Annotated in this window: 55 protein-coding genes and 1 pseudogene (1 of these 56 running past the window's edge); 38 read left to right on the top strand and 18 right to left on the bottom strand. The window is 60.9% G+C overall.

Going from position 1 to position 56,618, the window contains the following annotated elements; genetic code table 11:
* On the top strand, positions 1–519 hold the 3' portion of the coding sequence (locus KW821_RS19320; RefSeq protein ID WP_218292567.1) for a response regulator. Its footprint begins 165 nt before the window's first position; 519 of the gene's 684 nt are visible here — the last part of the coding sequence; its start codon lies beyond the left edge, outside the window; the stop codon is at positions 517–519.
* Between the two features lie 96 nt (positions 520–615).
* Here KW821_RS19320 and KW821_RS19315 read toward each other — a convergent pair whose 3' ends face one another.
* Positions 616–1,743, bottom strand: coding sequence for a Bcr/CflA family efflux MFS transporter (locus KW821_RS19315; protein ID WP_218292566.1), 1,128 nt, complete (start codon positions 1,741–1,743; stop codon positions 616–618).
* 92 nt (positions 1,744–1,835) lie between these two features.
* Between KW821_RS19315 and KW821_RS19310 the strand changes: the two genes are divergently transcribed.
* Positions 1,836–2,624 carry a helix-turn-helix domain-containing protein gene (locus KW821_RS19310; RefSeq protein WP_218292565.1) on the top strand — a complete coding sequence of 263 codons (789 nt, stop codon included), beginning with the start codon at positions 1,836–1,838 and terminating at the stop codon, positions 2,622–2,624.
* Here KW821_RS19310 and KW821_RS19305 read toward each other — a convergent pair.
* Positions 2,590–2,823: a hypothetical protein gene (locus KW821_RS19305; RefSeq protein WP_218292564.1), complete on the bottom strand. Its 234-nt coding sequence runs from the start codon at positions 2,821–2,823 to the stop codon at positions 2,590–2,592. The genes KW821_RS19310 and KW821_RS19305 overlap by 35 nt on opposite strands.
* 282 nt (positions 2,824–3,105) lie before the next feature.
* On the opposite strand from KW821_RS19305, the gene KW821_RS19300 reads away from it, so the two are divergent.
* The gene (locus tag KW821_RS19300; RefSeq protein ID WP_218292563.1) at positions 3,106–4,356 is read left to right on the top strand and encodes a valine--pyruvate transaminase; all 1,251 of its coding nucleotides are present in this window, start codon (positions 3,106–3,108) and stop codon (positions 4,354–4,356) included.
* Between the two features lie 53 nt (positions 4,357–4,409).
* On the opposite strand, the gene KW821_RS19295 is transcribed toward KW821_RS19300, so the two are convergent.
* Together KW821_RS19295 and KW821_RS19290 are read right to left on the bottom strand one after the other, a co-directional pair.
* Positions 4,410–4,850 carry an Hsp20 family protein gene (locus tag KW821_RS19295; protein WP_218292562.1) on the bottom strand — a complete coding sequence of 147 codons (441 nt, stop codon included), beginning with the start codon at positions 4,848–4,850 and terminating at the stop codon, positions 4,410–4,412.
* Positions 4,851–4,931: 81 nt separating this feature from the next.
* The gene (locus KW821_RS19290; protein WP_042651562.1) at positions 4,932–5,345 is read right to left on the bottom strand and encodes an Hsp20 family protein; all 414 of its coding nucleotides are present in this window, start codon (positions 5,343–5,345) and stop codon (positions 4,932–4,934) included.
* Between the two features lie 269 nt (positions 5,346–5,614).
* Between KW821_RS19290 and KW821_RS19285 the strand changes: the two genes are divergently transcribed.
* The 4 genes and pseudogenes from KW821_RS19285 to KW821_RS19270 all read left to right on the top strand — a co-directional run bounded on the left by KW821_RS19285 (position 5,615) and on the right by KW821_RS19270 (position 8,555).
* Positions 5,615–6,385, top strand: coding sequence for an MBL fold metallo-hydrolase (locus KW821_RS19285; RefSeq protein WP_218292561.1), 771 nt, complete (start codon positions 5,615–5,617; stop codon positions 6,383–6,385).
* 84 nt (positions 6,386–6,469) lie between these two features.
* Complete coding sequence (locus KW821_RS19280; RefSeq protein ID WP_218292560.1) at positions 6,470–7,432, top strand: GlxA family transcriptional regulator; 963 nt, start codon at positions 6,470–6,472, stop codon at positions 7,430–7,432.
* A 71-nt stretch (positions 7,433–7,503) separates the two neighbouring features.
* A pseudogene (locus KW821_RS19275) lies at positions 7,504–8,121 on the top strand (helix-turn-helix transcriptional regulator).
* A 53-nt stretch (positions 8,122–8,174) separates the two neighbouring features.
* Positions 8,175–8,555, top strand: coding sequence for a VOC family protein (locus KW821_RS19270; RefSeq protein ID WP_218292559.1), 381 nt, complete (start codon positions 8,175–8,177; stop codon positions 8,553–8,555).
* 193 nt (positions 8,556–8,748) lie between these two features.
* Here the strand turns inward: KW821_RS19270 and gyrB are convergent, their stop codons facing one another.
* The 4 genes from gyrB to dnaA all read right to left on the bottom strand — a co-directional run bounded on the left by gyrB (position 8,749) and on the right by dnaA (position 14,823).
* Positions 8,749–11,163 carry a DNA topoisomerase (ATP-hydrolyzing) subunit B gene (gene gyrB / locus KW821_RS19265; RefSeq protein ID WP_218292558.1) on the bottom strand — a complete coding sequence of 805 codons (2,415 nt, stop codon included), beginning with the start codon at positions 11,161–11,163 and terminating at the stop codon, positions 8,749–8,751.
* Complete coding sequence (recF, locus tag KW821_RS19260; protein WP_218292557.1) at positions 11,160–12,263, bottom strand: DNA replication/repair protein RecF; 1,104 nt, start codon at positions 12,261–12,263, stop codon at positions 11,160–11,162. The genes gyrB and recF overlap by 4 nt, the downstream gene beginning before the upstream one ends.
* Before the next feature lie 2 nt (positions 12,264–12,265).
* On the bottom strand, positions 12,266–13,369 hold the full coding sequence (gene dnaN, locus KW821_RS19255) for a DNA polymerase III subunit beta (RefSeq protein WP_042651569.1): 1,104 nt from the start codon (positions 13,367–13,369) through the stop codon (positions 12,266–12,268).
* An 83-nt stretch (positions 13,370–13,452) separates the two neighbouring features.
* Entirely contained in the window at positions 13,453–14,823 is a 1,371-nt protein-coding gene (dnaA, locus tag KW821_RS19250) for a chromosomal replication initiator protein DnaA (RefSeq protein ID WP_042651570.1), read from the bottom strand.
* A gap of 309 nt (positions 14,824–15,132) precedes the next feature.
* Between dnaA and KW821_RS19245 the strand changes: the two genes are divergently transcribed.
* The 8 genes from KW821_RS19245 (at position 15,133) to mnmE (ending at position 21,400) form a co-directional block, all read left to right on the top strand.
* Positions 15,133–15,891, top strand: a complete 759-nt coding sequence (locus KW821_RS19245; protein ID WP_042651571.1) for an amino acid ABC transporter substrate-binding protein — start codon at positions 15,133–15,135, stop codon at positions 15,889–15,891.
* A complete protein-coding gene (locus tag KW821_RS19240; RefSeq protein ID WP_126623440.1) occupies positions 15,892–16,560 on the top strand; it encodes an amino acid ABC transporter permease in 669 nt (222 codons plus the stop codon).
* Positions 16,561–16,572: 12 nt separating this feature from the next.
* The gene (locus KW821_RS19235; RefSeq protein ID WP_218292556.1) at positions 16,573–17,307 is read left to right on the top strand and encodes an amino acid ABC transporter ATP-binding protein; all 735 of its coding nucleotides are present in this window, start codon (positions 16,573–16,575) and stop codon (positions 17,305–17,307) included.
* 268 nt (positions 17,308–17,575) lie between these two features.
* Complete coding sequence (rpmH, locus tag KW821_RS19230) at positions 17,576–17,713, top strand: 50S ribosomal protein L34 (RefSeq protein ID WP_033129679.1); 138 nt, start codon at positions 17,576–17,578, stop codon at positions 17,711–17,713.
* On the top strand, positions 17,713–18,072 hold the full coding sequence (gene rnpA / locus KW821_RS19225) for a ribonuclease P protein component (RefSeq protein ID WP_033129678.1): 360 nt from the start codon (positions 17,713–17,715) through the stop codon (positions 18,070–18,072). Before rpmH ends, rnpA begins: the two co-directional genes overlap by 1 nt.
* Positions 18,039–18,287, top strand: coding sequence for a membrane protein insertion efficiency factor YidD (gene yidD / locus KW821_RS19220; RefSeq protein ID WP_010672280.1), 249 nt, complete (start codon positions 18,039–18,041; stop codon positions 18,285–18,287). The genes rnpA and yidD overlap by 34 nt, the downstream gene beginning before the upstream one ends.
* 5 nt (positions 18,288–18,292) lie before the next feature.
* Positions 18,293–19,939, top strand: coding sequence for a membrane protein insertase YidC (gene yidC, locus KW821_RS19215; RefSeq protein ID WP_042651573.1), 1,647 nt, complete (start codon positions 18,293–18,295; stop codon positions 19,937–19,939).
* A 99-nt stretch (positions 19,940–20,038) separates the two neighbouring features.
* Positions 20,039–21,400 (top strand): tRNA uridine-5-carboxymethylaminomethyl(34) synthesis GTPase MnmE, encoded by a 1,362-nt coding sequence (gene mnmE / locus KW821_RS19210; RefSeq protein ID WP_042651574.1) that lies wholly within the window; start codon positions 20,039–20,041, stop codon positions 21,398–21,400.
* Between the two features lie 74 nt (positions 21,401–21,474).
* Here mnmE and fhuB read toward each other — a convergent pair whose 3' ends face one another.
* The 5 genes from fhuB to KW821_RS19185 all read right to left on the bottom strand — a co-directional run bounded on the left by fhuB (position 21,475) and on the right by KW821_RS19185 (position 29,027).
* Positions 21,475–23,457 carry a Fe(3+)-hydroxamate ABC transporter permease FhuB gene (gene fhuB / locus KW821_RS19205; protein WP_218292555.1) on the bottom strand — a complete coding sequence of 661 codons (1,983 nt, stop codon included), beginning with the start codon at positions 23,455–23,457 and terminating at the stop codon, positions 21,475–21,477.
* Entirely contained in the window at positions 23,454–24,383 is a 930-nt protein-coding gene (locus KW821_RS19200) for an ABC transporter substrate-binding protein (RefSeq protein WP_218292554.1), read from the bottom strand. Before KW821_RS19200 ends, fhuB begins: the two co-directional genes overlap by 4 nt.
* A gap of 12 nt (positions 24,384–24,395) precedes the next feature.
* Positions 24,396–25,160 carry an ATP-binding cassette domain-containing protein gene (locus KW821_RS19195; RefSeq protein ID WP_218292553.1) on the bottom strand — a complete coding sequence of 255 codons (765 nt, stop codon included), beginning with the start codon at positions 25,158–25,160 and terminating at the stop codon, positions 24,396–24,398.
* 47 nt (positions 25,161–25,207) lie between these two features.
* Positions 25,208–26,854 (bottom strand): multidrug ABC transporter permease/ATP-binding protein, encoded by a 1,647-nt coding sequence (locus KW821_RS19190; protein WP_218292552.1) that lies wholly within the window; start codon positions 26,852–26,854, stop codon positions 25,208–25,210.
* Positions 26,855–26,915: 61 nt separating this feature from the next.
* Positions 26,916–29,027 carry a TonB-dependent siderophore receptor gene (locus KW821_RS19185; RefSeq protein WP_218292551.1) on the bottom strand — a complete coding sequence of 704 codons (2,112 nt, stop codon included), beginning with the start codon at positions 29,025–29,027 and terminating at the stop codon, positions 26,916–26,918.
* 383 nt (positions 29,028–29,410) lie between these two features.
* Here KW821_RS19185 and mioC point away from each other — a divergent pair, with 383 nt between their 5' ends.
* The 15 genes from mioC to glmU all read left to right on the top strand — a co-directional run bounded on the left by mioC (position 29,411) and on the right by glmU (position 43,185).
* Complete coding sequence (mioC, locus tag KW821_RS19180; RefSeq protein ID WP_218292550.1) at positions 29,411–29,860, top strand: FMN-binding protein MioC; 450 nt, start codon at positions 29,411–29,413, stop codon at positions 29,858–29,860.
* A 509-nt stretch (positions 29,861–30,369) separates the two neighbouring features.
* Complete coding sequence (mnmG, locus tag KW821_RS19175) at positions 30,370–32,259, top strand: tRNA uridine-5-carboxymethylaminomethyl(34) synthesis enzyme MnmG (RefSeq protein WP_042651581.1); 1,890 nt, start codon at positions 30,370–30,372, stop codon at positions 32,257–32,259.
* Positions 32,260–32,267: 8 nt separating this feature from the next.
* Entirely contained in the window at positions 32,268–32,894 is a 627-nt protein-coding gene (rsmG, locus tag KW821_RS19170) for a 16S rRNA (guanine(527)-N(7))-methyltransferase RsmG (RefSeq protein ID WP_042651582.1), read from the top strand.
* A gap of 27 nt (positions 32,895–32,921) precedes the next feature.
* Positions 32,922–33,725, top strand: coding sequence for a ParA family protein (locus KW821_RS19165; protein ID WP_042651583.1), 804 nt, complete (start codon positions 32,922–32,924; stop codon positions 33,723–33,725).
* Positions 33,722–34,630 (top strand): ParB/RepB/Spo0J family partition protein, encoded by a 909-nt coding sequence (locus tag KW821_RS19160; RefSeq protein WP_218292549.1) that lies wholly within the window; start codon positions 33,722–33,724, stop codon positions 34,628–34,630. Before KW821_RS19165 ends, KW821_RS19160 begins: the two co-directional genes overlap by 4 nt.
* A 190-nt stretch (positions 34,631–34,820) precedes the next feature.
* Positions 34,821–35,231 (top strand): ATP synthase subunit I, encoded by a 411-nt coding sequence (locus tag KW821_RS19155; RefSeq protein WP_218292548.1) that lies wholly within the window; start codon positions 34,821–34,823, stop codon positions 35,229–35,231.
* 8 nt (positions 35,232–35,239) lie between these two features.
* Entirely contained in the window at positions 35,240–36,019 is a 780-nt protein-coding gene (gene atpB, locus KW821_RS19150; RefSeq protein WP_042651586.1) for a F0F1 ATP synthase subunit A, read from the top strand.
* A 61-nt stretch (positions 36,020–36,080) separates the two neighbouring features.
* Complete coding sequence (atpE, locus tag KW821_RS19145; RefSeq protein WP_005307205.1) at positions 36,081–36,323, top strand: F0F1 ATP synthase subunit C; 243 nt, start codon at positions 36,081–36,083, stop codon at positions 36,321–36,323.
* A 54-nt stretch (positions 36,324–36,377) separates the two neighbouring features.
* Positions 36,378–36,848: a F0F1 ATP synthase subunit B gene (atpF, locus tag KW821_RS19140; RefSeq protein WP_042651587.1), complete on the top strand. Its 471-nt coding sequence runs from the start codon at positions 36,378–36,380 to the stop codon at positions 36,846–36,848.
* A 13-nt stretch (positions 36,849–36,861) separates the two neighbouring features.
* The gene (atpH, locus tag KW821_RS19135) at positions 36,862–37,395 is read left to right on the top strand and encodes a F0F1 ATP synthase subunit delta (RefSeq protein WP_042651588.1); all 534 of its coding nucleotides are present in this window, start codon (positions 36,862–36,864) and stop codon (positions 37,393–37,395) included.
* Positions 37,396–37,410: 15 nt separating this feature from the next.
* Entirely contained in the window at positions 37,411–38,952 is a 1,542-nt protein-coding gene (gene atpA, locus KW821_RS19130) for a F0F1 ATP synthase subunit alpha (RefSeq protein WP_042651589.1), read from the top strand.
* 42 nt (positions 38,953–38,994) lie between these two features.
* Positions 38,995–39,861 (top strand): F0F1 ATP synthase subunit gamma, encoded by an 867-nt coding sequence (gene atpG, locus KW821_RS19125; RefSeq protein WP_042651590.1) that lies wholly within the window; start codon positions 38,995–38,997, stop codon positions 39,859–39,861.
* Between the two features lie 33 nt (positions 39,862–39,894).
* Positions 39,895–41,283, top strand: a complete 1,389-nt coding sequence (gene atpD, locus KW821_RS19120) for a F0F1 ATP synthase subunit beta (protein WP_042651591.1) — start codon at positions 39,895–39,897, stop codon at positions 41,281–41,283.
* An 18-nt stretch (positions 41,284–41,301) separates the two neighbouring features.
* On the top strand, positions 41,302–41,730 hold the full coding sequence (locus tag KW821_RS19115) for a F0F1 ATP synthase subunit epsilon (protein WP_042651592.1): 429 nt from the start codon (positions 41,302–41,304) through the stop codon (positions 41,728–41,730).
* Positions 41,731–41,823: 93 nt separating this feature from the next.
* The gene (gene glmU, locus KW821_RS19110) at positions 41,824–43,185 is read left to right on the top strand and encodes a bifunctional UDP-N-acetylglucosamine diphosphorylase/glucosamine-1-phosphate N-acetyltransferase GlmU (RefSeq protein WP_218292547.1); all 1,362 of its coding nucleotides are present in this window, start codon (positions 41,824–41,826) and stop codon (positions 43,183–43,185) included.
* 61 nt (positions 43,186–43,246) lie between these two features.
* Here glmU and creD read toward each other — a convergent pair whose 3' ends face one another.
* The 4 genes from creD to blrA form a co-directional block, all read right to left on the bottom strand.
* Entirely contained in the window at positions 43,247–44,596 is a 1,350-nt protein-coding gene (creD, locus tag KW821_RS19105; protein WP_218292546.1) for a cell envelope integrity protein CreD, read from the bottom strand.
* Positions 44,597–44,719: 123 nt separating this feature from the next.
* Positions 44,720–45,514 carry a class D beta-lactamase gene (blaOXA, locus tag KW821_RS19100; RefSeq protein ID WP_218292545.1) on the bottom strand — a complete coding sequence of 265 codons (795 nt, stop codon included), beginning with the start codon at positions 45,512–45,514 and terminating at the stop codon, positions 44,720–44,722.
* Between the two features lie 100 nt (positions 45,515–45,614).
* Complete coding sequence (gene blrB / locus KW821_RS19095) at positions 45,615–47,036, bottom strand: beta-lactam sensor histidine kinase BlrB (protein WP_218292544.1); 1,422 nt, start codon at positions 47,034–47,036, stop codon at positions 45,615–45,617.
* 34 nt (positions 47,037–47,070) lie between these two features.
* Positions 47,071–47,745, bottom strand: a complete 675-nt coding sequence (blrA, locus tag KW821_RS19090; protein WP_218292543.1) for a two-component system response regulator CreB — start codon at positions 47,743–47,745, stop codon at positions 47,071–47,073.
* Positions 47,746–47,868: 123 nt separating this feature from the next.
* Here blrA and KW821_RS19085 point away from each other — a divergent pair, with 123 nt between their 5' ends.
* Together KW821_RS19085 and glmS are read left to right on the top strand one after the other, a co-directional pair.
* On the top strand, positions 47,869–48,642 hold the full coding sequence (locus KW821_RS19085) for a DeoR/GlpR family DNA-binding transcription regulator (RefSeq protein ID WP_218292542.1): 774 nt from the start codon (positions 47,869–47,871) through the stop codon (positions 48,640–48,642).
* A gap of 53 nt (positions 48,643–48,695) precedes the next feature.
* Entirely contained in the window at positions 48,696–50,528 is a 1,833-nt protein-coding gene (gene glmS / locus KW821_RS19080) for a glutamine--fructose-6-phosphate transaminase (isomerizing) (protein WP_218292541.1), read from the top strand.
* 71 nt (positions 50,529–50,599) lie between these two features.
* Here glmS and KW821_RS19075 read toward each other — a convergent pair whose 3' ends face one another.
* On the bottom strand, positions 50,600–51,376 hold the full coding sequence (locus KW821_RS19075) for a LuxR family transcriptional regulator (protein ID WP_042651599.1): 777 nt from the start codon (positions 51,374–51,376) through the stop codon (positions 50,600–50,602).
* 211 nt (positions 51,377–51,587) lie between these two features.
* Between KW821_RS19075 and KW821_RS19070 the strand changes: the two genes are divergently transcribed.
* Genes KW821_RS19070 through KW821_RS19045 form a run of 6 tightly spaced genes read left to right on the top strand, consistent with a single transcriptional unit; the run spans position 51,588 to position 56,406 of the window.
* Entirely contained in the window at positions 51,588–52,349 is a 762-nt protein-coding gene (locus tag KW821_RS19070) for a DUF3450 domain-containing protein (RefSeq protein ID WP_218292540.1), read from the top strand.
* Positions 52,346–53,641 carry a MotA/TolQ/ExbB proton channel family protein gene (locus KW821_RS19065; protein WP_218292539.1) on the top strand — a complete coding sequence of 432 codons (1,296 nt, stop codon included), beginning with the start codon at positions 52,346–52,348 and terminating at the stop codon, positions 53,639–53,641. The genes KW821_RS19070 and KW821_RS19065 overlap by 4 nt, the downstream gene beginning before the upstream one ends.
* A complete protein-coding gene (locus KW821_RS19060; protein ID WP_042651602.1) occupies positions 53,638–54,168 on the top strand; it encodes a MotA/TolQ/ExbB proton channel family protein in 531 nt (176 codons plus the stop codon). Before KW821_RS19065 ends, KW821_RS19060 begins: the two co-directional genes overlap by 4 nt.
* Positions 54,165–54,566: a biopolymer transporter ExbD gene (locus tag KW821_RS19055; RefSeq protein WP_042651603.1), complete on the top strand. Its 402-nt coding sequence runs from the start codon at positions 54,165–54,167 to the stop codon at positions 54,564–54,566. The genes KW821_RS19060 and KW821_RS19055 overlap by 4 nt, the downstream gene beginning before the upstream one ends.
* Complete coding sequence (locus KW821_RS19050) at positions 54,563–55,225, top strand: energy transducer TonB (RefSeq protein ID WP_042651604.1); 663 nt, start codon at positions 54,563–54,565, stop codon at positions 55,223–55,225. Before KW821_RS19055 ends, KW821_RS19050 begins: the two co-directional genes overlap by 4 nt.
* 2 nt (positions 55,226–55,227) lie before the next feature.
* Positions 55,228–56,406 carry a tetratricopeptide repeat protein gene (locus KW821_RS19045; RefSeq protein WP_218292538.1) on the top strand — a complete coding sequence of 393 codons (1,179 nt, stop codon included), beginning with the start codon at positions 55,228–55,230 and terminating at the stop codon, positions 56,404–56,406.
* Positions 56,407–56,618: the final 212 nt, after the last annotated feature.

The raw sequence follows: 56,618 nt of genomic DNA, 5'->3' as shown, positions 1-56,618 counted from the left end.
CCCGATGGGGATGGCATCCAGATCTTGCAGGCGATCCGCGAGCACCACCAGCACCCCGTGCTGGTGTTGTCGGCGCGGGATTCGGAGCAGGAGAAGGTGCGGCTGCTGGACGCGGGGGCCAACGACTACATGAGCAAGCCGTTCGGCATCCAGGAGATGATGGCGCGGATCCGGGTCCTGTTGCGGCAACGGGCCGGGGTCAGCAGTGGCGAGTGCCGCCACTTCCCGCACTGTGGCCTGAGCCTGGACGCCAGCAGCCACAAGGTGAGCCTGCACGACGAGGAGATCCCCCTGTCGCGCAAGGAGTTCGCCCTGCTGCAGGCGCTGGTGTGCCACCCCGGCAAGCTGGTGATGCAGACCCAGCTGCTCAACGACATCTGGGGACCGAGCCACAAGGAGGATACCCACTACCTGCGTATCGTCATCGCCAGCCTGCGCAAGAAGCTGGGGGATAACCCCCAGCAACCGACGCTTATCGAGACCGAATCCGGCATCGGCTACCGTTTTATCGGCAGCTGATGTTTCAGTAAGTAGCTGGGCGGCAACAGCCCCAGCAACCCAACCTGATCGAAACCGAATCCGGCATCGGCTACCGTTTCATCGGCAGCTGATGTTTCACGTGGAACGCCGCCAAGCGCACAGCAGCGCCAGCAAGCCACAGCCGCTGAGCAAGAGACCGAGATCTTGCAAGGCCGCCGCCACCGCCAGCCCCAGGCTGAGCAGCAGATAATAGCTCAGCCCGAACAGGGCACCGGCGCTGCCCGCCACCTCCCGATAGGCCAGCAAGGCCTGACTCAGCACGTTCGGGATCGCGACCCCGAAGGCCACCACCACTCCCATCATGGGCAGCAGGAACCAGAGGGTCACCTGACTCGCCCACACCGCGAGCCCGGCACCCAACGCCAGAGAGGTCGCCAGCCGGATGAGCAACGCCGGCGACCATCCCTTGCCCAGCAGATACCGGTTCAGCAGGCTGCCGAGCAGGGTAGCCAGCGCCAACACCAGGCCGGAGTAACCAAACTCGCTGCTCTGCCTGCCCTGCTCGGCAAACAGAAATGGCGCCAGGCTGTAGTAGCCGAACAGCATGCAGTTGAACAGGGCGACCAGCAGGGCGCTGCGCCAGAGCCCGGCATCCCGCACCATACGGCAGGCCAGTGGCCACAGCGCGACTCGGGTCATGGTCGATGGGCGGGTCTCCGGCAGTCGCCAGCTGGCAGCCAGCCCCAGCACCAGGGCCAGCAGCAACAAGCTGCCGAAGACACCGAGGTAGCCAAACCGCTCGGCCAGCAGGCCACCGCTCACCAGCCCCAGCACGGGGCTGAGGGAGAGCGCCACCCCCATCACCGAGAAGATGCGGGCCAGCTCGCCGCCTTGATAGCTGTCGCGCAGCATGGTCTGGGTCACCACCGATCCCACGGCGGCGCCGAAGGCCGAGATGACCCTGGCCAGCAGCAAGGTTTCAAATTGATTGGCCAGCAGCGCCAGCAGGGTGCCTAGCCCGTAAGTGAGCAGACCCGCCAGCATGGCGGGGCGTCGCCCGATCAGATCGCACAGCCGCCCCCAGCAGACGACGCCCAGCGCGAATGCCAGAAAATAGACCGACAGGGTCTGGGACGCCTGGCCGTCGCTTACCCGGAACTGGCTAACGATATGGGTCAGCGCCGGGCTGTAGATGGTCTCCACCATCTGGGGAAACATCATCAATCCGACCATCAGCCAGCGCGGCGGCAACTTGTTGTTCATGACAAACCTCCTCAACGAGAGGCTGCCAGTCTAGAGAGATGCGGAATGTCTGATTACAATATCCAGGACTATAAACATCAGTAATCGGACATATGGCCTTTATTCTCCCCGATCACCCTTTTGACCCGGATCGGCTGGCTGGCGACGTGATCGGCATCGCCTCCGCGCTGGGCTGGCATGACTCGGGTCTACACCGGCATCAACGCCACCAGCTGCTGTTTGCCCAGTCCGGCTGCATGAGCATCGAGCTGGATAATCGGCTCTGCCTGCTGCCGCCCAGTCGGGCTGCCTGGCTACCGGCGGGCACCCCCCATAGGGTGCTGATGCGCGGGGTGGTGGCCTACCGCTCCCTCTATTTCACGCCACTGCCAGAGCTGCCCACCAGTGTGCAGGTGATGGCGGTCAACCCGCTGCTGCGGGAGATCATCGAGCGGATGGCATTCTGGTCATGGGACAAACCCGAGCGGGAGCAGAGCCGGACGCTGGCACTCTTCATGGAGGAATTAGCGCAAGCACCGCAGGAATCCTGGCAACTGCCGCTGCCGTCCGATCCGCGCCTGGCAGCCTGGCTAGGGGAGATAACAGGGGGTGACACCCTGCCCGCTCGGCTCAACCGGCTGGCCGAGCGGGTGGGTGCCAGTGACAAGACCATAGGTCGCATCTTCATGCGGGACACCGGCATGAGCTATCAGGCCTGGCGCCAGCAGTGGCGCCTGCTGCGCGCCATGGAGCTGCTGGCCGAGGCCGTGCCCATCAGCCGGGTCGCGGCGCAGCTGGAGTTCTCCAGCGACAGCGCCTTCATCGGCTTCTTCAAGCAGCACACGGGGCAGACCCCGCTGCGCCATCTCAACTCTCTGGGTGAGTCTCATCGGCCGAGCTAGCCTCCACCACCAGGGTATCCAGTGCCAACGGCTTGAGATTGCCGAGGGCCTCTTGCACCACGGTATAAGATGCCGCCTGCTGCTGGGCCAGCATCTCCTGCCCCAGTTTGACGGTATCCAGCTCGGGTCTGGGGATCTCGTTGGCCATGGCGTTCAGGCTCAGGGTGCTCAGCATCAGGACGGCGATCAGGGTTTTCATCTAGTGTTCTCCGGTATGGTTGAGATGACCAGATAACTATTCCAATAGTCGTGCCAAATTTATAACATCATGATTTTGTTTAAATTAATGATATTTTTAGTACCTAATCAAGCATGTACACCGATCTGATTGGTCACTTTTAAACCTATAAGTGGTGTTTTTTACCACGCTTAATTTTTGGTCCATGTTCCACGTGGAACGTCCGGTTATTTTGATCGACACCCGCTTTTAAACTGAGCTATGGTGCTACATCCCCGTAACCCAATCTGGATCCGTCACCGAATGGAATTTTCCTTGTTCGGCGAGAAGTTCACTCGCCACGCCGGCATTACTCAACTCATGGATGACCTCAATCAGGGGCTGACCAATCCGGACGCCATCATGCTGGGTGGCGGCAATCCAGCCCCGATCCCCGCCATGCTGGAACGCTTTCAAGCCGAAGCCAAGACCCTGCTCGACAATGGCGAGCTGGTAAAAGCCATGGCCAACTACGATGGCCCGCAAGGCAAGGACAGGTTCACCAAGGCGCTGGCCGCCCTGCTCAAGAGAGAGCTAGGCTGGGACATCTCGGCTCGCAACATCGCCCTGACCAACGGCAGCCAGAATGCCTTCTTCTATCTGTTCAACCTGCTGGCCGGTGAGTTCGCCGATGGCCGCAAGAAGAAGGTGCTGTTCCCCCTGGCTCCCGAATACATCGGCTATGCCGACTCGGCGCTGGCCGACGACCATTTCGTGGCCTACAAGCCCACCATAGAGAAGCTGCCAGACGGTCAGTTCAAGTACCACGTGGATTTCGAGAGCCTGCAGGTCGGCGACGACATCGGGGTGATCTGCGTCTCCCGCCCGACCAATCCCACCGGCAATGTGCTGACCGACGAGGAGATCGAGCATCTCGATCAGATCGCCCGCGACAAGGGCATTCCACTGCTGCTCGACAACGCCTACGGGGTGCCTTTCCCCGGCATCATCTTCAGCGAGGCCAAGCCGTTCTGGAATGCCAATACCATCCTCTGCATGAGCCTCTCCAAGCTGGGTCTGCCGGGTACCCGCTGCGGCATCGTCATCGCCGACGAGAAGATCATCCAGGCCATCACCAATCTGAGCGGCATCATCAACCTGGCACCGGGCAGCCTGGGGCCAGCCCTCACCATTCCGATGATCGAGAGTGGCGAGATCATCACCCTGAGCGAGCAGGTGGTGAAGCCTTTCTACCGGCAGAAGGCCGAGCTGGCGGTGCAGCTGTTGCGCGAGGCCATCCCGGATCCCCGCTTCCACATCCACAAGCCGGAAGGCGCCCTCTTCCTCTGGCTCTGGTTTGAGGATTTGCCAATCCACAGCCAGACACTCTATGAGCGCCTGAAGGAGAAGAACCTGTTGATCGTGCCGGGTCACTACTTCTTCCCCGGCATCGATGATCCCGAGTGGCGCCACAGCCAGGAGTGCATCCGCCTCAACTACTCCCAGAGCGAGGATCTGGTGCGCCGTGGCATCGCCATCCTGGCCGAGGAGATCAACGGCCTCTACGCAGACTGACCTTCAGCCAACAAAAAAGGCCTGCAATCGCAGGCCTTTTTTTCGTTCCGGGATCAGTTGGACAGGGCCAACTGCTCGCTTTGTCCGATGGGGATGGCACGGGGCTTGAGCGCCTCGGGCAGCTCGCGGGCCAGATCTATGGTCAGCAGACCATGCTCCAGCCGGGCATCCCGCACCTCGACATGCTGGCTCAGCTTGAAGGCGAGCTCAAAGTCACGCTCGGCGATACCCTGGTGGAGGAACTGACGCTCCCCGGCGGGAGTCGCCTTGCGACCCTTCACCTTGAGGGTGCCATTCTCGGTCTCCAGCTCCAGCTCTTCACGCTCGAAGCCCGCCACCGCCAGGGTGATGCGGTAGCTGTCGTGCTCCCGCTTCTCGATGTTGTAAGGGGGATAGGCCGCCGTCTTCTGGTCAAACAGGCCTTCCAGCTCACGGGCCATCCGCTCGAAGCCGACGGCATTGGAATAGAGATGAGAAAAATCGAGGTTACGCATAATCCTATCCTTTTAATAAGCAACAGGTTGGATCTTCACAGGCCCGTCATCGGCGCCAGGAAGCTTGGTCAAATAAGGGCATTAGCCATTGATCTCTATCTTGCGCGGCTTCATGGCCTCAGGCACCTCACGCGCCAACTCGATGTGCAGCAAGCCATTCTTCAGATCGGCCCCTTTCACCCGCACATAGTCGGCCAACTGGAAGCGACGCTCGAAACCCCGCTCGGCGATGCCCTGATAGAGATAGTTGCGTTCGGTATCGGCCTGCTTGCTGCCCTTCACCGTCAGCAGATTTTCCTGGAAGCTCAGCTCCAGCTCTTCCTGGGTAAAGCCCGCCACCGCCATGCTGATGCGGTAGTCGTTGTCACCCAGCTGCTCGATGTTGTAGGGGGGATAACCGGCATTGCCATTGCTGGCCGCAGATTCGATGAGATTGGCCAGACGGTCGAAACCAATGGCAGAACGATAGAGCGGAGAGAAATCGATAGAACGCATAGTATTATCCTCTTGTGAGCGATAACGGATTGTTTGCCCTCCTGATGGACGGGCCCCAGGTCGAAACCTCTGTCGAGCGTTCCGGCCTCGTTACCTATATAGGGCCGGCGTTTTGGCTTTCAAGGGAAAAAGTTGAAAAAATTGCGTCTAACCATTTCGACCCACCCTTGGCCCGATAGTATCGATAATCGACCCGTGGGCCACTCATCGCTCCCCGCATCCCTCGTCATACTGGTGGCACACTCAGCCGCCACCAAGGATGCAATGCTATGCACATTACCCAGGTTCGTAACGCCACCCTGCTGATCGACTATGCCGGTATCCGCTTTCTGATCGATCCCATGTTGTCTGCCAAGGACAGCCTCCCGGGCTTTGAGGGGACGGCCAACAGCCACCTTCGCAACCCCCTGGTCGAGCTGCCACTGCCCCTGGCGGAACTCATCGATGTGGATGCGGTGATCGTCACCCACGATCATCCTGACCACTGGGACCTGGCCGCACAGCAGCAGATCCCCAAACATCTCCCGCTGTTCGTGCAGCACCAGAAGGATGCCGACAGCATCCTGGCCTGCGGCTTCCATGATGTGCGTCTGCTGGACGAGTCGGCAGAGTTTGCCGGTATCCGGCTACAACGGACCGAAGGCCAGCACGGCAGCGACGATGTCATGGCCGTGCTGGGTGAACGGCTGGGAGAGGTGTGCGGCGTGATCTTCTCCCATCCCGACGAGAAGCGCCTCTATCTGGCGGGTGATACCGTCTGGAACGAGATGGTCGAACATAGCCTGCGACAGCACAGACCCGAGGTGGTCATCCTGAACTGCGGCGATGCCCGGGTGCCGGGGCTCGGCTCCATCATCATGGGCAAGGAGGATGTAAGAGCCGTCTATCTGGCCGCGCCGCAAGCCACCCTGATCGCCAGCCACATGGAAGCCGTCAATCATGCGGTGTTGTCACGGGATGAGCTGCGCGACTTCCTCGACGAACACGGCATGACGGCGCGGGTGCTGGTGCCAGCCGACGGCGAGACCCTCTCGCTGTGATGAGTCGAAGGGCCGATATGGCCCTTCGACTTTGCACATCCAGGGATTATCATCGCCATTCCACGAGCAGAGGAGTCCGCCGTCATGTCCACCCCGATAGTCGCCGTCGTGACCTTCGATGATTTCAGCCCCTTCCACTGCTCGGTGCCCTGCCTCATCTTCGGGGATAGCATGATGCCGGGCCACTCACTGTTCGAGCTCAGGCTCTGCGCCGGCGACGCCACCAGCCAACCCGGCTCATCCCAGGGCTTTCGTATCGAGGTCACTCACGGCCTGGCAGGGCTGGCCGAGGCGGACATCATCATACTTCCCTTCTGGCGCGATCCGGCCGAGCGACCCGCCCAGCCGCTGCTCGATGCGCTGGTGGTGGCCCACGCCCGAGGCGCACAGGTGGTGGGGCTCTGTCTCGGTACCTATGTGCTCGCCTATGCGGGGCTGCTCGAGGGGCGCAGGGCATCGACCCACTGGGAGTATGAGCAGGATTTCATCCGCCGCTTCCCCCGTGTATTGCTCGATACCAACGCCCTCTATGTGGATGACGATGGGCTGGTCACCTCGGCCGGCACGGCCGCCGGGCTGGACTGCTGCCTCTATCTGGTACGCCAGCGTCATGGCAGTGCGATCGCCAACAAGCTGGCACGACGGCTGGTGCTCCCTCCCTACCGGGAAGGGGGCCAGGCCCAGTTCATCGAGCAACCTGTGCCCGCCTCCACCCAGGATGCCAGGATAAACCAGCTGCTCGATCATCTGCGCGCTCAGCTGGCGCAGCCCCATACCCTGGATAGTCTGGCCGATCGGGTCTTGATGAGCCGCCGCACCTTCACCCGCCGCTTTCATCAGGCGACCGGCCTCTCCGTCGGGGAATGGCTGCTGGCAGAGCGGCTCAGACGCAGCCAGGAGCTGCTGGAGACCAGCAACCACTCGGTGGAGCGCATCGCCGAACTGGTGGGATTGAAGACCGCGATCTCCCTGAGGCAGCACTTTCGTGCCCGCTTCAAGGTAGTGCCGAGCGAATGGCGACGCGCCTTTCGTGGCGGCAGGGAGTGAATAGCCCTCCTCTCCCTGTCCCGGCTCGCCCAAACATGGCACCCTGACCATAGATCCCGAGGAGCCACCCAATGTCCCGTTCCGAACGCCTGCTGGCCCTGCTCCAGTTGCTGCGCGGCCACCGTTACGCCATCACAGGCACCGAACTGGCCAGCCAGCTTGGTATCAGCCTGCGCACCCTCTATAGAGATATCGCGACCCTGCAAGCCCAGGGTGCGCATATCGAGGGAGAACCGGGGATCGGCTATGTGCTGCGTCCCGGCTTTATGCTGCCTCCGCTGATGTTCAGCGAAGAGGAGCTGGAAGCCCTGGTTCTGGGCTCCCGCTGGGTAGTGGCCCATGCCGACAGCGCACTGAGCATCGGAGCCCGCAGCGATGCTCGCACGGACGAGGCCCCCCTGCGCGGTGCCATCCGCCAGCAGCGCAAGGTCACCCTGCATTATCACGATCTGAAAGAGGCGAGCTCAGAGCGCACCGTCTGGCCATTCGCTCTTGGCTACTTCGATCGGGTGCGGGTCCTGGTGGCCTGGTGCGAACTGCGGTAGGGCTTTCGCCACTTCCGGGTGGATCGCATCAGCCAGATGCACATGGAGGAGTGCGGCTACCCCAGGAGTCGGGTGTTGCTGCTCAAGGAGTGGCGAGCAACCCAGCAGATCCCGCAGCCAAGATTCATTGCTGACAGAAACTGACAGTCGGGACCCCCACGCCGATGCGCCATTCCCCAGTGAGAAGGAGTGTCATCATGCTTGTCCCCCAGTTCACCATCCTCTACGTCGCCAACCCGGCCCGCAGCGCCCTCTTCTATCACGAACTGTTCGGTCGCCCGCCGGTCGAAGAGTCCCCCACCTTCGCCATGTTCGTCTTCGAGTCGGGCGCCAGGCTGGCACTCTGGTCCAGTACCACGGTCGAGCCCAAGGTCACGCAAGGGGCCGGCACCATGGAGCTGGCTTTCCCTCTGCCTGACGATGCCAGCATCGATGTCGTGTTTGCAAAATGGCAGTCACATGGCCTGACCATAGCCCAGCCACCAACCCGAATGGAGTTTGGCTACAGCTGCATGGCGCTCGATCCGGACGGCCATCGTCTGCGCTTCTACTGCCTGGCCCCCGAGCTGCTGGCCTGACGAAAGCAGATGGCGGGCTCGTGACAGACTGGAAATGATCATCAGGTGCGGTGTTTCACGTGGAACATCCATCAAGATCCAAGCCCACCCGGAAGCGGGCCATCCCAAGCAAACGGCTCCACTCCCGCAAATTACCGATATAAAAAAACCGGTCACGAGGACCGGCTTTTTACTGTCTGCCTGACGGCGTCAATTAGACGTCGAGGTTCGCTACCCGCAGGGCGTTGGTCTCGATGAAGTCACGACGCGGCTCGACGGCATCCCCCATCAGGGTGGAGAACAGCTGGTCGGCACCGACGGCATCGTCGATGGTGACCCGCAGCATGCGACGCGCTTCCGGATCCATGGTGGTTTCCCACAGCTGCTCCGGGTTCATCTCACCCAGCCCTTTATAGCGCTGGATGTAGATGCCGCGCTTGCCTTCGCTCATCAGCCAGTCGACGGCCTCCACGAAGTTCGCAACGGGTTTGACCTTCTCGCCACGCTTGATGAAACCGCCGTCCTCGATCAGGTTGGCGATCTCCTTGCCCAGGGAGACCAGCTGGCGGTACTCACCGGACTGCAGGAAGTCGTAGCTGATCGCGTATTCACGATCCACACCGTGCTGACGCACCACGGCGTGCGGCACGAACAGGCTGCGCTCTTCGTCGCGACGCACCTGCATCTGGTACTGGATGCCGTGGTTGCTCTCGTTGAGCACGGCTTCCATGCTCTGGCACCAGGCCTGCAGGTCGCTCTCGCTGGCCAGCAGGGCCTCGTTCAACTCAGGCTGATAGATCAGCTGGGTCAGCACGGCATCCGGCGCACGGCGGGACATGCGGGTGATCAGGTGGGAGACGGCGCGGTGCTGGTTGACCAGACGCTCGAGCGCCTCGCCACCGATGGCCGGGGCAGACTCGTTGACGTGCAGGGTCGCACCATCCAGCGCCATGGAGGTCTGGTACTGCAGCAGCGCATCTTCATCTTTCAGATACTGCTCCTGCTTGCCCTTCTTCACCTTGTACAGCGGCGGCTGGGCGATGAAGACGTAGCCGCGCTCGATGATTTCCGGCATCTGGCGGTAGAAGAAGGTCAGCAGCAGGGTCCGGATGTGAGCACCATCGACGTCCGCATCGGTCATGATGATGATGTTGTGGTAGCGCAGCTTGTCCGGGTTGTACTCGTCACGACCGATGCCACAGCCCAGGGCGGTGATCAGGGTGCCCACCTCTTGCGAGGAGATCATCTTGTCGAAACGGGCCTTCTCCACGTTCAGGATCTTGCCCTTGAGCGGCAGTATGGCCTGGTTCTTGCGGTTGCGACCCTGCTTGGCGGAGCCACCAGCAGAGTCCCCTTCCACTATGTAGAGTTCGGACAGGGCCGGGTCTTTCTCCTGGCAGTCCGCCAGCTTGCCGGGCAGGCCGGCGATGTCCAGCGCGCCCTTGCGGCGGGTCAGCTCACGCGCCTTGCGGGCGGCCTCACGGGCACGGGCCGCATCGATGATCTTGTTGACCACGATCTTGGCATCGCTCGGGTTTTCCAGCAGGAATTCACCCAGCTTCTCACCCATCGCCTGTTCAACGGCGGTCTTCACTTCGGAAGAGACCAGCTTGTCCTTGGTCTGGGAGGAGAACTTGGGATCCGGCACCTTGACCGAGATGACCGCGATCAGGCCTTCACGCACGTCGTCGCCGCTGGCGGCCGACTTGGCCTTCTTGCTGTAGTCCTCTTTATCCATATAGGTATTGAGGGTACGGGTCAGCGCGGTACGGAAGCCCACCAGGTGAGTACCCCCATCCCGCTGCGGGATGTTGTTGGTGAAGCAATACACCCCTTCCTGATAGGCATCGTTCCACTGCATGGCGACTTCGACGCCGATGCCGTCCTGCTCGGTGGAGAAATGGAACACCTTGGGGTGGATCGGCGTCTTGTTCTGGTTCAGGTATTCGACGAAGGCCTTGATGCCGCCCTCGTAGCAGAAATGCATCTCGCGGCCATCACGCTCATCCTCGAGGCGGATGGACACGCCGGAGTTGAGGAAGGAGAGCTCGCGCAGGCGCTTAGCCAGGATCTCGTAGTGATACAGGGTATCGGTGAAGATGGTCGGGCTCGGCCAGAAGCGTACTTCGGTACCGGTGCCGGAAGAGCTGTCGCCGATCTGCTTGAGCGGCGCCTGCGGCTCGCCCAGGTGATAGGTCTGCTCATAGACATGGCCGTTACGACGGATGGTCAGCAACAGCTTGTCGGACAGGGCGTTGACTACGGAGACGCCCACGCCGTGCAGGCCACCGGACACCTTGTAGGAGTTGTCATCGAACTTACCGCCGGCGTGCAGCACCGTCATGATGACCTCTGCGGCGGAACGGCCCTCCTCCTCGTGGATGTCGACCGGGATGCCCCGACCGTTGTCACGCACGGAGACGGAACCGTCTGAATGGATCTTGACCAGAATATCGGAGCAGTAGCCAGCCAGAGCCTCGTCAATGGAGTTATCGACGACCTCAAACACCATGTGGTGCAGACCCGAGCCATCATCCGTATCGCCGATGTACATCCCCGGGCGCTTGCGGACCGCATCCAGGCCCTTCAGCACCTTGATATTCGAGGAGTCGTAAGTATTTTCACTCATAGCTTACTCTCTGCCTTCTCTAACGTTTCGGAGATCTTGCCTTGTTCCACGTGGAACAACTTGCAGTCATTCGCATCCATCATGTCTGCGAGCTGACCGGTGTCGATGGCGGTGATAAACACCTGGGACGCACACTGCTTCAGCCTTGCGGCCAGCAAGCGGCGCTTGTCGACATCCAGTTCAGAGGCAAAATCGTCAATTAAAAATATACAGCCGCGGCTGCTATGTTGATTCAAATAGAGCCCTTGGGCCAGTCGCATGGCACAGACCAACAACTTCAGCTGACCCCTGGACAAAATATCCTGAGCGGGCACCCCGTTCGCCTTGAGTCGCACATCGGCCTTCTGCGGGCCTACCCCTGTGTACCCCAGCGAGCGATCCCGCTCAAACCCCGCCTCCAGCAATTCGCCGAGGGGGCGGTCTTTCTCCCAGCCCCGATAGAAACCGAGACTGATGTCGAATTCCGGCAGAAAGTCCGCCGTCATCTCCTTGATCAGGGGCGTAATGGCCTGACAATAACTGGCGCGAAACTCTGCCAGTTCACTCCCAAGCCTTACCAGTTCCTGATCCCAGAACGCCAGCTGGCGATACTGGCTGCTCTGGCGCAGCAAGGCGTTACGCTGCTTCAGCAGCCGCCGCACTCGTCCCCACAGGGAGAAGAAGGTCGGCTCCTGATGGAAAACGCCCCAATCCAGCCAGGCCCGGCGCGCCTGAGGCCCGCCGGTCAGCAGGTTGAAACCATCGGGATGGATCAACTGGACCGGCAGCAACTCGGCCAGCTCGGCCAATCGCTGGGCCTGGGCCCCGGCGATCTTGAGCTGAGTCTCACCACTCTTGTCCTTGGCGAGCCCGATGGGCACCTGACGCCCCTCCAGCTCGCACTGAGCAAACAGGGTGAAGGCCCGCTCCCCCTGGCGGATGACCCGCCCGGTCAGGTGAGTGCGAAAGGAACGACCGAGACCGAGGTAGTGAATGGCTTCCAGCACGCTGGTCTTGCCGCTGCCATTGCACCCGACCAGGATATTGAGACCGGGGGACAGCTTGAGACTGGCCTGCTGGATATTGCGAAAGTCACTGAGCTGGAGCTTGACCAGGGACACGACTAGATCCGCATCGGCATCACCACGTATTGAGCATCTTGACTATCAAAATCCTCAATAATGGCACTGCTGATGGAATCGCTCAGGCTGATCCGGATCTGGTCACATTTTAACGTATTCAACACGTCCAGCACATAGGAGACGTTGAAGCCGATCTCCATCTCGCTGGCCTCGTATTGTACGTCAAGCAGCTCTTCCGCTTCTTCCTGTTCCGGGTTGTTGGCGGTGATGCGCAGCAGATGTTGCTGCAAATTGAGACGCACCCCACGGAATTTTTCGTTGGAAAGAATGGCCGCGCGGGCGAACGCCTGGCGCAGATCCTCACGACCGGCGATCAGGGCCTTGTCGCTGTTGCGCGGAATGACTCGGCGCCAGTCGGGGAAGCGACCGTCCACCAGCTTGGAGGTGAAGATAAAGCCATCCAGCGCGGCGCGCAGGTTGCTGCGGCCGATCTGCAGCCGTACCGGCTTGTCTTCCGCTTCCAGCAGGCGCACCAGTTCCAGCACCCCTTTACGGGGCAGGATGACCTGATGATCGGGCAGCGATTCCTGTACCACCTCACGGCGGCAGGTGGCGAGACGGTGACCATCGGTGGCGACGGTGCGCAGGCCGTGGCCCTCGCTCTCGAACAGCATGCCGTTCAGGTAGTAGCGCACGTCCTGGCTGGCCATGGAGAACTGGGTCGCGTCGATCAGCCTCTTCAGTTCCAGCTGACCGATATCGAACTCGAGCACGGACTCCCAGTCCTCGATATTCGGGTACTCGGTCGCTGGCAGGGTCGAGAGGTTGAAGCGGGAACGACCGGAGCGGATGATCAACCGTTCGCCTTCGGTGCTGAGGCGGATGTCCGCCCCTTCCGGCAGGCCACGGCAGATATCCAGCAACTTGCGGGCCGGCACTGTGGTGCGGCCATCCTGGCTGTCGCTGTTGAGATAGACCTGACCGATCATCTCCACCTCGAGGTCGGTACCGGTCAGGGATAACAGACCGTTGCTGACATCGAGCAGGACATTGCCGAGGATCGGCAGGGTCGGCCGGCCACCGAGGGCACCGGACACCAGTTGCAGAGGACGTAACAGGGCCTCACGGCTAATTTCGAGCTGCATCTGTGCTCTCCGTTGTTATCGGGACGAAAGGATTCGAATCAGGTTGGAATATTCGCGCTGCATCTGTCCACTCACCGTTGTTATCAGGAGGAAAGGGTACGGATCAGGTTGGAATAGTCTTCCTTGATGTCGTGACTCTCCTCCTTCAGCTGCTCGATCTTGCGGCAGGCATGAAGAACGGTCGTGTGGTCACGGCCACCAAAGGCATCACCTATCTCCGGCAAACTGTGGTTGGTCAGCTCCTTGGCCAGTGCCATCGCCAACTGGCGCGGACGGGCAACGGAGCGTGAGCGGCGTTTGGACAGCAGATCCGCCAGCTTGATCTTGTAGTACTCCGCCACCGTCTTCTGGATGTTGTCGATGGTGACCAGTTTCTCCTGCAAAGCCAGCAAGTCGCGCAGCGCTTCACGCACAAAATCGATGTTGATGGCGCGGCCGGTGAAGTTGGCGTTGGCGATGACCCGGTTGAGGGCCCCTTCCAGTTCACGGACGTTGGATCTCAGTCGCTTGGCGATGAAGAAGGCGACTTCGTCCGGCAGGTGGATCTGGTTCTCGTCCGCCTTGCGCATCAGGATCGCGACGCGAGTCTCCAGCTCGGGCGGTTCGATCGCCACGGTCAGGCCCCAGCCGAAGCGGGACTTGAGACGATCCTCGACGCCGTTGATCTCCTTCGGATAACGATCCGAAGTCAGGATGATCTGCTGGTTACCCTCGAGCAGCGCATTGAAGGTATGGAAGAACTCCTCCTGGGAGCGCTCCTTGTTGGCGAAGAACTGAATGTCATCGATGAGCAGGGCATCGACGCTACGGTAATAACGCTTGAACTCTTCAATGGCGTTATTCTGCAGCGCCTTCACCATGTCCTGGACGAAGCGCTCGGAGTGCATGTAGATGACTTTGGCGTCTTTCTTGCGCTCCTTGATGGCATTGCCGACGGCGTGCAGCAGGTGGGTCTTGCCCAGACCGGTGCCACCATAGAGGAACAGCGGGTTATAAGCGCCACCCGGATTGTCGGCTACCTGACGGGCCGCAGCACGGGCCAACTGGTTGGACTTACCTTCGACGAAGTTCTCGAAGGTATAGTTCACGTTGGTGTTGCTCTTGTGGTTCGGCTCGGGCTTGGTTTCCGTCTTGCTTTCCCAGCTCTTCTGCAAGTTATTCACAGGCGCAGCACCCCGCGCCGGCGCTCTGGCGACCGCGACGGGATGGGGACGATTACCTATGTCAAAACGCAGGGTGGGACCATCGACTCCGCAGAGCTCGTTGATGATGCCGTTGACCCGGAGCAGGTACTTGTCGCGTACCCAATCCAGAACGAAGCGATTCGGTGCATACAGGGTCAGAGTATTGTCACTCAACTCCGCTTGAAGCGGCCGGATCCACATGCTGAATTCTGCCGAGGGCAACTCATCTTGCAGCCGGTTTAGGCACTGCTGCCATAGCGAAGCAGTCACTCTAGACTCCCGTCAATTGATTAACTAAAGACCGGCTATTCTACGTTTTTAGCGGCTGGATCTCTAGTTGCCGCCACCCGGATCCAGCAAATAAGATCCTTGACTTTCAAGGATCCAGCGCCCCAGGATCTGATTTCATCCCCAAAGTTACCCACAGCCCCCGACTGGGGTGTGGACAGAATGATTCGATGCTGCCGCGGTTATTTTATATAACCAAATATCATTTATTCTTTATATTTTATTCCAATAACATCAGCGCCAACCCGTGATTACAACTAAAAATACAGAACAACAGAGAGAGGAATCCCCATGACATCCACCATCAAGCTGATCTCCGGCGCCGCCATTCTGCTGGCCAGCCTGTCCGGCCAGGCCATCGCCCAGGAAACCATCAAGGTCGGCATGTCCGGCAAGTATTTCCCCTTTACCTTCGTCAAGCAGGACAAGCTGCAGGGCTTCGAGGTGGACATGTGGAACCAGATCGGTGAGCGCACCGGCTACAAGGTGGAATTCGTCACCGCCAGCTTCTCCGGCCTGTTTGGCATGCTGGAAACCGGTCGCGTCGATACCATCTCCAACCAGATCACCATCACCGACGAGCGCAAGGCCAAGTACGCCTTCTCCCAACCCTACGTCTATGACGGCGCCCAGATCGTGGTGCGCAAGGGCAACAGCACCATCCAGGGCTTCAAGGATCTGGCCGGCAAGACAGTCGCCGTGAACCTCGGCTCCAACTTCGAAGAGCTGCTGCGCAAGAATGATCCCGAGAAGAAGATCGATATCCGCACCTATGACTCCAGCTTCGAGCAGGACGTCGCCCTGGGCCGCATCGATGCCTTCGTGATGGACCGCGTCTCCACCGCCCAGCTGATCAAGGAATCCAAGCTGCCGCTGCAACAGGCTGGCAAGCCGTTCGAGACCATAGAGAACGCCCTGCCCTTCCTGAAGACCCCGGAGAAGCAGGCCGTGCTGAAGAAGGTCGACGACGCCCTCACCGCCATGCGCAAAGACGGCTCCCTGACCAAGATCTCGGAAAAATGGTTCGCAGCGGACATCACTAACAAATAAATGATGGAATTCGATCTCGAGTACACACTGGGGCTGTTTCCCATCCTGCTCAAATACCTGGGCACCACGATGGAAATGGCCCTGTGGGGATTCGCATTGGCACTCGTACTGTCGCTGACCCTGGCGATAGTACGGGTGTTTCGCGTCCCCGCGATCCACTGGCTGGCGATGCTCTACATCTCGTTCTTCCGGGGTACCCCCCTGCTCGTCCAGCTGTTCCTGCTCTACTACGGCCTGCCACAACTGTTCCCCATCTTCGTGGGAATGGATGCCTTTACCGCCGCCATCGTCGGCCTGACCCTGCACTTTGCGGCCTACATGGCCGAGTCGATCCGCGCCGCCATTCTGGGCATCCACAAGAGCCAGATGGAGGCGGCCCTCAGCATCGGCATGAGCCGCTATCAGGCGATGCAGCGGATCATATTGCCGCAGGCGGCCCGCATCGCGACCCCGTCGCTGATGAACTACTTCATCGACATGATCAAGAGCACCTCCCTGGCTTTCACCCTGGGGGTGGCGGAGATCATGGGCAAGGCGCAGATGGAGGCCTCCTCCTCCTTCAAGTTCTTCGAGAGCTTCATGGCGGTCGCCCTGGTCTACTGGGTCGTCGTCATCATCTTCACCCGCTTGCAGCACCTGCTGGAAGTGCACCTGAACCGCGCCTATTAAAGGAGGTCTGTCATGATTAAATTAACGGGCCTCTCCAAGGCGTTTGACGGTAATCAGGTGCTGAACGGCATCGACCTTGAGGTCAAGAAGGGGGACATAGTGGTCATTATCGGCCCCTCCGGGACCGGTAAATCGACCCTGCTGCGCTGCCTCAACCTGCTGGAGACCCCGGATGCGGGCCGGCTGGACATCGATGACCTGCAGCTGGATTTGGCCAACGCCAGCGAGCAGCAGGCCATAGAGCTGCGCAAGCGTGCCTCCTTCGTGTTCCAGAACTACGCCCTGTTTGCCAACAAGACGGCGCTGGACAACATCGCCGAGGGGCTGATCACCGTCTGGAAACGACCCAAGGCGGAGGCACGTGCCACCGCACTCGGCATCCTCAAGGACATCGGCCTCGCCGAGAAGCGGGATGCCTACCCGGCGTCGCTGTCCGGCGGCCAGCAGCAGCGGGTCGGCATCGGCCGCGCCATGGCGGCACACTCCAAGGTGATCCTGTTCGATGAGCCCACCTCGGCGCTCGATCCCGAGTGGGTCGACGAGGTGCTCGGGCTGATGAAACAACTCGCCAGCCAGCACCAGACCATGGTGGTGGTGACCCACGAGATCGAGTTTGCCCGTGATGTCGCCGATCGGGTGATCTTCATGGAGGGGGGCCGGATCGTGGAACAGGGCCCGCCGGATCAGATATTGGTCGATCCGCAGGATCCCCGTACCCGGGAGTTCCTGCGCAAAGTACTTAAATAGCTCTCTCTTTGGCGGCCTGGCCGCCTTTTTTCTTGGAGGATCCTTGTTTAACCCCGGGTTGCCAGTATAATTCGGGCCCTTGATCCTACGGATCCTGTCAACTTTCGCTGCCTCTTCACGAGTTAGAGCAAGATGAGGGGGTACGGCGGATTGACTGGAAGCCGAACTCTGTTTAGAATTCGGCCTCTTTTGCTAGTCGTCACACGCTATAGCTGGCGCGTCGGCTCAGTGTGACAATCAAAACTGTACAGAAATACGGAATCTAATCATGAGTAAACGTACTTTTCAGCCGTCCAACCTGAAGCGCAAGCGCTCTCACGGTTTCCGCGCCCGCATGGCTACCGCCAACGGTCGCAAGGTTCTGGCCGCTCGTCGTGCCAAGGGTCGTGCCCGCCTGGTAGTCTAATGCCTACCCAGCACACCTTCTCTCGGGAGTTACGTCTGTTAACTCCCGAACACTTCAAACGCGTTTTCGCCGAGCCTGTCCGGGCCGCTTCTCCGCAAATTACACTTCTTGCTTGCCCCAATACTCTCGAACATCCCCGTCTTGGCCTCGCCGTGCCCAAAAAAGCACTCAAGCGTGCCGTCTGGCGTAACCGTGTCAAACGAGTGGTACGGGAAAGCTTCCGTCTCAATCAGGCCAACCTGCCCGCTATCGACATCGTCGTCATAGCCAAAGGCGGCGTCAAAGAGATGGATAACGAAGAGTTGTTCAAGTTACTGGAAAAGCTATGGCGCACTCTGTCACGCCGTTGCAATGGGTAGCTATCAAACTGATACGCCTGTATCAGCTAATCATTAGTCCCCTGCTCGGGCCACGCTGCCGTTTCACTCCGACTTGTTCCCAATTTGCGATAGAAGCCATCCGACTTCACGGTTTCATAAAAGGCGTTTGGTTAGCTAGCAAACGTCTATTAAAATGCCATCCCTTATCCGAGGGTGGTTATGACCCGGTTCCGCAACCAAAGCGAAGAAACTGAAGACTATGGAATCACAACGCAATTTACTCCTGATCGGTTTGCTGTTCGTGAGCTTTTTGCTCTGGCAACAGTGGGAGTCCGACAAGGCTCCGAAGCCGGCCCCGACTACCGTGGCCCAAACCGAACATTTCGTACCTGAAGCCGGTCAGACCGGTGATATTCCTCAGGTTTCCGAGCAAGCCAACGCCACCACCGCACGCAAGCTGATCACCGTCTCCTCCGACGTGCTCAAGCTGACCCTGGATACCCAGGGCGGTGACATCGTCTCTGCCGAACTGCTGGCCCACAAGCTGGAAGAAGGCAAGGAGCAGCCGTTCACCCTGCTGACCAGCCAACCTGCGCACCTCTATGTTGCCCAGAGCGGCCTGGTGGGTCGTGATGGCCCGGACAGCCAGGCTCAGGGTCGTCCCACCTACGAAGCCGCCCAGACCAGCTACCAGCTGGCCGACGGTCAGGATCAGGTCGTCGTGCCGATGACCTGGACCGACAGCAAGGGAGTGGTCTTCACCAAGGAGTTCGTGCTCAAGCGCGGTGACTACGCCATTGGCGTCGATTACAAGATCGACAACAAGTCTGCCGCACCCGTCCAGGTACAGTTCTACGGCCAGCTGAAGCAGACCGTGACCACGCCGAAGGACCAGGAAGGTCATGCCATGGTGGCCAGCGCCTACCGTGGTGGTGCCTTCTCCAGCGAAGATACCCGCTACAAGAAGTACACCTTCGACGAGATGAAGGATGCCGACCTGAACAAGACCACCAAGGGTGGTTGGGTCGCCATGCTGCAACACTACTTCGTCTCCGCCTGGGCACCGAATGCCGAGGATACCAACAGCTTCTACAGCCGCGTGATCCCGGGTAAAGACCAGGCCATCATAGGTTACAAGGCGCCGCTGGTTGACGTGGCTGCCGGTCAGCAGGCCGAAGTGACCAGCAAGCTGTGGGTCGGTCCCAAGCTGCAGGATCAGATGGCCAAGGTGGCAAACCACCTCGACCTGACCGTCGACTACGGCTGGCTCTGGTTCATCGCTCAGCCGCTGCACTGGCTGCTGACCGTGTTCCACGGCTTCGTCCAGAACTGGGGTCTGGCCATCATCATGCTGACCTTGCTGGTACGCGGTATCATGTTCCCGCTGACCAAGGCCCAGTACACCTCCATGGCCAAGATGCGCATGCTGCAACCCAAGCTGGCTGCGCTCAAGGAACGCTTCGGTGACGATCGCCAGAAGATGTCCCAGGGCATGATGGAGCTGTACAAGAAGGAGAAGGTCAACCCGCTCGGTGGCTGCCTGCCGATCCTGGTGCAGATGCCGATCTTCATCGCCCTGTACTGGGCGCTGATGGAGTCTGTCGAGCTGCGTCACGCGCCGTTCGCCCTGTGGATCACCGACCTGTCGGTGAAGGACCCCTTCTTCGTACTGCCGATCCTCATGGGTGCCTCCATGTGGTACCTGCAGAAGATGAGCCCGACCACCATCACGGACCCCATGCAGCAGAAGGTGATGCAGTTCATGCCGATCATCTTCACCTTCATGTTCCTCTGGTTCCCGGCTGGCCTGACCCTGTACTGGTTGGTGAGTAACGTCATCTCCATTACCCAGCAGACCATCATCTACCGTCAGTTGGAGAAGAAAGGCCTGCACACCCGCAGCTGATCTTCCCCCTGATGACAAAAGAGGCGGCCTTCGGGCCGCCTTTTTTATTACAATGTCCGCAATGACCGACCCTATTACCGAACAGATGAGCCAAGCAAGATGACAACAGATACGATCGTGGCCCAGGCCACCGCCCCCGGCCGGGGTGGCGTCGGCATAGTCCGCGTCTCAGGCCCCGCCGCCGAACGAGTCGCCGAAATCGTACTCGGTCGACTGCCCAGGGTGCGTTATGCCGAATATCTGCCGTTCAAGGATGAGCAGGGCCAGCCGCTGGACCAGGGCATAGCCCTGCTGTTCAAGGCCCCCAACAGCTTCACCGGCGAGGACGTGCTGGAGCTGCAGGGTCACGGCGGCCCCGTCATCCTGGACATGCTGATCCGCCGAATCCTGCAAATTGAAGGCCTCCGCCCCGCCCGTCCCGGCGAGTTCAGCGAACGCGCCTTCCTCAACGACAAGCTGGACCTGGCCCAGGCCGAGGCCATCGCCGATCTGATCGAGGCCTCCAGCGAGCAGGCCGCCCGCAGCGCCATGCACTCCCTGCAGGGCCAGTTCTCCGGCAAGATCCAGCAACTGGTGGAGAGCCTGACCCGGCTGCGCATCTATGTGGAGGCCGCCATCGACTTCCCGGACGAGGAGATCGATTTCCTATCCGACGGCAAGGTGGCGGGGGATCTGTACGGCATCATGGCCGAGCTGGACGACGTGCGCGGAGAGGCCAAGCAGGGCGCCCTGCTGCGGGAAGGCATGAAGGTGGTGATCGCCGGCCGTCCCAACGCCGGCAAGTCGAGCCTGCTCAACGCCCTGGCCGGGCGTGAGTCCGCCATAGTCACCGAGATCGCCGGCACCACCCGCGACGTGCTGCGCGAGCACATCCACCTGGATGGCATGCCGCTGCACATCATCGACACCGCCGGCCTGCGCGACACCCAGGACAAGGTGGAGCAGATCGGCATCGAGCGCGCCTGGGCCGAGATTGAGCAGGCCGATCGGGTGCTGTTCATGGTGGATGGCACCACCACGGATGCGATAGACCCGCGGGAGATCTGGCCGGAATTTGTCGATCGCCTGCCAAAAAACATCGGTCTCACCGTGGTACGCAACAAGGCCGATCTGACCGGCGAGGATCTGGCTCCTCGCAGTGAGCTGGGCCACGCGGTCTATCGCATCTCCGCCAAGACAGAGCTGGGGCTGCCCGCCCTGCGCGAGCACCTGAAGGCCTGCATGGGCTTTCAGGGCAACACCGAGGGGGGCTTCATGGCCCGCCGTCGCCACCTGGATGCACTGGAGCGTGCCGCCGATCGGCTGCTGGTGGCCAAGGAGCAGCTTGAAGTCTATGTGGCTGGCGAGCTGGTGGCCGAGGAGCTGCGCCTGGCGCAGGAGTCCCTGTCCGAGATCACCGGCGAGTTCAGCTCGGACGATCTGCTGGGCCGCATATTCTCCAGCTTCTGCATCGGCAAGTAAGCCGACATCTGCCACCCACAAAAAAGCCCGGGCATGGTCCCGGGCTTTTTATTGTGCGTTTTTTATTCAGGACCCTAGAGGCGGCGCAGGCACCACATGAAGTAAGCGCCCCCTAACAAGGTGGAGACCAGCCCGACCGGCAGCTCCTGCGGGAACAGGATCTGCTGGCCGATCCAGTCGGCCGACACCATCAGCAGGGCGCCACAACCCGCCGCACCGAGCAGATGCCAGCGGGCCCGCACCAGCCCCATCAGCTTGGCCATGTGGGGTGCCAGCAGGCCGGCGAAGGAGAGTGGCCCTATCACCATGGTCGCGCTGGCGGTGAGCACGGCCACCAGCAGCAGTATGACGAGCTGGGCACGGCTGAGGCGAACCCCCAGCGCCGTCGCCACCGCCGGTCCCATCGGCATCAGATCGAGCCAGCGGCTCACCAGCAGACAGACCGCCAGCATCAACAGCGCCAGCAGGGCCAACGCACTGGCCACCGGCTGGGTGACGTAATAGGTGGAGCCGGACATCCAGGCGAGCAGCTGCTGCACCCGCATGTCGCCGTTGGCCAGGGCGATGGCCTGCAGCGGCTCGAACAGCGCCGTGATGGCGATGCCGGACAGCAGGATCCGCTCCGGCTGGAAGCCATTTTTGCGGTTGATCAGCACCAGCAGCAGCAAGCAGGCGAAGGCTCCCAGCAGGCCCCCCAGCAACATCAGGGGCAGCGGCAGGGCGGGCAGCAGCAGGGCCATGACGATCACTCCCATGAAGGTGCCACCACTCACCCCCAGCAACTCGGGGCTCGCCATGGGATTGTTGCTGACCCGCTGCAACAGGGTGCCCGCCAGCGCCAGCAGCACACCGGCAGCAGCGGCCGCCAGGGTACGCGGCAGGCGCCACTCCAGCTGGGCCTGCCACCTCAGCCAGCTCGGCCAACCCCAGCCGTTCATCCCCTGGCCAAACAGCAGGGAGGCCAGCATGGCGACCACCAGCCCGGCCACCAAAATACCGATGAAACGCGCCGGCGCCGGATGCCGCGCCACCACCAGCCCGACAGCCGCTTTCGGGGTCGTCGACTTGAAGCTGAGGCGCGGGATCAGCCAGAGCAGCAGCGGTGCCCCCAGCAGGGCCGTCATTGCGCCGGTCGGGATCAACACGGGCCAGAAGCGGGTCAGGGATTGCAGCAGCAGATCGGTGGCCGCCAGCAGCAGGGCACCCAGCACCGGGGCCCACAGCAGGCGCAAACCTAGCCGCCTCACCCCCAGCATCCGCACCATCACAGGGGCCGCCAGCCCGATGAAGCCGATCAGCCCCACCACGCTCACCACACAGGCGGTGATGAAGACCGCGAGGCCGAGGCCGGCGAAGCGCAGGTGCTTGAGGGAGACCCCCAGGCTGCGAGCGCTGGCGTCATCCAGCTCCAGCACCGCCAAGGGGCGAGCCAGCAGCGCCGCCAGCACACCGGCCACCAGCAACCGTGGCAGCAGGTAGCCGACGCCACTCCAGCTGGTCTGGGCCAATGAGCCACTGCCCCACACCAGCAGGCCTTTCAGCTCCTCCTGGAAGAACAGCAGCAGCCCCAGGCTGATGGCCGCCAGGTAGAGGTTGATCACCAGGCCCGCGAATACGATGACCACAGGGTTGAGCTGACGACGCCAGGCCAGGGCAAACACCAGCCCCATGGCGAGGCTGCCCCCTAGCATGGCGATCCACTCGCGCCCGATCAGCAACCAGCTCGGGGCAAACAGGGTCACCATCATCAGCGCCAGCTGGGCGCCGGAGGCGACCCCCAGGGTCGTCGGCGAGGCAAGCGGATTGCGCAGCACCTGCTGCATCAGGGTGCCAGCCAGGCCGAGGGCAGCGCCAGCCAGCAGGCAGATGGCCAGCCTGGGCAGCCAGCTGAAGTGGATCACCGCCTGGCGGACATCATCCAGCTGCGGCGAGAACAGGGTCTGCCACCAGAGCGCCTGCGGCAGTTGATGAGCCAGATCCCAGCCGGCCAGCGACAGGGTCAACAGCAGCAGGACGAGACCGGGGCGCAGCAGGGAGACGGGAAGGATTTGATTCATTGGGTGGCCCCCTCGGCGGACACATGGGTTGCCAGATCGGAGGCCGCGTCCTCCTGCAGGGCCTCGCTCAGCAGCTCGGCGAAGCGGCGGGCGGCCAGCAGACCGCCGAAACTCCAGACGGCGGGCAGGTGCAGCACCTTGCCCTGCTTCACCAACGGCAGATGCTGCCAGAGCCCAGGCTCCTGCAGCCGCTCGCTCACCCCCACCGGGATGGGATCGACCACCACCAGCCGTGCTTCAGGCAGGGCCAGGAACTGCTCCAGACTGACCACGGAGAAGCCCCAGGCATTGGTCTCCCCCTGCCAGGCGTTGCGCAGCCCCAGCCGCCCCATCACCGCCTCGAACAGGCTGTGGCGGCCAAACACCCGCACATGGCGCTCGTCGATGAACTGCACCAGCAGCAGCGGCGGCAGATCCGCGGGCAGCCGTGCCTTCAGCTGCGCCAGATCCCTGTCCAGCGCGGCGAGCTGGTGCTCGGCCTCGGCACTCTTGCCCACCAGGGCGGCTATGGTCAGGGTCACCTCGTGCAGCCGCTGCCACAGATCGGTATCGGGTTCATAGAGGGCGATGGATTGTACCGGGGCAATACGGGACAGGGTGGGTTCCAGCGATGCCATCAGCGGCGAGATGAGGATCAGATCGGGTTTGAGCTCCGCCAGCAGCTCGCGATTGGGTTGCATCCGCAGGCCTATGTCCACCACCTCGGCGGGGAGCTCTGGCTCCCCCACCCAGGCGCGATAGGAGTCCACATCCCCCATGGCCAGCGGCGTGATGCCGAGGGCCAGCAGGGTTTCAGCCACCGTCCAGTCGACGGTCGCGATGCGGGGGATTGATTGCACTCCCTGCTCGGTAGTTGCCGGTTTGGCCTGCAACAGCAGCGGAGCCAGCAGACAGCAGAGCCAGCCCGTTTTTTTCAGTAAACGCATCGATATCCCCGACTAGATGATGGCGATATTGTGGGCGTGATCCGGATGGCGCATCACGGCCATGGGGATGCCGTAGATGGCGTGCAGCGTCTCGCTGGTCATGATCTGCTCCGGTTCGCCGTGGGTCAGCAGGCGGCCGCTGTGCAGCGCCACCAGCCGATCGCAGAAGCGGGACGCCATGTTGATGTCATGGATGACGATGATGACCCCGAGGTTGAGCTGACGACTCAACTGCTGCACCAGGGTCAGCACCTCCACCTGGTGGGCCACATCCAGCGCGGCCAGCGGCTCATCCAGCAGGATGAAGCGACTCTCCTGGGCCAGCAGCATGGCCAGCCAGACCCGGCCCCGCTCGCCACCGGACAGGGTATCCACCAGCCTGTCGGCGAAGCGTTCGGTATGGGTGAGGGCGATGGCCTTGTCGACCTGACGGTGATCGGCCTCCTGCATACGCCCCAGCAGACCGCGCCAGGGGTAGCGCCCCATCTCCACCAGCTCCCGGCCGAGCAGGTTCTCGGCACTCGGCAGGTGCTGTGGCAGATAAGCCACCTGACGGGCGAAGTCCCGGTTGCCCCACTCTGACAGCGGCTTGTCGTCGAACAGGATCTCGCCATCGCTCAGGGGTTGCTGGCGCGCCAGCAGCTTGAGCAGGGTGGATTTACCGGAGCCGTTGTGGCCGATGAGGCCATAGACCTGGCCCTGCTCGAAGCGCAGGCTGGTGGGTTGCAGCAGCTTACGGTCGCTTATCGTGAAGCTGGCGGCTTTCATCTCAAACATGATCTGTTCCTGTGCTGGCCTTGGTGCCAGTCCTGTCAGTGCCGGTGTCAGACCGGCACTTCATTATCCAGATGGGCGACGGCATCCTGGCTGACCTGCTCACGGCGCGCGCCGGTCAGCTCGGTGAGCTGGCCCTGGCGCATCTCCAGCAGGCGATCGGCCTGGGAGAAATAGAGATCGTCATGGCTGATGGCGATCACCGTCTTGCCCATCTCTTTCAGGCGCGGCAGCAACACCTGGTAGAAGATGCGGCGGAACTGGGGATCCTGATCCGCCGCCCACTCGTCAAACAGCATCACCTCGCGCTGCTCGGCCAGTGCCAGCAGCAGGGCGACCCGCTTGCGCTGCCCCTGGGAGAGCTCGATGTTGGCGATGAAATCGTCCTCGATGACGAGCTTGCTGCCCATCTGCAGCCGCTCCAGCCACTCGGCGATCAGCGCCTCTTTCGGCTCTGGCCCCAGCAGATGCTGGAACAGGTGGTAATCGGTGAAGATGGCGGAGAACAGCGCCAGGTAGGCGTTGCGATCGGTGATCGGCTCACCATCCAGCAGGATCCGGCCCGAGACCGGCTGATAGAGCCCGGTCAGCAGCATGGCCAGGGTCGACTTGCCGGAGCCATTGCCGCCGATGATGAAGATCTGCTCCCCCTTCTCTATGGTGAGGCTGATGGGCCCCACTGCGAAGCCGCCCTCCCCCTGATAGTGAAAGCTCACTTGCTCCAGCTGGATGCGTTGCCAGGCCTGGGGTGCGGGTGGCAGCGGGAAGGCGGGATCCGGCTCGGCCAGGGTCAGGCTCGCTATCTTGTCGAATGCCACCTGGGCGGAGATCAGGGTCGGCAGCGCTCCTATCCCTTGCAACAAGGGGGTACGGAGGAACAGCAGGGTCAGGGCGAAAGTGGCCGCCACGTTGGTGTTGGCCCAACCCAGCCCGTTGGCCAGGAAGAACACCAGGCCGATGGCCCCCAGCATCATGATGTTCGACCAGTTCACCGCGCTCAGGTGATAGGTGTCGGCACTGATGATGTGGCGACGATAGTCCTGCGCGTTCTGCTCATAGAGCCGGTGATAGATGAAGTGCGCCCGCTCGCGATTGAGCGCCAGCTCCTTGCTGCCGGCGATGATGGCCTGGTAGTTCTGATAGAGCTTGTCTTCGGCCTGGCGCATGTGGGACAGGTGGCGATAGACCCGGTTGACCAGCAGCCAGCCCACCACCATGGTGAAGGTGACCCAGAGTGCGGTGACTCCGAGCAGGGCTGGTGACAACCAGCCAAGGTAGAGTGCAGAGCCGATGGTGAGCACCAGCCCCTGCACCAGCTCCGGCAGGCGCACGAAGGCGATGGTGATCTGGCCGATGTCGCTGGAGAGGGAGGCCAGCAACGGCCCCTGCCCTATCTGGCGAATGCGGGCGACATCGGTGTCCAGCAGCTGCTTGAGCAGACGGCCACGCAGGCGATAGACAAAATGATGACCGAGCGTGGTCAGGGCCAATTGAGAGCCGAGTGTGATCACCAGCAACAGCAGAATGAGGCCGATCAGCTGGCCGAGCACCGACAGCGGATCCCCTACGGATTCGATGAGAGAGTGGTTGATGAAGGCGATGACGCCTATCCCGCTCACCGCACTGAGCAGGCTGAGCAGGGTAATGGCGATGAAGGGCCAACGATATTGGCGGTAAACCAGTGACAAGAGTTCCATGACAGGCCTGTGTACAAAAAGAAGGAGGGCGGGAGCTTGAGGCCCCCGCCCGGCCTGTATCTTACCAGCGGTAGTTGACAGATCCGACTATGCTGCGCGGTTCACCGTAGTAGCAGTAGTAATCACAGCTCGCCACATAGGTGTCGTCCAGCAGGTTGTTGACGTTGATCTGGGCCCGCCAGTTCTTGGCAAAGTCATACCCGATCATCGCATCCCACACCGTCTGGGCCGGCACCTCTGCCGAACCATAAATGGGGTTGTAGTTGGCATCCACCGCACCTATGCCGACGCTGGAGCCGATATAGCGCACCCCGGTGCCGACTTCCAGCCCGGAGACCGGACCCTGCTGCACCTTATAGTTGCCCCAGAAGGAGGCCTGGTGGCGCGGGATCAGGCTGGCCTGGCGATCACCGTTGCCGGTGTCGTTGGTCTTGGCATCGGTGTAGGTATAAGCCGCGGTCAGGCGCAGTGCCTCTGTGGCTTGCACGCTCCCCTCAACCTCTACGCCTTGAGACTTGACCTTGCCTGCCTGAGTCTGCTGGCCGGAACCGGTGGAGACCAGGGAGTTGGTCTGCTCCAGATCGAACAGCGCCAGGTTGATGTAGCCATCGAGGAAACTCGGCGCGTACTTGATGCCGGTCTCGTACAGCTTGCCCTCGAGCGGCTTGTAGGAGTTCTTGGTGTTGGGATCGATCCCCGGCAGCACCTCGAACGACTCTGCATAGGCGAAGTAAGGGGAGAGGCCGTTGTCGGCCAGGTACATCAGGCTGCCGGAGAGCGAGAGGTTGTCATCGTACTGCTTCTCGTTCTTGCTGGCCGCTTCGCTGATGTTGTGGGTCTCCACATAGTCGAAGCGGCCGCCGGCGGTCAGCAACCAGCGATCGTCCCAACGGATCTGGTGCTGGGCATAGAGGCCGCTCTGGCCCTTGGTGTTCTTCTGATAGGTGGCGGTGGACTCATCGAAGCCAGGGAAGTTGCCGTAATCCGGGTTCATGGTATCGATGGATCCCATGGCGTAGTTGTCGGCCTCGACCCCTTCGTTCACGTGACGCTGCAGATCGATCCCCAGCAGCAGAGTCTGCTCGGTGCGATCCGTGTTCCAGTAACCCACCAGCTGGTTGTCCATGGTGGCGCTCTTGGTGTCGCCATCGCGGTAGACCAGACCACGGTAGGCGGTGGTGCCTTCGTAGGTCGGGAAGATGTAGGTCTGGCGCAGCAGCAGATCGTTGTAATTGAAGCGGACGTTCTGCTTGAACTCCCAGGTCTGGTTGAACTGGTGGGCCAGCTCGTAACCGGTGGAGATCTGGGTGTTGCGGTTGCGATCGTAATCCGGCTGACTCAGGTTGGTGCTGGGATCGATCTGGCCGCCCTCGGTGTTGAGGGTGCCATAGACGGGGAAGAAGCCGTTGGTCGGCACCCCTTCGTCGTGCAGGAAGCTGGCCAGCAGGGTGAGGCTGGTGCGATCCGAGATATCCAGGGTGACGCTTGGCGCCAGATAGGAGCGCTCGTTATAGGTGCCATCCAGCACGCCGTCACGCTCTTTATAGAGTGCAACCATGCGATAGCGGCTGTTGTCGGTCAGCTCGTCGGAGAAGTCGACGCCGACCTGGCGCAGATCCCGGTTGCCCAGCTGCAGATTGACCAATCCTTGCGGGGTCGCGGTCGGACGCTTGCTGATGGAGTTGATCACGCCGCCGGGAGGGGCCTCGCCGTAGAGGATGGAGGCCGGTCCCTTCAGCACTTCCACGCTTTCCAGGCCGAAGGGCTCCGGCGTCCACACATAGTAGCCGGTGCTGAACTGGCGGTTGCCATCCAGGTAGGAGGCGGCATCGAAGCCACGGATCTTGAACCAGTCGGTGTTGTTGTCCGAGCCATACAGGCCGGTGAGCACGCCGGAGCGGTAGCGCACGGACTCATCGAGCTGAAGCACGGCGTGCTGATCCAGCTCCTCGCGATTGACCACCGAGACGGCACGGGGCGTCTCGGCCATCGGCACTTCGATCTTCATGGCGGTACCTGTCACCACCATGGTCTCGCTGGCCTTGGGTAATTCCTTATCGGCTTGTTCCGCTGCCAGAACCGGCAGACTGGCTAGTAAACAGGAGAGCGGCAGCAGGTGCTGAACACCCTTCTTCCGCATAGTTGCAGTTGAGTTGTTATCTTGCGCAATCATATTAAATGTCTCAAATATCAATAAGTTATTTTGGTTTCTTATTATGACCGCCCAATCCTGCCGGTTAGCCCGGTTCCTTAGGCGAATAAAGCAGCGTCATGCTACTACAGGAGCCATGATCGAATCGATTCATTAATTGCTAATCATTTGCATCTGCATTGTTACTTAACGTATCAATGAGGCGGGATTTTGAGCAGAAGGACTCATTCATGCATTGAGCCAGATGGCGGGATTCTGGGAAGGATCAAAAATAGCGGTGAAACCCGCCTCTGCATGAAAAAGCCGGAAGGATCCTTTATCCCCAAGCTTTATCCATATTTATCCACATCCTTTGGCGGTAGAATCCGGTTCTGCACTCTCCGCATTCTTTCAGGATCCATTCCATGGCCAAACTCAATCTCATCGTCGGCTCCATGCTGGGCGCCGCCGAATATGTCGCAGATCATGTCGCCAGCCTGCTGGAACAGGCGGGTCATCAGCCCAAGATCCACAACCCGGCCAGCCTCGCCGAGGTGCTGGCAGAGCCTGATGCCATCCTGCTGGTGGTCACCTCCACCCATGGCGCAGGTGATGTTCCCGATAACCTGCAGCCCTTCGTCAAGGATCTTACCGACCAGCATCCGGATCTTAATGCCTTGAAATATGGCGTGATCGCGCTCGGTGACAGCAGTTATGACACCTTCTGCCAGGGTGGCAGGACGCTGGATCAGCTGCTGGCCGAGTGTGGCGCCAGCCGGATCGGGGATCGTCTCGACATCGATGTCACCCAGCACGAGATCCCGGAAGATGCCGCCGAAGCCTGGATCCGGGACTGGATGAAGATGATCGCCTGATCAGGGCCTGGGAGATCCGGCAGAAAAGCCTTGATCTCCCCGTTTATCCCCAGATCCCTATCCACCAGGTTATTAACAGATTGATCCGAACGAGTTGTTCTACATTGTTACCCACAACACTCGGGGGTAATGTGCATAACTACAGTGTAAAGCTCTGCAAAACCTATAGTTATCCATGTATGAGATCCAGTCCGCCAGCCGCCTGTGTATAAAAGCACTGGTTATCCCCCTGTTCACGGTCCCAGGATCCAAGCTTTTCCACAAGCTGGGATCGTCTTTAACCAGATGATCTTTATGATCAAAAAGTGCTTATCAACAGAAATCCCGGATCCTAATAAAAGATCCAATAAAAGATCGATCTAAAGATCCTTAAGATCTAATTACCGGATCCTTCATCCATACTGATCCTGAAGTAGACGTTCCCCTCAGGATGCGAAACGGATAGAATGATCCGCCCCTCAGCCCAGGCAAATACAGATCTTCAGGCGTGCAGATCAAGGTGATCCCCAATGCAATACCATGAACAATTTGATGTGATCGTCGTCGGTGGCGGTCACGCAGGAACCGAAGCAGCAACAGCGGCCGCTCGCATGGGTCTCAATACCCTGTTGCTGACCCACAACATCGATACGCTGGGGCACATGTCCTGTAATCCGGCGATCGGCGGGATCGGCAAGGGACACCTGGTCAAGGAAGTCGACGCCCTGGGCGGGATCATGGCCCGTGCCATCGATCTTGGCGGGATCCAGTTCCGTACCCTCAACTCCTCCAAGGGACCGGCGGTACGAGCCACTCGCGCCCAGGCGGATCGTCTGCTCTACAAGGCCGTGGTTCGCCAGACTCTGGAGAACTACCCCAACCTGAAGATCTTCCAGCAGGCCTGTGATGATCTGATCATGGACGGGGATCGTGTCGCCGGTGTCGTCACCCAGAGCGGGATCCGCATCAGCGGCAAGACGGTGGTGCTGACCGTCGGCACCTTCCTGAACGGCCTGATCCACATCGGCATGGAAAACTACAAGGGCGGCCGCGCTGGGGATCCTCCCTCGATCGCCTTGGCCCAGCGGCTGCGTGAGCTGCCGCTGCGCATCGATCGTCTCAAGACAGGCACGCCGCCGCGCATCGATGCCCGCACCGTCGATTTCTCCGTGATGCAGCAGCAGCACGGTGACGATCCCCGCCCGGTCTTTTCGTTTATCGGCGATGCCAGCCAACACCCACGCCAGGTGCCCTGCTACGTCACGCACACCAACGAGCAGACCCACGAGGTGATCCGCAATAACCTGGATCGCAGCCCCATGTACGCCGGGGTGATCGAGGGGATAGGCCCCCGTTACTGCCCGTCGATCGAGGACAAGATCACCCGTTTCGCGGACAAGACCGCGCACCAGATCTTCGTCGAGCCGGAAGGCCTGACCACCCACGAACTCTATCCGAACGGGATCTCCACCAGCCTGCCATTCGATGTGCAGGTGCAGATCGTGCGTTCGATCCGCGGCTTCGAGAATGCCCATATCACCCGTCCCGGCTACGCCATCGAATACGACTTCTTCGATCCGCGGGATCTCAAGGCCAACATGGAGAGCAAGTGCATCGCCAACCTGTTCTTCGCCGGCCAGATCAACGGCACCACGGGCTATGAAGAGGCGGCGGCCCAGGGGCTGATGGCCGGCTTGAACGCCGGCCTGCGCGCCCAGGGCAAAGAAGCCTGGCACCCCCGCCGGGATCAGGCCTACATGGGCGTGATGATGGACGATCTCTCCACCCTGGGGACCCGCGAGCCCTACCGCATGTTCACCAGCCGCGCCGAATACCGCTTGCTGCTGCGTGAAGACAACGCCGATCTGCGCCTGACCGCCGTCGGCCGTGAGCTGGGTCTGGTGGATGACGAGCGCTGGAGCAAGTTCAACGCCAAGATGGAGCAGGTTGAGCTGGAGCGTCAGCGCATGCGCTCGACCTGGATCCACCCGCAACACCCGTCACTGGAGGCGGTCAACGCCCTGGTGAACACCCCCTTGACCCGCGAGCAGAGCCTGGAAGAGCTGCTGCGTCGGCCGGAGGTGACCTACGATGCCCTGATGGCCATCGAAGGGGTGGGCCCGGCGCTGGAAGATACGGCGGCGGCGGATCAGGTGGAGATCCAGATCAAGTACGCCGGCTACATCGAGCGTCAGCACGACGAGGTGGAGAAGCAGCTGCGCAACGAGAACACCCTGCTGCCGCTGGACATGAACTACCGCGACGTGAATGGTCTCTCCAACGAGGTGATCGCCAAGCTGAGCGATGCCAGGCCGCAGACCATAGGTCAGGCCTCCCGCATCTCCGGCATCACCCCGGCGGCCATCTCCATCCTGCTGGTTCACCTGAAGAAACACGGCCTGCTGCGTAAAACCGCCTGAGGATCCCCATGCTGGAAAGATTGAACGGCCTGCTCATGCAGGCCGGTATTGTTATCACCGACCATCAAAAGAGCCAGTTGGTACACTTGGTCGAGTTGCTGCACAAGTGGAACAAGGCTTACAATCTCACCTCGGTGCGAGATCCGGACGCCATGCTGGTCAAGCATATCCTCGACAGCCTGGTGGTGAGCCCGCACCTGCACGGTGAGCGTTTCATCGATGTGGGCACCGGCCCCGGCCTGCCCGGCCTGCCGCTGGCCATCATCAACCCGGACAAGCAGTTCGTGCTGCTCGATAGCCTGGGCAAGCGGATCAACTTCATCCGCCAGGTGATCCAGGAGCTGGGACTGACCAATGTGACGCCCGTCAAATCCCGGGTTGAAGAGTATCAACCGGAAGTGGGGTTCGATGGGGTACTCAGCCGGGCCTTTGCCTCCCTGGAGGACATGCTCACTTGGTGTCACCATCTGCCGTCGCCTCAGGGCAGCTTCCTGGCACTCAAGGGGCAATATCCCGAGCAGGAACTGGCGCAGTTGCCCGCCAGCATCCGTCTGGTCGCCACCCATCAGCTGGTGGTGCCGGAGCTGGAAGGTGAACGTCATCTGCTGGAGTTTAAAGCCATCCAGCCCGAATAGGGCCGCCGTATTCATTTAGGGGATAGTGTGGGAAAAGTCATTGCCATAGCCAACCAGAAGGGTGGAGTGGGTAAAACTACCACCTGTGTGAATCTGGCCGCCTCCATGGCCGCCACCCGGCGCAAGGTGCTGGTGATCGATCTGGATCCGCAGGGCAATGCCACCATGGGCAGCGGTGTCGACAAGTACGAAGTCGAACGCACCGCCTATGAACTGCTGATCGACGATGCCCCCATCAACGAGGTGATCATCACCGAGACCTCGGGTGGCTATCACCTCATCGCCGCCAATGCCGACGTGACGGCGGCGGAAATCCGTCTGATGGAATTCTTCGCCCGCGAGCTCCGCCTGCGCAATGCGCTGGCCTCGGTGCGGGACAAATACGACTACGTCTTCATCGACTGCCCGCCTTCCCTCAACATGCTGACCGTCAACGCCATGGCCGCCGCCGACTCCGTGCTGGTGCCCATGCAGTGCGAGTATTACGCGCTGGAAGGGCTCACCGCCCTGGTCGACACCATCAGCAAGCTGGCGGCCGTGGTCAACCCGGAGCTGAAGATCGAGGGGGTGCTGCGCACCATGTTCGATCACCGCAACCGGCTGGCCAATGATGTGTCCGATCAGCTGAAACAGCACTTCGGGGACAAGGTCTATCGCACCATCATCCCCCGCAACGTAAGACTGGCGGAGGCCCCGAGCTTCGGTGCCCCGGCCATGCACTATGACAAATCATCGGTGGGGGCCAAGGCTTATCTGGCCCTGGCTGGCGAGATCCTGCGTCGTCAGGAGCAGGAACCACAGCCGATCACCGCAGACCGAGAGCGCATATGACTCTGAAGAAACGTGGGCTGGGCAAGGGGTTGGATGCCCTGCTTAGCACCAGCACGGCCGCCCGCCAGAAACAGGTGATGAGCGATCAGCGTACCGAGCAGGCCATGGCGCCCACCAACCAGGGCGAGCTGCGCAAGCTGCCGCTGGAGTGGCTGCAGTCCGGCAAGTACCAGCCGCGCAAGGACATGTCGCAGGATGCGCTGGAAGACCTGGCCAACTCGATCCGGGCGCAAGGTGTGATTCAGCCGATAGTGGTACGCTCCATCGGCGAGAACCGTTTCGAGATCATCGCCGGTGAGCGGCGCTGGCGCGCTTCCCAGCTGGCCCGGCTTGAGGTGGTGCCCTGCATCGTCAAGGATGTGCCCGACGAGGCCGCGGTGGCCATCGCGCTGATTGAGAACATCCAGCGCGAAGATCTCAACGCCATCGAAGAGGCGGTCGCCTTGCAGCGGCTGCTGACCGAATTCGAGCTGACCCACCAGCAGGTGGCCGAGGCGGTGGGCAAGTCCCGCACCACGGTCACCAACCTGCTGCGCCTCAACCAGCTCAACGAGGACGTGAAGCGGTTCGTCGAGCACGGCGACCTCGACATGGGCCATGCCCGTGCCCTGCTGGCCCTGAGCGGCCCGGCCCAATCCGAGCTGGCCAAGCTGGTCGCCCAGAAGGGGCTGACCGTACGAGATACCGAGAAACTGGTGCAAAAAGCGCTGGATCCGGCAAAAACCAAGGTTGAACCCGTCCGCGATCCCCAATTCGGTTACATCGAGCGCCAGATTTCAGAAAAAATTGGCAATCAGGTACAACTTCAACCGGGCAAGCAGGATAGCGGTAAGTTAGTAATAAGTTACGATAACTTAGCGGATTTGGACCGCTTACTGTGCTATTTTGGCCTGTCAGAATCGTGATTTTTACGCTTTTTGTAGTAATAAAACATTCATTCCTTTTGATATGAACATAACCTTAATTTCGCGCGGAAAGCCGCAAAAATTAAGGATTTTTGCCATGTTGCAATAGCTGTCTTCACGGGTATAATTTGACCGGCTTTTAGAGCTGTGAACCTGGGGTCTTCGGATCCCGATTTTTTACAGTTCTGTAATGTTCAGGGGTAGGTTGGTGAAACAGAAAATAGCCTTGGAAGGTTTGACGCTAGCCTTGGCTATGCTCGTTTGTCAGCTCATCCTGATCCTGGCGATCAGTTCCGTCTGGTTTTATCAGTCGGGAGCGTTTGCCGGACGTTCCTCCCTCTATGGGGGCGGAATGTACTGGGTTCCTCAAGCCCTGTTCACACTCTGGGTTCTGCGCCGCAAGGTGACGAAGGAGAGTGTGGGCCTGGTTTTGCGGGACTTTTATGGTGGGGCAGGGATTAAGCTCATTACTACAACAGGACTTTTCGCCCTGATGTTTGGCTCCGGGATCGAGGTCGACACCGTCTCGTTCTTCGCCACTTATATCCTCGCCCTCGTTGTACAGTGGATAGTTTCATTCACGCTTAACAACCACTATTAGGAAAACTCATGTCTGCAACCGGAGAAGTCCTGACTCCTCAGGGATATATCTCCCACCACCTGACCCACCTGCAAGTCGGGTCCGGGTTCTGGACGGTGAATATCGACTCTATGATATTTTCCGTCTTGCTAGGCGCCCTGTTTATCTGGTTGTTCCGCCGCGTGGCCGTCAAGGCTACCAGCGGTGTACCCGGTAAGCTGCAGTGCTTTGTGGAGATGCTGGTCGAGTTTGTGAATGGTAACGTCAAAGACATCTTTCATGGTCGCAACAAGGTCATCGCACCTTTGGGCCTGACGGTGTTTGTGTGGATCTTCCTGATGAACCTGATGGATCTGATCCCCGTTGACTTTATCCCTCACGCTGCACAGTTGATGGGTGTTCCCTATCTGCGTGTGGTTCCCTCTGCTGACGTTAACATCACCATGTCCATGGCTTTGGGCGTGTTCTTCTTGATCCTGTATTACAGTATCAAGGTCAAGGGTATCAGCGGATTCGTGAAGGAGCTGACGCTTCAGCCTTTCAATCACCCCGCTGCCATCCCGGTTAACTTCATCCTTGAAACCGTCACGTTGATTTCCAAGCCTGTTTCTTTGGGTCTGCGACTGTTCGGCAACATGTATGCTGGCGAACTGATCTTTATCCTTATTGCGGGTTTGTTACCCTGGTGGTCACAGTGGATCCTGTCCGTGCCTTGGGCAATTTTCCACATCCTGATCATCACTTTGCAGGCGTTTATCTTCATGGTTCTGACCATCGTCTATCTGTCGATGGCACAAGAAGACCATTGATGATGCAACTCAAATAATCCTTTTTATACAATCAATTACATCTAAATAAATGGAGATCCTCATGGAAAACTTGAACATGGACCTGCTGTACATCGCTGCTGCAATGATGATGGGTCTGGCGGCTATCGGCGCCTCCATCGGTATCGGTATCCTGGGTGGCAAGTTCCTGGAAGGTGCGGCTCGTCAACCTGACCTGATCCCTGTTCTGCGTACCCAGTTCTTCATCGTTATGGGTCTGGTAGATGCGATCCCGATGATTGCCGTTGGTCTGGGTCTGTATGTGATGTTTGCGGTTGCTGGCTAAGTCGTTGCGACTCTCCAGGCATAACCCATTAACTAACTTAAGAGGACATCGGCTGTGAATATCAACGCCACCCTCCTCGGCCAAGCAATTGCTTTTTTCATCTTCGTAGTGTTTTGCATGAAGTACGTATGGCCGCCGTTGATCGCTGCCATCGAAGCCCGTCAGAAAGAAATTGCTGATGGTCTCTCTTCTGCCGAGCGTGCCAAGAAAGATCTGGATTTGGCCAAGGCCAACGCCACCGATCAGCTGAAAGAAGCCAAGCACCAGGCTGCCGAAATCATCGATCAGGCCAACAAACGCAAGGCCCAGATCATTGATGAGGCCGCTGTCGGCGCTCAAGCAGAGCGGGAAAAAATCCTGGCTCAGGGCCGTGCAGAGATCGAAGCTGAACGTCATCGTGCCAAAGAAGAACTGCGCAAGCAGGTTGCTGCTCTTGCCATCGCGGGTGCAGAGAAGATCCTGGCACGCCAAATCGACCAGGCTGCCAACAGCGACATCGTCGACAAACTGGTAGCAGAACTGTAACGGGAACGGGGCTATGTCTGAACTGACTACTATCGCTCGCCCCTACGCCAAGGCTGCTTTCGAGTTTGCCGTTGAGCACAAGGCGGTTGACCAATGGCTGGAGATGCTCGGCTTCGCTGCACAAGTTGCAGAGAACGAGACCATCCACGTTCTGGTTAACGGCTCCATGGCTGCCGAAGAACTCGCAAATCTGTTTGTGGGCGTCTGCGGCGAGCAGCTCAACGAGCATGGTCAGAACCTGATCCGGGTGATGGCCGAGAATGGTCGCTTGGGTGTGCTGCCGGCTGTCGTTGCTGAATTTGTAGCGCTCAAGGCTGAACTGGACAAAGAAGTTCAGGCTGACGTGATTTCGGCGATCGAACTGACCGACCAGCAGAAAGCCAATATTCAGGCTTCTCTGGGACAACGTCTCGCGCGCAAAGTGAAGCTGAATTGCAGCACAGATGCGTCCTTGATGGCCGGGGTGCTCATCAAGGCCGGTGATCTGGTTATCGACGGCACTGTCCGCGGTAAGCTGGATCGCATGGCCGATGCGCTGCAATCTTGATTGGGGTATTAGAGCATGCAACTGAATTCCACTGAAATCGCCGAGCTGATCAAGCAGCGCATTGCGCAGTTTGATGTCAAAAGCGAAGCGCGTAACGAAGGTACCATCGTCTCTGTGAGCGACGGTATCATTCGTATCCACGGCCTGGCCGATGCCATGCAGGGTGAGATGATCGAGCTGCCGGGCAACCGCTTCGCTCTGGCATTGAACCTGGAGCGTGACTCCGTTGGTGCCGTAGTAATGGGTCCCTATGCCAACCTGGCGGAAGGGATGAAAGTCAAAGGTACCGGCCGTATTCTGGAAGTGCCGGTCGGTCGTGGTCTGTTGGGCCGGGTGGTCAACACCCTGGGTCAGCCGATCGACGGTAAGGGTCCGGTAGACAACGACGGCTACTCGCCGATCGAAGTCATTGCCCCGGGCGTTATCGAGCGTAAGTCTGTTGACCAGCCAGTCCAGACCGGTCTGAAAGCCATCGATTCCATGATCCCTATCGGTCGTGGCCAGCGTGAGCTGATCATCGGTGACCGTCAGGTAGGTAAGACCGCCATCGCGATCGACACCATCATCAACCAGAAAGACTCCGGCATTAAGTGTGTCTACGTTGCGATTGGCCAGAAGGCCTCCACCATCGCCAACGTGGTGCGCAAGCTGGAAGAGCACGGCGCACTGGCCAACACCATAGTGGTGGTTGCCTCTGCTTCCGAAGCTGCCGCCCTGCAGTACTTGGCTCCTTATGCCGGCTGCTCCATGGGTGAGTACTTCCGTGACCGCGGTGAAGACGCGCTGATCATCTATGATGACCTGTCCAAGCAGGCCGTAGCCTATCGCCAGATCTCCCTGCTGCTGCGCCGTCCGCCAGGACGCGAAGCCTACCCGGGCGACGTGTTCTATCTGCACTCCCGTCTGCTGGAGCGTGCTTCCCGCGTCAACGTCGAGTACGTCGAGAAGTTCACCAAGGGTGCCGTGACTGGCCAGACCGGTTCTCTGACCGCGCTGCCGATCATCGAAACCCAGGCCGGCGACGTGTCTGCGTTCGTTCCGACCAACGTGATCTCCATCACCGATGGCCAGATCTTCCTGACCACTCAGTTGTTCAACTCCGGTATTCGTCCGGCAGTTGACCCGGGTATCTCCGTATCCCGTGTGGGCGGTGCCGCTCAGACCAAGATCGTCAAGAAGCTGTCCGGTGGTATCCGTACCGCGCTGGCCCAGTATCGTGAGCTGGCGGCATTCGCCCAGTTCTCTTCCGATCTGGACGATGCGACTCGCAAGCAGCTGGACCACGGTCAGAAAGTGACCGAGCTGATGAAGCAGAAGCAGTACTCTCCGATGAGCGTGGCTCACCAGTCTCTGGTGCTGTTCGCCGCCGAGAAGGGCTACCTCGCCGATGTCGAACTGAGCAAGATCGTCGACTTCGAAGCCTCTCTGCTCTCTTACGCCAATACCCAGCATGCCGAGCTGATGGCTGAAATCAATGCCAAGGCCGACTACAACGACGCGATCGTTGGCAAGCTGACTGCGTTGCTGGATGACTTCAAGGCAACCCAGACCTGGTAAGCGTGTGTGGCAGCGCAAGCTGCCACCTGATGGAGAGAAGAGATGGCCGGCGCAAAAGAGATACGTAACAAGATCGGGAGTGTGAAGAACACTCAGAAGATCACCAGCGCTATGGAAATGGTGGCAGCCAGCAAGATGCGCCGTGCGCAGGAACGCATGTCTGCCAGCCGTCCGTACGCTGAAACCATGCGCAAGGTGATCGGCCATATCGCTCAGGGGAACTTGGAATACAAGCACCCCTACCTCATCGAACGTGAGGTCAAGCGAGTGGGTTACATCGTCGTCTCCACCGACCGTGGCCTGTGTGGCGGCCTGAACATCAACCTGTTCAAAGCCGCCCTCAATGAGATGAAGGAATGGAGCGCGAAAGGTGCCAAGGTTGACCTGGCACTGATCGGCAGCAAGGCCTCCAACTTCTTTGAGCGGCACGGCGCCAAGGTGAAAGCCCATGTCTCCGGACTGGGTGACAACCCGAGCGTCAATGACCTGATTGGTTCAGTCAAGGTCATGCTGAAGGCTTACGACAACGGTGAGATTGACAGGCTGTACCTGGTGTACAACAAGTTCGTCAACACCATGGTTCAGCAACCAAAAGTCGATCAACTGCTGCCTTTGCCCGTAACAGAAGACAGCAAGCTGAACAAGAAGAACCACTGGGATTACCTCTATGAGCCGGATCCCAAGCAGCTGCTGGATACCCTGTTGATTCGTTATGTCGAATCCCAGGTATACCAGGGCGTGGTAGAAAACTTGGCCAGTGAACAGGCAGCCCGAATGGTTGCCATGCAAGCCGCGACTGACAACGCCGGTAACCTGATTAACGATCTGCAACTGGTGTACAACAAGGCCCGTCAGGCCAGTATTACCCAGGAACTGACAGAGATCGTATCCGGTGCTGCTGCGGTGTAAGGCAAGGGTTATCAAAGATTTAGAGGATTTGACATGAGTAACGGTTTCATCGTCCAAATCATCGGCGCTGTAGTGGACATCGAGTTCCCGCAGAATGCCGTGCCCCAGGTGTACGATGCACTGAAGGTCATCAGCGAAGGCCAAGGCCAGGGTCTGGTACTGGAAGTGCAGCAACAGATCGGCGGCGGCGTCGTTCGTTGCATCACCATGGGTTCCTCCGACGGTCTGCGTCGTGGGTTGGAAGTAGTTAACAGCGGCAAGGCCATCCAGGTACCGGTTGGTACCTCGACCCTGGGTCGTATCATGAACGTACTGGGCGAGCCCATCGACGAGAAGGGTCCGATCGGCGAAGAAGAGCGTTGGTCCATCCACCGCGAAGCCCCCAGCTACGAAGATCAGTCCAACAGCGCCGAGCTGCTGGAGACCGGCATCAAGGTTATCGACCTGGTTTGTCCGTTCGCCAAGGGTGGTAAGGTCGGTCTGTTCGGTGGTGCCGGTGTCGGCAAGACCGTCAACATGATGGAGCTGATCCGTAACATCGCGATCGAACACAGCGGTTATTCCGTGTTCGCCGGGGTGGGTGAGCGTACCCGTGAGGGTAACGACTTCTACCACGAGATGATGGAGTCCAACGTACTGGACAAAGTATCTCTGGTGTACGGTCAGATGAACGAGCCGCCCGGAAACCGTCTGCGCGTGGCGCTGACCGGTCTGACCATGGCCGAGAAGTTCCGTGACGAGGGTCGTGACGTGTTGTTCTTCGTGGACAACATCTACCGTTATACCCTGGCCGGTACCGAAGTTTCCGCACTGCTTGGCCGTATGCCGTCTGCAGTAGGTTACCAGCCGACCCTGGCCGAGGAGATGGGCGTTCTGCAAGAACGTATCACCTCCACCAAGACCGGTTCCATCACCTCAGTCCAGGCCGTTTACGTGCCTGCGGATGACTTGACCGACCCGTCTCCGGCGACCACCTTTGCCCACCTGGATGCGACCATCGTTCTGTCCCGTCAGATCGCGGCACTGGGTATCTACCCGGCCGTTGACCCGCTGGACTCCACCTCCCGTCAGCTGGATCCGCTGGTGGTAGGCAAGGAGCACTACGAGACCGCTCGTGGTGTGCAGATCGTGCTGCAGCGCTACAAAGAGCTGAAGGACATCATCGCCATCCTGGGTATGGATGAACTGTCAGAAGAAGACAAACTGACCGTATCCCGTGCCCGTAAGATCGAGCGTTTCCTGTCCCAGCCGTTCTTCGTGGCCGAAGTATTTACCGGTTCTTCCGGCAAGTACGTGCCGCTGAAAGAGACCATTCGTGGTTTCCAGGGCATCCTGAAAGGCGAGTACGACGATCTGCCAGAGCAGGCGTTTTACATGGTTGGTAGCATCGACGAAGTCGTCGAGAAAGCCAAGAAACTGTAAGTCTCGATAGGAGGGCCCATGGCTGAGATGATCTCATTTCACCTGGATGTGGTGAGCGCCGAAGGGAAACTGTTTTCCGGTCGCGTGCAATCCGCTCAGGTAACAGGCTCCGAGGGTGAGCTGGGTCTCCGTCACGGTCATGCTCCGTTGCTGACTGCCATCAAGCCGGGCCTGGTCCGCTTGATCAAGCAAAATGGTAGCGAAGAGGTGCTGTACATCTCCGGCGGCATGCTGGAAGTACAACCCGAAGCCGTGACCGTGCTGGCCGATACCGCCATTCGTGCCGACGACTTGGATGAGGCGAAAGCCCAGGAAGCCAAGCGTCGTGCCGAAGAGCGGATCAACAGCTCTCATGGTGATATCGACTATGCTCAGGCATCTGCCGAGCTGGCCAAAGCGATGGCCCAGTTGCGGGTTATCGATATCGTCAAAAAGAATTACCGCTAATCACGGTGATGTAAAAAGCGACCTTCGGGTCGCTTTTTTTTTATCCGTTGGATAGACTCCGCCGGGTATTTCCTCATGTTTCAAAGGCTAGCTATGTCTCTCAACGTCGTGATCCTGGCTGCGGGTAAAGGTACTCGTATGCGTTCCGTTCTGCCCAAGGTGCTGCACCCGGTAGCCAACAAGCCCATGGTGTCCCATGTCATCGAGACCGCTCGCCAGATCGGTGCCGAGCAGTTGCACCTGGTCTACGGCCACGGCGCCGAGTTGTTGAAGGAGCGGATCGCCGCCCCGGACCTGAACTGGGTGCTGCAGGCGCAGCAGCTGGGTACCGGCCATGCGGTCGCCCAGGCCATCCCGTTCTGGCAGGACGAAGACGACGTGCTGGTACTGTACGGCGACACCCCGCTGATCCAGCCCGAGACCCTGCAACGGCTGCTGGCCGCCAAGGCTGACGACGGCATGGCGCTGCTGACCGTGGTGCTGGACAACCCGACCGGCTATGGCCGCATAGTGCGTGCCCACGGCCAGGTGGTCGGCATCGTCGAGCAGAAGGATGCCAACACCGAGCAGCTCGCCATCCGCGAGGTGAACACCGGCGTGCTGGTGGCCAAGGGCGCGCAGCTGCGCGGCTGGCTGTCCCGTCTGGACAACAAGAATGCTCAGGGCGAGTTCTACCTCACCGACGTGATCGCCATGGCCCACGGGGATGGCTGCCCCATCGCCGCCGTCCACCCGGACAGCGCCATGGAAGTGGAGGGGGCCAACAACCGGGTCCAGCTGGCGGCGCTCGAGCGTAGCTATCAGAAGATGCAGGCCGAGAAGTTGATGATCGCCGGTGTCACCCTGATCGATCCGGCCCGCTTCGATCTGCGCGGTACGCTGGAGATTGGTGAAGAGGTGGTGATCGACGTCAACGTCATCATCGAGGGCAAGGTGAAGCTCGGCAACCATGTGCGCATCGGCGCCGGCGCCGTGCTGAAGGATTGCGAGATCGGCGATCACAGCGAGGTGAAGCCCTACTCCGTGATCGAAGGTGCCTTGGTGGCCGATCAGTGTTCGGTAGGCCCCTTCGCCCGTCTGCGCCCCGGCGCCGTGCTGGAGCAGGACGCCCACGTCGGCAACTTCGTCGAGATGAAGAAGTCCCGGCTCGGGGTTGGCTCCAAGTGTGGTCACTTGACCTATCTGGGGGATGCCGAGATCGGTGCCAGGGTGAACATAGGGGCCGGCACCATCACTTGTAATTACGATGGGGTGAACAAGTTCCAGACCATCATCGAGGATGATGTGTTCGTCGGCTCCGACACCCAGCTGGTGGCGCCGGTGCGCATCGGCAAGGGGGCGACCCTGGGGGCGGGCTCCACCATCACCAAGGACGTGGCCGAGCACGAGCTGGTCATCACCCGGGTACCCCAGCGTCACATCAAGCACTGGGCCCGCCCGGTGAAGAAGAAGTGATTCCCGATCAATGAAATGAAACCGGCGCCCCTGGGCGCCGGTTTTGTTTTTGGCTTGTCGGCTATGACTCGCGGGTGGAGGAAGATGTGTCCATCACCCGATACCAGTCCAGCTTGCGGGTCAGCATCATGATCAGCGCCAGTATGGCAAACAACAGCAGGGCGCCGAGCAGCAGGGCTATCTCCTCCGCCTGCAGCAGCCCGAACAGGATGGCGTAGACCAGTCCGAGCAGGGCCGCGAAGCCGAGCCCCTGACGCGGCCCGCCCAGCACATGGCTCAGGTAGAAGCCGTTGAGCGCCACGCTGGCGAGGCTGGCGACGAGATAGGCCAGGCCAAAGCCGAGGTGCTCGGTCAGCGCCAGCAGCACCAGATAGAAGATGGCCAGCCCCATGCCCACCAGCGCGTACTGGATAGGGTGCACCCGCAGCCCCTTGAGCAGCTCGAACATGAAGAAGCTGAGGAAGCTGAGGCCGATGAACAGCAGGGCATACTTGGCGGCCCGCTCGTTCAGCTGATAGTGATCCACCGGCTGCACCAGGCTGACGCTGAAACTCGGCAGCTCGGCCCCCACCCCCTTCATCATGCGGTTGAAGCGCGTCTCCATGTCGGTGGCGAACCAGCTGGTCTGCCAGCTGGCATCGAAGCCCTGTTCGTTCAGGGTGCGGCTGCCCGGCAGAAAATCGCCGATGAAGTTGGGATGGGGCCAGTTGCCACTTAGCCTAAGCTTGCTGTCCTGGCCGAGGGGCACCACCTCCAGCGCGTTCATGCCCTGCAGATCCAGCTCGATGTGAAAGCGCCCGTCCTCGCCGGGCAGGGCCTCCAGCGGAGCATGAATACCAGCCATCCCATCCCCCAGCAGGGCGCCGGGCGCGAAGGGGATGCGCCGCTCCCCGAGCCGCAGCTCGGGTACGCTGTTGATGCCGCGGGCATCGGACAGCACCAGGCTGAGGTAGGGCTTGCCCGGGATCAGGGCGGGATCCGCGCCGTCGAAACTCAGGTCCGGGTTGCCGGCCACCAGCGCCTTGCCGGTCAGGCTCGCCGGCAAGCGGCCGGAGAGGGAGAGGCGGCTGTGATAGACCTGGGCCTGATAGATGCCGAGCTTGCGCGGGGTGACTTCCATGCTGGCCAGCACATCCAGCTGATCCGGCAGCAGGTAGCGGTAGACCCGCTCCTCGCGCACGAAGCGCTTGCCGTCCTGCTCCACGGTGACGGCTCTGGTATAGGGTTGCACCAGCACGGGTCCCAGCAAGCGCTGCGGACCGCTGCTGCTGGCCATGATGCTGTGGATGGCCTGGCTGCGATAAGCCTGACGCTCCCGGTTCAGCTCCATGATGGAGTGAACGGGGATCATCAACAGCAGGCTGAGCAGTAGCAGCAGGACAATCTTATGGGTGAGTATCTGTTTGACCATGACGCATCTCCTTGTTGATGGGCGCCATGGTGCAGAGTCAGGGTGAAGGGGTGATGGGGCCCTGTGAAGTGAGGGTGAAGGGCCATAAAAAAACCGGCGCCAGGCGCCGGTTGAGGGAAGGGGTTACAGCTTCTTCAGCTGGGCCGGCAAGGCGGCGAACACCTCTTCCTTGGCTCTGAGCGAGGCAAACTGTTTGCCCGGCTTCTGGATGACGGTGTGGACGAAGATGAGCTTCTTGTCCTGCTTGCTGGCCCAGCCGACGAACCAGCCGATCTGCTGCTCCCGGTTGAGGCTGCCATCCAGCAGCTTGGGATAGCCCATGCCAGTCTTGCCGTGGATCTGCCAGCCATCGATGTCCGGTTGGCGCAGTATGGCGCTGGTGTGGTTCAGGGTCTGGGCTGAGACCGGCAGCTTGCCGCTCACCAGCTTGCCGAGGAAGCGGGCCTGCTCCTGCGGGCTGATGGCGAGGCTGGAGCTGAGCCAGGCCTGGGTCAGACCGTCGTGCTTGCCCGGGTTGCCCGCGAGATCCCGGTTGCCGTAGTCGAAGCGGTCGACGTATTGCTGGAGGCGCGCCGCCCCGAGCCACTCGGTGAGGCGCTGGGAGTACCAGATGACGGAGTACTTCACCCAGCTGCTCGGGCTGGTGGTCTCCCGCCACTCTGGCAGAAAGTCGGCATCGCCGGGTTTGAACGGCAGGGCCGGCAGCTGTTCATCTACCAGGAAGCCGCTGTCATAGCCCATCAGGGCCAACGGGATCTTGAAGGTGGAGGCGGGTGGCAGCTGGCTGGCGCAGTCACCCTCGGCGCTGAGCGGTTTGCCTGTGCCATCGGCAAACAGCAGGCAGCCGGAGGCGGCGCTGGTGGGCAATGAGCAGAGCAGGCCGGCGGCGAGCAGGCCGGACAGCAGGATGCGGGACATGAATATCTCCTTGATTCATCTGAATGCGCGTCTATGCCCCTGGTGGGGCAAGCTCTCGAGGAGGCACAGCCTAGCGTCGCTCTGTGTGCTCGGTGTGAAGTCAGCCGGCCGGCAGCCACAGCTCGGCCAGCACCCCGCCTTCCGGCAGGTTGCCCAGGGTCAGTCGGCCGCCGTGCTGGCGGGCCACCTCGGCGGCAAAGCTGAGCCCAAGGCCGCTGCTCTTGCCCTTGTCGGGTCTGGGCAGGGAGTAGAAGCGCTCGAAGATCCGCGGCAGCGCATAGTCCGGGATGCCGGGCCCCTGATCCCGCACCCGGAAGCAGTAGCCGTCGGCGCTCATCTCGCCGCTCAGCCAGACTCGGCCGCCCAGGGGGGAGAAGTCGAGGGCGTTATCCAGCAGGTTGCCGAGGGCCTGCTCCACCAGCAGGGGATCCCATCGCTGTTTGGGAGCCTCGCCGAGCTCGGCCTCCAGGCTTATCTGGCGACGCTCTGCGACTATCTGGCGGGCATCCAGGGTCCGCCTGCCCAGCCTGGCGGGTGCGATGGCCTGTCTGTCCAGCCCCTGCCCCGATTCGAGGCGCGCGAGCTGCAGCATGCGCTCGATCAGCCGCTGCATGCGGGCCGTCTCCAGGTTGATGTTGCCGATAAAGCGCTGGGCGACCTCCGGTGGCGGTGCCTCGGCCAGTATCTCCCCTGCCCCGCGAATGGCTGCCAGTGGGCTCTTAAGCTCGTGGGTCAGGCTGTGCACATAGCCTTCGATGTAGGACTTGCCGTCGAGTTGGCGGCGCATGGTCTCCAGGGAGCGGCCGAGCCGGTCCAGCTCCGGGCTGTGGAGCCTGGGCAGGCTGGCGGGCTGATCCTGACTGACCGCATCGGCGTAGTGCACCAGCTTGCCGATGGCGCGGGTGAGCCACCACACCAGCAGGGCGCCGATCAGCAGCGCGAGGCAGAGCAGCACAGCCGCCCCCTGCAGCAGCTGGCGTTCGCTGCGTTCTATCATGGGCAGCAGGGTGCGGTTGGGCTTGGCGACCGTGAGGGAGCCGAGGATCTGCTCACCGGAGCGCAGCGGGGCGGCCACGTGCATCACCGAGCTGGCGGGATCGTCCGGGTCACTGCGGGTGCTGCGGGCGCCGTACTCACCGCGCAGGGTGCGGTAGACGTCGTTCCAGCGGGAGTAGTCCTTGCCGAGATCCTGGCCGCTCGAGTCATAGACCACCTTGCCCTGGGCGTCGGCCACGTAGATGCGGTACTCCGCCTGCTGCTTGAGGTGGCCGTCGATCAGGGCGTTGATGGGGCTCTGGTTGAGGCGGGCGAAGGCGCCGGCCAGTCGGCCATCCTCCATCCTGCCCTCCTGCAGATCGTCCAGTGCCAGCGGGGCCAGCAGCTGGGCCATGTCGACCAGGGTGTCCTCGGTGGCGCTGCGCACCCCGGGTTTTATCTCCTCGACGAAGATTTCCAGCACGAACCAGGCGGCCAGCGCGAAGATCAGCACCAGTCCGCACAGCAGTTGCAGCCCTATTCTCATGTCGGCTCCCGGCCGGTGCCCGGCAGCGGTATGCTCATGCCAGTTCCAGGCTGTAGCCCAGCCCGCGATGGGTCAGGATCAGATTTGCCTCCGAGTCCCTCTCCCGCAGCTTGGCGCGCAGGGTCTTGATGTGGGTATCCACGGTGCGATCCAGGCTCTCTTCGGCCCCGCTCCACACCAGATCCATCAGCTGCTGGCGGGAGTAGACCCGGCCCGGCGCCTGCATCAGGGTCTTGAGCAGCAGGTACTCGTAGCGAGTGAGGGCCAGCGCCTGGCCGTGGAAGCAGATACGGGCCCGCTCCTCGTCCAGCACCAGCGGCTGGCTGGTGGCCTGAGCGACCGGCTGGCTGCGGCGCAGTATCACCCGTACCCTGGCGCACACCTCCCGCGGCGAGAACGGCTTGGCCACGTAGTCATCGGCCCCTATCTCCAGCCCGATCAGCCGGTCTATCTCCTCGCTGCGGGCGGTGAGGAACATCAGCGGCGTGTCGCAGCGGGCCCGCACCTGCTTGCACAGCTCGAAACCGCCGATGTCCGGCAGCCCCACATCCAGGATCAGAAAATCCGGTCGCGTCTGTTCCAGTCGCGCCAATAAAGGCTGGCCGAGGGGGAACCACTCCACCTCGAAACCGTCGGTCTGCAGCGCATAGATCAGGGTATCGGCGATGCTGGCTTCATCTTCCACCAGCCAGATGACTCGTTTTTGCATGGCGTCCTCGTCGCAAATCGGCCTGCCCATTCTGGCATCGAACCAAATCGGATCCTATTTGCGGTTTTATTTTTCCAAAAAAGGCGCTAACATTTCGACATTCTTTCGAATCGAAACTTTAAGATGACCAAACGCAACACTCAACAGCGTCGCCACACCATAGTGACCCTGGTGCAGGAACAGGGCGAAGTGAGCGTCGATACCCTCGCCAAACACTTCTCCACCTCGGAGGTGACCATCCGCAAGGATCTGGCGGTGCTGGAAACCGGTGGCCTGCTGCTGCGCCGTTACGGTGGTGCCGTGCCGCTGCCGAGCGAGATGGTGGTCGACAGCAACCCGGAGCAGGTTTCGAAACGAAAGCTGGCCATCGCCCGTGCCGCCGCCGAGCGCATCCGCGATCATAACCGCGTCATCATCGACAGCGGCAGCACCACCAGCGCCATGATCCCCATGCTGAGCAACAAGCGCGGCCTCATCGTCATGACTAACTCCCTCAACGTGGCCGGCGCCCTGCGCGAGCTGGAGAACGAGCCCACCCTGCTGATGACCGGCGGCACCTGGGATCCCCACTCCGAATCCTTCCAGGGCCAGGTGGCGGAGCAGGTGCTGCGCTCCTACGACTTCGACCAGCTGTTCATCGGTGCCGACGGCATAGACCCGGAGCGAGGCACCACCACCTTCAACGAGCTGGTGGGCCTGTCCAGGGTGATGGCCGAGGTGTCCCGCGAGGTCATCGTCATGGTCGAGTCGGAGAAGATCGGCCGCAAGATCCCCAATCTGGAGCTGCCCTGGGCACAGATCCATACCCTGGTCACCGACGCCGGCCTGGCCGACGAGACCCGGCAACTACTCGAATCCAAAGGGGTGACGCTGATCTGCGCCCCCCTCGCAGGCTGAATCTCGCCTGCTATCCCATTGTTTGTTAACAGTTCAAGTTCAAGGAGAAGTCTATGTGTGGCATCGTCGGGGCCGTGGCCCAACGTGATGTGGCTGAAATTCTGGTGGAAGGCCTGCGCCGTCTCGAGTACCGCGGTTATGACTCCGCCGGGGTGGCCGTGTTCAGCGCCAACCAGCCGCTGCAGCGGGTGCGTCGTCTGGGCAAGGTGGCCGAACTGGCCAAGGCGCTGGAAGAGCAGTCCGTCCACGGCGGCACCGGCATCGCCCACACCCGCTGGGCGACCCACGGTGAGCCGTCCGAGCGCAATGCCCACCCCCACGTCTCCGAACATATCGTGGTGGTGCACAACGGTATCATCGAGAACCACGAAGAGCTGCGCAGCAGGTTGCAGGGCATGGGTTACGAGTTCAGCTCCGACACCGACACCGAGGTGATCGCCCACCTGGTACACCACGAGCTGAAATCCGCCCCCAGCCTGCTGGCCGCCATGCAGGTGGCGGTGAAGCAACTGCGTGGCGCCTACGGCACTGTGGTGATGGATAGCCGCGACGACAGCCGCGTGGTGGTGGCCCGCTCCGGCTCCCCGCTGGTGATCGGCCGCGGCATCGGCGAGAACTTCATCGCCTCCGATCAGATGGCGCTGCTGCCGGTGACCCGCCGCTTCATCTTCCTGGAAGAGGGGGACGTGGCCGAGGTGACCCGTCGCGACGTGCACATCTTCGACACTCACGGCGACGCCGTGGTGCGCGAGGAGCTGGAGTCCGAGCTCTCCCACGATGCCGGTGACAAGGGCGAGTACCGTCACTACATGCTCAAAGAGATCTACGAGCAGCCCAAGGCCATCACCAATACCCTGGAAGGCCGCCTCGGCAGCGATCACGTGGTGGTCGAGTCGTTCGGCAACGGCGCCCGGGCCATCTTCGACCAGGTCGAGCACATCCAGATCGTCGCCTGCGGCACCTCCTACAACTCCGGCATGGTGGCCCGCTACTGGTTCGAAGAGATCGCTGGTGTCTCCTGCGACGTGGAGATCGCCTCCGAGTTCCGCTATCGCAAGTCGGTGGTGCGCCCCAACAGCCTGCTGGTGACCCTGTCCCAGAGCGGCGAGACCGCCGATACCCTGGCCGCCCTGCGGCTGGCCAAGGAGTCCGGCTACATGAGTTCGCTGGCGATCTGCAACGTGCCGGGCTCCTCCCTGGTGCGGGAATCGGATCTTGCCTTCATGACCCGGGCTGGGGCCGAGATCGGCGTCGCCTCCACCAAGGCCTTCACCACCCAGCTGGCCGGCCTGCTGATGCTGGTGGCCTCCGTCGGTCACTGCCGTGGCAACCTGAGTGCCGCCGCCGAGGCCGAGCTGGTCAAGGCGCTGCAAGCCCTGCCGCTGCGCATCAAGGAGAGCCTGGCGCTGGCCAAGCAGATCGAGACCCTGGCCGAAGAGTTTGCCGACAAGCACCACAGCCTGTTCCTCGGCCGTGGCAGCCAGTACCCCATCGCCATGGAGGGGGCACTCAAGCTCAAAGAGATCTCCTACATCCACGCCGAGGCTTATGCCGCCGGTGAACTCAAGCACGGCCCGCTGGCGCTGATCGATGCCGAGATGCCGATCATAGTGGTGGCGCCGAACAACGATCTGCTGGAGAAGCTCAAGTCCAACGTGGAAGAGGTGCGTGCCCGCGGCGGCATCCTCTACGTGTTCGCCGATGCGGATGCCGGCTTCAAGAGCGACGAGACCATGCGGGTGATGAGCCTCAACCACGTGGAAGAGATGATCGCCCCCATCGTCTACACGGTGCCGCTGCAGCTGCTCTCCTACCACGTCGCCCTGATCAAGGGCACCGACGTGGATCAGCCGCGCAACCTGGCGAAATCCGTGACCGTGGAATAAGCCATTGTCAAAAATGAAAAAAGAGCCGCATCGCGGCTCTTTTTTATGGGCTCGTCTGGTCGGATAGCCGGCTATGACAGCCGCAGGTTGGTGATGGTCACATCGTTCAGCGAGGGCACTATGATGCCGCTGGAGATGCTCTTGGCGATCGCCTGGTTGCGGTTCTTCGAATCCGTCTTGTTGGTGACCTGATTGAGGTGGAAGTTCACGGTGCGCTCGCTGATGCCGAGTATGGTGGCGATCTCCCAGGAGGTCTTGCCCTCGCTGGCCCAGAACAGGCACTCCTTCTCCCGATCCGACAGCTCGGCCAGGCATTTCATCAGATCCGGCCTGCTCTTTATCAGTTGCAGTGCCGAGTTGAAGATGTAGCTGGCACAGAACGACAGCAGGGGAACGTTTTCAAACATCAGGTCGGAGTTGGACTTCTCCTTGCTGATGAAGGAGAGGATGCCGTGTTCCCCCTGGGGGGTATGCAGCGGGAAGGAGACGCCGTTGCGCACCCCGAAATCGGCGGCGAGGTTCATCACCTCCCGGCTGGCGCTGGGCAGCCAGGGCGAGTCGCAGTCGAGCTTGTTCCAGAAGATGGGCTGGGTCTGCTTCAGTCCCAGGAAGACCACAGGATCCTGGGTCAGGTAGTGCCGCTCCGTGTAGGCATCAAACCAGCTGGTCGGACAGTTGTTGAACAAGGCTACGTGGGATTTTTGCATGCTGATGGGGAAAATGATCAGCAAACGGAAGTAATCAAATCCCATCTGGTGACTGAAGCGCTCCAGTTGTTGCTGGATATCGCTGGTCTTCTTGGCCTTGGTGAACCGATCTATGTGTTCCCAGATCGCATCGTTAAACATGTCACTCTCCTTTTTCGACCCTTATCATCCTGATCGAAAAGATATTTTTTAGTTATTTAATGTGGTGTTGTTAGTACCAACGCCAGTAACTCCCGTGCTTGGCTAAAAATTATCCTGTTTTTTCGGCCGCAGGCCAAGGAAATCATCTGATTGCCACTGGCACGACTCTTTGAGACAATGAGAATAGTTATCATTGTTAAGATTATGTACCATGAAAAAGCTCTGGGGTCTGGCCTTGTTGCCATTGGCCGCCCACTTCGTCGCCAGTGCCGACGAACTGGTCGCGCCCGCACTGAAAAACAGCATCGCTGCCGGGAAAGCCTCCCAGCAGCGAGTAGAAAAGGCGGCCGATGCGGCCGTTTCCGCCAGGATGGAGCTGCAAAACGCGCAGCTGCAGCTGCGCGATCTGGAAGCCTACAACCGCTACATGCAGTCACTGGTGGCCGATCAGCAAAATGAACTGGGCAAGCTCAGCAGCCAGCTGGCGGCGGTGGAGCAGACCCGGCAGGGGCTGATCCCGCTGATGCTGCAGATGCAGGCCGAGCTGGAGCAGCTGGTGCAGGAGGACATCCCCCTGCGCAAGGACGATCGTCTGGCGCGCATCGAGCAGCTCAAGCTGACCATGGCTCGCGCCGACGTGAGCGAGGCCGAGAAATTCCGCCAGCTGCTGCAGGCCTATCAGATTGAAGCCGAGTACGGCAGTCGGATGGATGCCTATCCCGCTCAGCTGGAGCTGGATGGTGCCGAGCGTCGGGTCGATGTGCTGGCGCTGGGCCGCGTCTCCCTGCTGGCGATGACGGCCGATCGCAGCCAGGCCTGGCGCTGGTCTGCCGAGAGCAAGAAATGGCTGGCACTCGACAGCCAGTGGCTGGAGCCCATCGCCGAGGCGCTGGACATGGCCGCCGACAAGCGAGTCCCGCAACTGTTGCATGTGCCCCTGTCTGTCGCGCGTAGCCAGGAGGCTCAGTCATGAAATGGTTCCCCCTTCTTATCACGCTCTCCCTCGGCTCCCACGCGGCCCTCGCCAACGACGACTGGCAGGCGCAGGAGCAGGCTCGTGAGCAGAATGCCCAGCAGGATCTGGCCTCGGTCGCCGATCAGCTGAGCGGTGCCCGCGCCAGGCTGGCCGCTGCCCAGAGCCTGAGCAAGCAGCTGGCCAGCCAGTTTGCCGACAATGAAAAGCAGCTGGTTGAACTCAACGCTCAGTGGGAGCAAGCCTCCGGTGACATGAACGAGATTTTCGCCGTCACCCGCCAGGGGGCGAGCGATGCGGTCAAGCTGCTGGCCGAATCCTCGGTGCAGGGTCAGTTCCCGGATCGACTGGCGGCGCTGAAGGTGCTGGCACAGGACAAGCAGGTGCCGGATCGCGCCGCCCTCGCCCTGTTGCCCGCCACCCTGCTGCAGGAGATCCGCGAATCGGGCCGGGTGGCCCAGTTCAGCGGCAAGGTGCTCGATGCCCAGGGCGCGGCCAGCGAACAGTCGCTGACCCGGATCGGCAGCTTCGCGCTGTTCGGGAGCGCCGGTTTCCTGCAGCCGAGTGGTGAAGGGCTGAGCCCGGTACTGGGTCTGCCCGGCGGCCTGCTGTCCGAACTGACCACCTATCAGGGCAAGGAAGGCGAGGCCCTGCCGCTGGATCCTTCCCACGGCGTGCTGCTCGAGATGCTGGCCCAGGCCCCCACCTTCTGGCAGCAAGTCCAGCAAGGGGGGCAGGTCGGCGCCATCATAGTGCTGCTGGCCGCCATCGGTCTGGGCATTGCCGGGGTGCGGTTGTGGACGCTGTCCCGCGAGCTGACCCTGGTGCGCCGCCAGCTCAAGAGCGGTGAATACCACACCAACAATGCCCTCGGTCGGGTGCTGACAGTGGCAGAGCAACATCCCGAGCTGAGCATGGAGACCCTGGAGCTGCGGCTCGATGAGGCGATCCTGCAGGAGACTCCACGGCTGGAGCGCGGCATCGGCATGGTCAAGGTCATCGCCGCCATTGCGCCCATGCTGGGTCTGCTCGGGACTGTGACCGGCATGATCGGCACCTTCCAGGCCATTACCCAGTTCGGCACCGGCGATCCCAAGATCATGGCGGGCGGCATCTCAATGGCGCTGATCACCACGGTACAGGGGCTGGTGGCCGCCATTCCGCTGATCCTGGCCCACAGCCTGCTGCAATCCCGCTTCACTGAGCTCTCCAATGTGCTGGAGCAACAGGTCGCCGGCATCCTGGCCGAGCGCGCCGAGAGCAACGGAAACGGGATGGAGCGGGTGGCATGATGCTCGACATCTGGCAGCAGTTGCAGAGTTTCATGGGCCGTGGCGGCCCCGTGCTCTGGGTCATCCTGGCCCTGCTGGTACTGATGTGGATTCTGATGATCGAGCGGCTGCTCTACCTCAACCTAGGCTTTGGCCCGCTGCAGCAGCAGCTGTTCAGTCGCTGGCAGGGGCGCGTCGAGCGCCACAGCTGGCATGCTCAGGCCATTCGTGGCCGCTGGCTGGCCGAGGCCGAGCTGGAGCTCAACCGTCATCTGATCTTCATCCGCACCTTGGTGGTGCTCTGCCCCATGCTGGGTCTGCTCGGCACAGTGACCGGCATGATAGGCGTATTCGATGCGTTGGCCGCCGCCAACCGCTTTAACCCGGAGAGCATGGCGGGCGGGATCTCCCGTGCCACCATCCCCACCATGGCAGGCATGGTGGTGGCGCTGTCCGGCGTGTTGTTACTCAGCCGGCTCGAGAGCCAGGCCAAGCGCGCCTTGGCCAAGACCCGTGACGGCTTGCGAGAAGAGAAGGTAATGCAATGAGACGGCAATCCAAACGCCAGCGCGATGAAGTGCAGATCGACATGACCCCCATGCTGGATATCGTGTTCATCATGCTGATCTTCTTCATCGTGACCACCTCCTTCGTGCGCGAGGCCGGACTTGAGGTGCATAGGCCCCAGGCCAGTCAGGCCAAGGCCCAGAAATCCTCCAGCATCATGCTGGCGATCGGGGCCCAGGGGCAGATCTTCCTCGATCGCAAACAGGTCGATGTGGAGCGGGTGCAGGCCAGCCTGGCGCGCCTGCTGACGGAGCAACCCGACGCCAGCCTGGTGATCCAGGCCGACGAGCGAGTGCCCCACGGTCGGGTGGTGCGAGTGATGGATGAGGCCAAGGCCGCCGGAATAGCCAACATCGCCGTGGCGGTGGCACCGAAATGAAATTCAAGCTGATGAGCCTGGGACTGGGGGTCGCCCTCAGTCTGGGGATCCTGCTGTTCATGGCCACCCTGGTGGAGCCCCCCAGGGGGGAGAAGGCCTCGGCCGAGCAGAAGTCCATCGTCATCAACATGCAGACCGAGGTGAACGAGGTACAGGTGCGCGAGCGGCCGGTACCGCAAGAGCCCGAGCCACTGCCTGAGCCTCCTGCCGCCCTGGCCTCCACGCCGCTGCCCATGCCGGCGGCGGCGCCCCTGCCCTCGGTGCAACCCAGCCTGGATCTGGTCTCCAGCCTGAGTGCCGTGCAGGTATCTGCCCCCGGGGTGGCCACCAGTCCCACTCCGGTGGCGAGCGGCAACTTTCATGGTCAATCGGAAGGGATGGGGGTCGGCGTTGGCGACATGCTGACCCCGCTGCAGCGGGTCGAACCGGTCTATCCATACCGTGCCCAGCAGGCCGGCATCGAAGGATCGGTGACGGTTCGCTTCACCATCAACAGCGAGGGGCGGGTCGAGAATGTGGAAGTGATTGAGGCCAAGCCCAAGCGCCAGTTCGAGCGGGCGGCCATTCAGGCAGTCAGCAAGTGGCGCTACCAGCCACGGCCTGGCGCGACCGACAAGCTGGAGCAAGTCATCAATCTCAAATTCAAGTTGGAGTCATAACGATGCTGCGGATCTGGATCTGCCTGCTGGCCCTGGTCAGCCAAGCCTGCCTGGCCATGGAGGTGAGCCCTCATTTCTCCCGCCAGCTGGAACCCGTGATGAAACTCTACCAGTCGGGGCAATGGCAACAGGCCCAGAACAGAGCCACCGGGCTCAAGCCAGGATCAGATGCCGAGCGGGCCTGGTTGGCTCAGTTGCAGGCTTCCCTGGCGGCCAACTTGCAGCAGACCGCGCAGGCGAGCCGCTACGTCGAGCAGGCGCTGGCCTATAAAGAGTGGCCGGAGCAACAGCAGCTTCAGTTGCTGCGCCTGCGTGGCGACATCCAGGCCCAGCAATCCAACTGGTCCGGTGCCATCGCGAGCTACAAGGCGGCGTTGGCACTGAAGCCGGACGATGCGCTGCGGTTGCGGTTGGCGGGCCTCTATTACCACAACAAGCAGTACGGTGAGGCCGCGAGCCAGAGCGAACAGCTGCTGAAGAAAGGCTGGCACAAGCAGGCTGCCATCATTCGCCTCTCCGCCCTCACCGCCCAGCAGCGGTATGGGATGGCAGCCGATCAGGCCGGCGAGCTGATCCGTCACGAGCCAAAAGAGAGCAAGTGGTGGCTGCAGGCTGTGTCGCTTAACCTGTCGGCCAAGCGTGGGGACCAGGCGCTGGCCCTGCTGCAGACAGCCATCGATCGTCAACTGATGGACGACGCTGCCGCCCGCAATCAGCTCATTCGCCTCTATGCCTGGCAGGGGCTGCCTTATCGCGGCGCCCGCCTGCTGGAGGCTGCCATGGCCAAGGGACAGATGAAGGCGAGTGCCGAGAACCAGCAACTGCTGGCCCAACTGTGGGAAGGTGCCCGTGAGTGGCCAAAAGCGGTGGATAGCTGGCAGCTCCTCGCCAAGCAATATGCGCACCCCAAGGCCGGCATGCGTGCCGCCGAACTGTTGCTGCAACAGGGCAAGACGGATGCGGCCATGAACCAGCTGGCCGTCATCAAGTCGACCAAGGGTGAGCAGGGCAACAGGGCCAAGGCGTTGCTGGTGCAGGCATACCTTAATAAGGAGCAGTATGCCCAGGCGCTGACACTGGCGTTGGAGCTGCAGCGGGAAAGCAACTGGCAGCAGCGGGCGACCAGTTGGGTCAACTATATCCAGGCCCAGAGCGAAGGGATGAACAAAAAAGCGGCATGAAACCGGAGTGAAGTTCGAGTTTTATACGCGTCAGCCTGCTTTTTCAGCAAACGAGATCTTTTTCACAAAAAGCCCTTGTCATCGAGGCCTGGCTCCCTATAATGCGCCCCTACCAGCACGGCAGAACACGCCGGACTGATGAGCCAGCTTCCTTGTGAAGTGGGCGCCGAAAGAAAAGCGAAAACAAGCGCTTGACTTTCGAAGTGAGGAGC

The sequence above is a fragment of the Aeromonas sp. sif2416 genome (genome assembly GCF_019218665.1).
In the GTDB taxonomy this organism is placed as follows: Bacteria; Pseudomonadota; Gammaproteobacteria; order Enterobacterales; family Aeromonadaceae; genus Aeromonas; species Aeromonas encheleia.
This window is presented reverse-complemented; position numbering and strand designations above follow the sequence as displayed.

Coding starts and splice junctions, on each gene's coding strand:
- KW821_RS19195 (WP_218292553.1), bottom strand. CDS start 25,160: ATGTTTGAGATGAAAGCCGCCAGCTTCACGATAAGCGACCGTAAGCTG.
- KW821_RS19185 (WP_218292551.1), bottom strand. CDS start 29,027: ATGATTGCGCAAGATAACAACTCAACTGCAACTATGCGGAAGAAGGGT.
- KW821_RS19045 (WP_218292538.1), top strand. CDS start 55,228: ATGCTGCGGATCTGGATCTGCCTGCTGGCCCTGGTCAGCCAAGCCTGC.
- KW821_RS19280 (WP_218292560.1), top strand. CDS start 6,470: ATGTCCACCCCGATAGTCGCCGTCGTGACCTTCGATGATTTCAGCCCC.
- mnmG (WP_042651581.1), top strand. CDS start 30,370: ATGCAATACCATGAACAATTTGATGTGATCGTCGTCGGTGGCGGTCAC.
- KW821_RS19310 (WP_218292565.1), top strand. CDS start 1,836: ATGGCCTTTATTCTCCCCGATCACCCTTTTGACCCGGATCGGCTGGCT.
- KW821_RS19115 (WP_042651592.1), top strand. CDS start 41,302: ATGGCTGAGATGATCTCATTTCACCTGGATGTGGTGAGCGCCGAAGGG.
- blrB (WP_218292544.1), bottom strand. CDS start 47,036: ATGAGAATAGGGCTGCAACTGCTGTGCGGACTGGTGCTGATCTTCGCG.
- KW821_RS19245 (WP_042651571.1), top strand. CDS start 15,133: ATGACATCCACCATCAAGCTGATCTCCGGCGCCGCCATTCTGCTGGCC.
- KW821_RS19305 (WP_218292564.1), bottom strand. CDS start 2,823: ATGAAAACCCTGATCGCCGTCCTGATGCTGAGCACCCTGAGCCTGAAC.
- KW821_RS19240 (WP_126623440.1), top strand. CDS start 15,892: ATGATGGAATTCGATCTCGAGTACACACTGGGGCTGTTTCCCATCCTG.
- KW821_RS19070 (WP_218292540.1), top strand. CDS start 51,588: ATGAAAAAGCTCTGGGGTCTGGCCTTGTTGCCATTGGCCGCCCACTTC.
- KW821_RS19290 (WP_042651562.1), bottom strand. CDS start 5,345: ATGCGTTCTATCGATTTCTCTCCGCTCTATCGTTCTGCCATTGGTTTC.
- rsmG (WP_042651582.1), top strand. CDS start 32,268: ATGCTGGAAAGATTGAACGGCCTGCTCATGCAGGCCGGTATTGTTATC.
- dnaN (WP_042651569.1), bottom strand. CDS start 13,369: ATGCAGCTCGAAATTAGCCGTGAGGCCCTGTTACGTCCTCTGCAACTG.
- KW821_RS19235 (WP_218292556.1), top strand. CDS start 16,573: ATGATTAAATTAACGGGCCTCTCCAAGGCGTTTGACGGTAATCAGGTG.
- KW821_RS19065 (WP_218292539.1), top strand. CDS start 52,346: ATGAAATGGTTCCCCCTTCTTATCACGCTCTCCCTCGGCTCCCACGCG.
- KW821_RS19075 (WP_042651599.1), bottom strand. CDS start 51,376: ATGTTTAACGATGCGATCTGGGAACACATAGATCGGTTCACCAAGGCC.
- atpE (WP_005307205.1), top strand. CDS start 36,081: ATGGAAAACTTGAACATGGACCTGCTGTACATCGCTGCTGCAATGATG.
- rnpA (WP_033129678.1), top strand. CDS start 17,713: ATGCCTACCCAGCACACCTTCTCTCGGGAGTTACGTCTGTTAACTCCC.
- KW821_RS19315 (WP_218292566.1), bottom strand. CDS start 1,743: ATGAACAACAAGTTGCCGCCGCGCTGGCTGATGGTCGGATTGATGATG.
- atpD (WP_042651591.1), top strand. CDS start 39,895: ATGAGTAACGGTTTCATCGTCCAAATCATCGGCGCTGTAGTGGACATC.
- yidC (WP_042651573.1), top strand. CDS start 18,293: ATGGAATCACAACGCAATTTACTCCTGATCGGTTTGCTGTTCGTGAGC.
- gyrB (WP_218292558.1), bottom strand. CDS start 11,163: ATGAGTGAAAATACTTACGACTCCTCGAATATCAAGGTGCTGAAGGGC.
- KW821_RS19295 (WP_218292562.1), bottom strand. CDS start 4,850: ATGCGTAACCTCGATTTTTCTCATCTCTATTCCAATGCCGTCGGCTTC.
- yidD (WP_010672280.1), top strand. CDS start 18,039: ATGGCGCACTCTGTCACGCCGTTGCAATGGGTAGCTATCAAACTGATA.
- KW821_RS19085 (WP_218292542.1), top strand. CDS start 47,869: ATGACCAAACGCAACACTCAACAGCGTCGCCACACCATAGTGACCCTG.
- KW821_RS19155 (WP_218292548.1), top strand. CDS start 34,821: ATGTTCAGGGGTAGGTTGGTGAAACAGAAAATAGCCTTGGAAGGTTTG.
- mioC (WP_218292550.1), top strand. CDS start 29,411: ATGGCCAAACTCAATCTCATCGTCGGCTCCATGCTGGGCGCCGCCGAA.
- creD (WP_218292546.1), bottom strand. CDS start 44,596: ATGGTCAAACAGATACTCACCCATAAGATTGTCCTGCTGCTACTGCTC.
- KW821_RS19270 (WP_218292559.1), top strand. CDS start 8,175: ATGCTTGTCCCCCAGTTCACCATCCTCTACGTCGCCAACCCGGCCCGC.
- KW821_RS19055 (WP_042651603.1), top strand. CDS start 54,165: ATGAGACGGCAATCCAAACGCCAGCGCGATGAAGTGCAGATCGACATG.
- KW821_RS19060 (WP_042651602.1), top strand. CDS start 53,638: ATGATGCTCGACATCTGGCAGCAGTTGCAGAGTTTCATGGGCCGTGGC.
- KW821_RS19050 (WP_042651604.1), top strand. CDS start 54,563: ATGAAATTCAAGCTGATGAGCCTGGGACTGGGGGTCGCCCTCAGTCTG.
- atpA (WP_042651589.1), top strand. CDS start 37,411: ATGCAACTGAATTCCACTGAAATCGCCGAGCTGATCAAGCAGCGCATT.
- KW821_RS19285 (WP_218292561.1), top strand. CDS start 5,615: ATGCACATTACCCAGGTTCGTAACGCCACCCTGCTGATCGACTATGCC.
- glmU (WP_218292547.1), top strand. CDS start 41,824: ATGTCTCTCAACGTCGTGATCCTGGCTGCGGGTAAAGGTACTCGTATG.
- blaOXA (WP_218292545.1), bottom strand. CDS start 45,514: ATGTCCCGCATCCTGCTGTCCGGCCTGCTCGCCGCCGGCCTGCTCTGC.
- atpB (WP_042651586.1), top strand. CDS start 35,240: ATGTCTGCAACCGGAGAAGTCCTGACTCCTCAGGGATATATCTCCCAC.
- glmS (WP_218292541.1), top strand. CDS start 48,696: ATGTGTGGCATCGTCGGGGCCGTGGCCCAACGTGATGTGGCTGAAATT.
- KW821_RS19190 (WP_218292552.1), bottom strand. CDS start 26,854: ATGGAACTCTTGTCACTGGTTTACCGCCAATATCGTTGGCCCTTCATC.
- KW821_RS19300 (WP_218292563.1), top strand. CDS start 3,106: ATGGAATTTTCCTTGTTCGGCGAGAAGTTCACTCGCCACGCCGGCATT.
- rpmH (WP_033129679.1), top strand. CDS start 17,576: ATGAGTAAACGTACTTTTCAGCCGTCCAACCTGAAGCGCAAGCGCTCT.
- KW821_RS19200 (WP_218292554.1), bottom strand. CDS start 24,383: ATGCGTTTACTGAAAAAAACGGGCTGGCTCTGCTGTCTGCTGGCTCCG.
- mnmE (WP_042651574.1), top strand. CDS start 20,039: ATGACAACAGATACGATCGTGGCCCAGGCCACCGCCCCCGGCCGGGGT.
- blrA (WP_218292543.1), bottom strand. CDS start 47,745: ATGCAAAAACGAGTCATCTGGCTGGTGGAAGATGAAGCCAGCATCGCC.
- KW821_RS19160 (WP_218292549.1), top strand. CDS start 33,722: ATGACTCTGAAGAAACGTGGGCTGGGCAAGGGGTTGGATGCCCTGCTT.
- atpG (WP_042651590.1), top strand. CDS start 38,995: ATGGCCGGCGCAAAAGAGATACGTAACAAGATCGGGAGTGTGAAGAAC.
- atpH (WP_042651588.1), top strand. CDS start 36,862: ATGTCTGAACTGACTACTATCGCTCGCCCCTACGCCAAGGCTGCTTTC.
- fhuB (WP_218292555.1), bottom strand. CDS start 23,457: ATGAATCAAATCCTTCCCGTCTCCCTGCTGCGCCCCGGTCTCGTCCTG.